The organism is Mumia zhuanghuii, from assembly GCF_042681565.1.
Lineage (GTDB): Bacteria > Actinomycetota > Actinomycetes > Propionibacteriales > Nocardioidaceae > Mumia.
This window is the reverse complement of sequence record NZ_JBHUFT010000001.1, coordinates 446,997-503,487: the sequence shown is the minus strand read 5'-3', so window position 1 is coordinate 503,487 and position 56,491 is coordinate 446,997. Positions and strand designations below refer to the sequence as shown.

51 protein-coding genes, 2 tRNA genes and 1 other RNA gene (2 of these 54 only partly in view) are annotated in these 56,491 nt (G+C 71.3%); 19 read left to right on the top strand and 35 right to left on the bottom strand.

Translation table 11 applies throughout. The features are described 5' to 3' along the window. The 10 genes from ACFSDF_RS02440 to ACFSDF_RS02395 all read right to left on the bottom strand — a co-directional run. Positions 1–634 carry the 5' portion of a response regulator gene (locus tag ACFSDF_RS02440; RefSeq protein WP_167001184.1) on the bottom strand. It extends 26 nt beyond the left edge of the window, so the window shows 634 of its 660 coding nt (coding positions 1–634); it begins with the start codon at positions 632–634; its stop codon lies beyond the left edge, outside the window. Next, positions 631–2,616 (bottom strand): sensor histidine kinase, encoded by a 1,986-nt coding sequence (locus ACFSDF_RS02435; RefSeq protein ID WP_377155989.1) that lies wholly within the window; start codon positions 2,614–2,616, stop codon positions 631–633. The genes ACFSDF_RS02440 and ACFSDF_RS02435 overlap by 4 nt, the downstream gene beginning before the upstream one ends. 83 nt (positions 2,617–2,699) lie before the next feature. Then, positions 2,700–3,419 (bottom strand): hypothetical protein, encoded by a 720-nt coding sequence (locus ACFSDF_RS02430; RefSeq protein WP_208322231.1) that lies wholly within the window; start codon positions 3,417–3,419, stop codon positions 2,700–2,702. 95 nt (positions 3,420–3,514) lie between these two features. Further along, positions 3,515–4,072 (bottom strand): DUF1707 SHOCT-like domain-containing protein, encoded by a 558-nt coding sequence (locus tag ACFSDF_RS02425; RefSeq protein ID WP_167001180.1) that lies wholly within the window; start codon positions 4,070–4,072, stop codon positions 3,515–3,517. A 24-nt stretch (positions 4,073–4,096) separates the two neighbouring features. After that, on the bottom strand, positions 4,097–5,500 hold the full coding sequence (locus tag ACFSDF_RS02420) for an FAD-binding oxidoreductase (RefSeq protein WP_167001178.1): 1,404 nt from the start codon (positions 5,498–5,500) through the stop codon (positions 4,097–4,099). Positions 5,501–5,549: 49 nt separating this feature from the next. Then, entirely contained in the window at positions 5,550–8,168 is a 2,619-nt protein-coding gene (locus ACFSDF_RS02415; RefSeq protein ID WP_377155986.1) for an ATP-binding protein, read from the bottom strand. Positions 8,169–8,201: 33 nt separating this feature from the next. After that, positions 8,202–8,714, bottom strand: coding sequence for a GNAT family N-acetyltransferase (locus tag ACFSDF_RS02410; RefSeq protein ID WP_377155984.1), 513 nt, complete (start codon positions 8,712–8,714; stop codon positions 8,202–8,204). Position 8,715: 1 nt separating this feature from the next. After that, complete coding sequence (locus ACFSDF_RS02405) at positions 8,716–9,753, bottom strand: aspartate-semialdehyde dehydrogenase (RefSeq protein WP_167001174.1); 1,038 nt, start codon at positions 9,751–9,753, stop codon at positions 8,716–8,718. Between the two features lie 24 nt (positions 9,754–9,777). Continuing rightward, complete coding sequence (locus ACFSDF_RS02400; protein WP_167001172.1) at positions 9,778–11,079, bottom strand: aspartate kinase; 1,302 nt, start codon at positions 11,077–11,079, stop codon at positions 9,778–9,780. Between the two features lie 221 nt (positions 11,080–11,300). Beyond that, positions 11,301–12,080: a TetR/AcrR family transcriptional regulator gene (locus ACFSDF_RS02395; protein ID WP_377155981.1), complete on the bottom strand. Its 780-nt coding sequence runs from the start codon at positions 12,078–12,080 to the stop codon at positions 11,301–11,303. Positions 12,081–12,163: 83 nt separating this feature from the next. Between ACFSDF_RS02395 and ACFSDF_RS02390 the strand changes: the two genes are divergently transcribed. Together ACFSDF_RS02390 and ACFSDF_RS02385 are read left to right on the top strand one after the other, a co-directional pair. Continuing rightward, a complete protein-coding gene (locus ACFSDF_RS02390; RefSeq protein WP_377155979.1) occupies positions 12,164–13,105 on the top strand; it encodes an ATP-binding cassette domain-containing protein in 942 nt (313 codons plus the stop codon). Further along, positions 13,102–13,890, top strand: coding sequence for an ABC transporter permease (locus tag ACFSDF_RS02385; protein ID WP_377155977.1), 789 nt, complete (start codon positions 13,102–13,104; stop codon positions 13,888–13,890). The genes ACFSDF_RS02390 and ACFSDF_RS02385 overlap by 4 nt, the downstream gene beginning before the upstream one ends. 110 nt (positions 13,891–14,000) lie before the next feature. Here ACFSDF_RS02385 and ACFSDF_RS02380 read toward each other — a convergent pair whose 3' ends face one another. The 10 genes from ACFSDF_RS02380 to ACFSDF_RS02335 form a co-directional block, all read right to left on the bottom strand. Next, positions 14,001–16,013, bottom strand: coding sequence for an MDR family MFS transporter (locus tag ACFSDF_RS02380; RefSeq protein ID WP_167001167.1), 2,013 nt, complete (start codon positions 16,011–16,013; stop codon positions 14,001–14,003). An 82-nt stretch (positions 16,014–16,095) separates the two neighbouring features. Continuing rightward, positions 16,096–16,344: a LapA family protein gene (locus ACFSDF_RS02375; RefSeq protein ID WP_208322229.1), complete on the bottom strand. Its 249-nt coding sequence runs from the start codon at positions 16,342–16,344 to the stop codon at positions 16,096–16,098. 54 nt (positions 16,345–16,398) lie between these two features. Further along, positions 16,399–18,471: a prolyl oligopeptidase family serine peptidase gene (locus ACFSDF_RS02370; protein ID WP_377155975.1), complete on the bottom strand. Its 2,073-nt coding sequence runs from the start codon at positions 18,469–18,471 to the stop codon at positions 16,399–16,401. 111 nt (positions 18,472–18,582) lie between these two features. Next, on the bottom strand, positions 18,583–19,152 hold the full coding sequence (locus ACFSDF_RS02365; protein WP_167249364.1) for a DUF5063 domain-containing protein: 570 nt from the start codon (positions 19,150–19,152) through the stop codon (positions 18,583–18,585). Between the two features lie 30 nt (positions 19,153–19,182). Next, positions 19,183–19,779 carry a recombination mediator RecR gene (gene recR / locus ACFSDF_RS02360; protein WP_167001161.1) on the bottom strand — a complete coding sequence of 199 codons (597 nt, stop codon included), beginning with the start codon at positions 19,777–19,779 and terminating at the stop codon, positions 19,183–19,185. A gap of 3 nt (positions 19,780–19,782) precedes the next feature. Next, positions 19,783–20,127 (bottom strand): YbaB/EbfC family nucleoid-associated protein, encoded by a 345-nt coding sequence (locus ACFSDF_RS02355; RefSeq protein WP_167002243.1) that lies wholly within the window; start codon positions 20,125–20,127, stop codon positions 19,783–19,785. Positions 20,128–20,231: 104 nt separating this feature from the next. Then, positions 20,232–20,678 carry a hypothetical protein gene (locus ACFSDF_RS02350; RefSeq protein WP_167001159.1) on the bottom strand — a complete coding sequence of 149 codons (447 nt, stop codon included), beginning with the start codon at positions 20,676–20,678 and terminating at the stop codon, positions 20,232–20,234. After that, a complete protein-coding gene (locus ACFSDF_RS02345) occupies positions 20,678–22,813 on the bottom strand; it encodes an MMPL family transporter (protein ID WP_377155971.1) in 2,136 nt (711 codons plus the stop codon). Before ACFSDF_RS02345 ends, ACFSDF_RS02350 begins: the two co-directional genes overlap by 1 nt. Positions 22,814–22,956: 143 nt before the next feature. Further along, positions 22,957–23,607: a response regulator gene (locus tag ACFSDF_RS02340; RefSeq protein WP_182397129.1), complete on the bottom strand. Its 651-nt coding sequence runs from the start codon at positions 23,605–23,607 to the stop codon at positions 22,957–22,959. Beyond that, on the bottom strand, positions 23,604–24,752 hold the full coding sequence (locus ACFSDF_RS02335) for a sensor histidine kinase (protein ID WP_377155969.1): 1,149 nt from the start codon (positions 24,750–24,752) through the stop codon (positions 23,604–23,606). The genes ACFSDF_RS02340 and ACFSDF_RS02335 overlap by 4 nt, the downstream gene beginning before the upstream one ends. A 146-nt stretch (positions 24,753–24,898) precedes the next feature. Here ACFSDF_RS02335 and ACFSDF_RS02330 point away from each other — a divergent pair, with 146 nt between their 5' ends. The 5 genes from ACFSDF_RS02330 to ACFSDF_RS02310 are packed head-to-tail and all read left to right on the top strand — an operon-like array spanning position 24,899 to position 29,280. Then, positions 24,899–26,749, top strand: a complete 1,851-nt coding sequence (locus tag ACFSDF_RS02330) for a hypothetical protein (protein WP_377155967.1) — start codon at positions 24,899–24,901, stop codon at positions 26,747–26,749. Position 26,750: 1 nt separating this feature from the next. Continuing rightward, positions 26,751–26,948 carry a hypothetical protein gene (locus tag ACFSDF_RS02325; RefSeq protein WP_167249374.1) on the top strand — a complete coding sequence of 66 codons (198 nt, stop codon included), beginning with the start codon at positions 26,751–26,753 and terminating at the stop codon, positions 26,946–26,948. Further along, positions 26,945–27,391, top strand: a complete 447-nt coding sequence (locus ACFSDF_RS02320; protein WP_167249376.1) for a hypothetical protein — start codon at positions 26,945–26,947, stop codon at positions 27,389–27,391. Before ACFSDF_RS02325 ends, ACFSDF_RS02320 begins: the two co-directional genes overlap by 4 nt. Next, positions 27,388–28,740 carry a hypothetical protein gene (locus tag ACFSDF_RS02315; protein WP_377155964.1) on the top strand — a complete coding sequence of 451 codons (1,353 nt, stop codon included), beginning with the start codon at positions 27,388–27,390 and terminating at the stop codon, positions 28,738–28,740. Before ACFSDF_RS02320 ends, ACFSDF_RS02315 begins: the two co-directional genes overlap by 4 nt. A 45-nt stretch (positions 28,741–28,785) precedes the next feature. Continuing rightward, entirely contained in the window at positions 28,786–29,280 is a 495-nt protein-coding gene (locus tag ACFSDF_RS02310; protein WP_208322228.1) for a DedA family protein, read from the top strand. Between the two features lie 3 nt (positions 29,281–29,283). Here the strand turns inward: ACFSDF_RS02310 and ACFSDF_RS02300 are convergent, their stop codons facing one another. The 6 genes from ACFSDF_RS02300 to ffs all read right to left on the bottom strand — a co-directional run bounded on the left by ACFSDF_RS02300 (position 29,284) and on the right by ffs (position 37,400). After that, positions 29,284–31,974 (bottom strand): aminodeoxychorismate synthase component I, encoded by a 2,691-nt coding sequence (locus ACFSDF_RS02300; RefSeq protein ID WP_465264187.1) that lies wholly within the window; start codon positions 31,972–31,974, stop codon positions 29,284–29,286. Then, positions 31,971–32,978, bottom strand: coding sequence for an alpha/beta hydrolase (locus ACFSDF_RS02295; RefSeq protein WP_377155962.1), 1,008 nt, complete (start codon positions 32,976–32,978; stop codon positions 31,971–31,973). Before ACFSDF_RS02295 ends, ACFSDF_RS02300 begins: the two co-directional genes overlap by 4 nt. Positions 32,979–33,065: 87 nt before the next feature. Then, complete coding sequence (locus ACFSDF_RS02290) at positions 33,066–34,280, bottom strand: hypothetical protein (RefSeq protein ID WP_377155960.1); 1,215 nt, start codon at positions 34,278–34,280, stop codon at positions 33,066–33,068. Positions 34,281–34,390: 110 nt separating this feature from the next. After that, positions 34,391–36,367, bottom strand: a complete 1,977-nt coding sequence (locus tag ACFSDF_RS02285) for a DNA polymerase III subunit gamma and tau (protein ID WP_377155958.1) — start codon at positions 36,365–36,367, stop codon at positions 34,391–34,393. Between the two features lie 300 nt (positions 36,368–36,667). Continuing rightward, entirely contained in the window at positions 36,668–37,258 is a 591-nt protein-coding gene (locus ACFSDF_RS02280; RefSeq protein WP_208322226.1) for a carboxymuconolactone decarboxylase family protein, read from the bottom strand. A gap of 45 nt (positions 37,259–37,303) precedes the next feature. After that, positions 37,304–37,400: signal recognition particle sRNA small type (gene ffs, locus ACFSDF_RS02275), an RNA gene on the bottom strand. A gap of 91 nt (positions 37,401–37,491) precedes the next feature. Between ffs and ACFSDF_RS02270 the strand changes: the two genes are divergently transcribed. The 3 genes from ACFSDF_RS02270 (at position 37,492) to ACFSDF_RS02260 (ending at position 38,672) form a co-directional block, all read left to right on the top strand. Continuing rightward, positions 37,492–37,579, top strand: a tRNA-Ser gene (locus tag ACFSDF_RS02270). Between the two features lie 263 nt (positions 37,580–37,842). Next, a complete protein-coding gene (locus ACFSDF_RS02265; RefSeq protein WP_167001140.1) occupies positions 37,843–38,139 on the top strand; it encodes a type II toxin-antitoxin system VapB family antitoxin in 297 nt (98 codons plus the stop codon). 2 nt (positions 38,140–38,141) lie between these two features. Continuing rightward, complete coding sequence (locus tag ACFSDF_RS02260; RefSeq protein ID WP_243842911.1) at positions 38,142–38,672, top strand: LytR C-terminal domain-containing protein; 531 nt, start codon at positions 38,142–38,144, stop codon at positions 38,670–38,672. Between the two features lie 51 nt (positions 38,673–38,723). On the opposite strand, the gene ACFSDF_RS02255 is transcribed toward ACFSDF_RS02260, so the two are convergent. Continuing rightward, positions 38,724–39,965, bottom strand: a complete 1,242-nt coding sequence (locus tag ACFSDF_RS02255) for a chymotrypsin family serine protease (RefSeq protein WP_377155955.1) — start codon at positions 39,963–39,965, stop codon at positions 38,724–38,726. A gap of 130 nt (positions 39,966–40,095) precedes the next feature. On the opposite strand from ACFSDF_RS02255, the gene ACFSDF_RS02250 reads away from it, so the two are divergent. Both ACFSDF_RS02250 and ACFSDF_RS02245 read left to right on the top strand, forming a co-directional pair. Then, positions 40,096–41,028: a siderophore-interacting protein gene (locus ACFSDF_RS02250; protein WP_377155953.1), complete on the top strand. Its 933-nt coding sequence runs from the start codon at positions 40,096–40,098 to the stop codon at positions 41,026–41,028. Positions 41,029–41,067: 39 nt separating this feature from the next. Further along, positions 41,068–41,721 (top strand): HAD family hydrolase, encoded by a 654-nt coding sequence (locus ACFSDF_RS02245; RefSeq protein ID WP_377155951.1) that lies wholly within the window; start codon positions 41,068–41,070, stop codon positions 41,719–41,721. Positions 41,722–41,773: 52 nt separating this feature from the next. On the opposite strand, the gene ACFSDF_RS02240 is transcribed toward ACFSDF_RS02245, so the two are convergent. From ACFSDF_RS02240 to ACFSDF_RS02230, 3 genes are all read right to left on the bottom strand, one after another. Then, positions 41,774–41,858, bottom strand: a tRNA-Ser gene (locus tag ACFSDF_RS02240). A gap of 51 nt (positions 41,859–41,909) precedes the next feature. After that, entirely contained in the window at positions 41,910–42,341 is a 432-nt protein-coding gene (gene tadA / locus ACFSDF_RS02235) for a tRNA adenosine(34) deaminase TadA (RefSeq protein WP_377155949.1), read from the bottom strand. Positions 42,342–42,375: 34 nt separating this feature from the next. Next, complete coding sequence (locus ACFSDF_RS02230; RefSeq protein WP_167002235.1) at positions 42,376–42,843, bottom strand: tRNA adenosine deaminase-associated protein; 468 nt, start codon at positions 42,841–42,843, stop codon at positions 42,376–42,378. A gap of 109 nt (positions 42,844–42,952) precedes the next feature. Here ACFSDF_RS02230 and upp point away from each other — a divergent pair, with 109 nt between their 5' ends. The 5 genes from upp to ACFSDF_RS02205 all read left to right on the top strand — a co-directional run bounded on the left by upp (position 42,953) and on the right by ACFSDF_RS02205 (position 48,902). After that, positions 42,953–43,591: a uracil phosphoribosyltransferase gene (gene upp, locus ACFSDF_RS02225; protein WP_167001128.1), complete on the top strand. Its 639-nt coding sequence runs from the start codon at positions 42,953–42,955 to the stop codon at positions 43,589–43,591. A 171-nt stretch (positions 43,592–43,762) separates the two neighbouring features. After that, positions 43,763–44,734 (top strand): type IV toxin-antitoxin system AbiEi family antitoxin domain-containing protein, encoded by a 972-nt coding sequence (locus tag ACFSDF_RS02220; RefSeq protein WP_167001126.1) that lies wholly within the window; start codon positions 43,763–43,765, stop codon positions 44,732–44,734. Positions 44,735–44,967: 233 nt separating this feature from the next. Continuing rightward, positions 44,968–46,515 carry a Re/Si-specific NAD(P)(+) transhydrogenase subunit alpha gene (locus ACFSDF_RS02215; RefSeq protein ID WP_167001124.1) on the top strand — a complete coding sequence of 516 codons (1,548 nt, stop codon included), beginning with the start codon at positions 44,968–44,970 and terminating at the stop codon, positions 46,513–46,515. Between the two features lie 7 nt (positions 46,516–46,522). Next, a complete protein-coding gene (gene pntB / locus ACFSDF_RS02210; protein WP_167001122.1) occupies positions 46,523–47,908 on the top strand; it encodes a Re/Si-specific NAD(P)(+) transhydrogenase subunit beta in 1,386 nt (461 codons plus the stop codon). Positions 47,909–48,023: 115 nt separating this feature from the next. Beyond that, positions 48,024–48,902, top strand: coding sequence for an SDR family oxidoreductase (locus tag ACFSDF_RS02205; protein ID WP_167249394.1), 879 nt, complete (start codon positions 48,024–48,026; stop codon positions 48,900–48,902). Between the two features lie 69 nt (positions 48,903–48,971). Here ACFSDF_RS02205 and ACFSDF_RS02200 read toward each other — a convergent pair whose 3' ends face one another. The 5 genes from ACFSDF_RS02200 to ACFSDF_RS02180 all read right to left on the bottom strand — a co-directional run bounded on the left by ACFSDF_RS02200 (position 48,972) and on the right by ACFSDF_RS02180 (position 54,050). After that, positions 48,972–49,610, bottom strand: a complete 639-nt coding sequence (locus ACFSDF_RS02200; protein ID WP_377155945.1) for an ACT domain-containing protein — start codon at positions 49,608–49,610, stop codon at positions 48,972–48,974. Between the two features lie 162 nt (positions 49,611–49,772). Then, on the bottom strand, positions 49,773–50,447 hold the full coding sequence (locus tag ACFSDF_RS02195; protein WP_167001116.1) for a GOLPH3/VPS74 family protein: 675 nt from the start codon (positions 50,445–50,447) through the stop codon (positions 49,773–49,775). Between the two features lie 50 nt (positions 50,448–50,497). Next, positions 50,498–51,790 carry an NAD(P)/FAD-dependent oxidoreductase gene (locus ACFSDF_RS02190; protein ID WP_377155943.1) on the bottom strand — a complete coding sequence of 431 codons (1,293 nt, stop codon included), beginning with the start codon at positions 51,788–51,790 and terminating at the stop codon, positions 50,498–50,500. A 92-nt stretch (positions 51,791–51,882) separates the two neighbouring features. Then, positions 51,883–53,061: a PucR family transcriptional regulator gene (locus ACFSDF_RS02185; RefSeq protein WP_167001112.1), complete on the bottom strand. Its 1,179-nt coding sequence runs from the start codon at positions 53,059–53,061 to the stop codon at positions 51,883–51,885. Positions 53,062–53,105: 44 nt separating this feature from the next. Continuing rightward, positions 53,106–54,050, bottom strand: coding sequence for an NAD-dependent epimerase/dehydratase family protein (locus ACFSDF_RS02180; protein ID WP_167001110.1), 945 nt, complete (start codon positions 54,048–54,050; stop codon positions 53,106–53,108). 90 nt (positions 54,051–54,140) lie between these two features. Here ACFSDF_RS02180 and ACFSDF_RS02175 point away from each other — a divergent pair, with 90 nt between their 5' ends. Further along, positions 54,141–55,055, top strand: a complete 915-nt coding sequence (locus ACFSDF_RS02175) for an RNA polymerase sigma-70 factor (protein ID WP_243842851.1) — start codon at positions 54,141–54,143, stop codon at positions 55,053–55,055. 48 nt (positions 55,056–55,103) lie between these two features. Further along, positions 55,104–56,491 carry the 5' portion of a heparinase II/III domain-containing protein gene (locus ACFSDF_RS02170; protein WP_167001108.1) on the top strand. It continues 787 nt past the right edge of the window, so only the first 1,388 of its 2,175 coding nucleotides appear in the window; its start codon is at positions 55,104–55,106; its stop codon lies beyond the right edge, outside the window.

Below are 56,491 nucleotides of genomic sequence, written 5' to 3'. Positions count from 1 at the left end.
CGCGTGCCGCCGCCACCGCACCGGCGCGATCGCGCACGCCGAGCTTCGTGAGCAGGTGGGAGACGTGGTTGCGCACCGTCTTCTCGCTGAGCGTCAGCGCCCGCGCGATCGCTGCGTTGCCCATGCCGCGCGCGACGAGGTCGAGCACCTCGAGCTCGCGGTCGGTCAGCTCGGGGAACGGCCTCGGACCACCTGAGGCCCCGCCCGGGGTGGACGCCACGTACGACAGGGCACGCTCGGCGACACCTTGGCCCATGATGAGGTCGCCGAGCGCCACCGAGCGTACGGCCCTCTCGAGCTGCTCGGGCGCCGCCGACTTCAGCAGATAGCCCCGCGCACCCGCACGCATCGCGGCCAGGACGGAGACGTCGTCCTCGTGCATGGTGACGACGAGGATCTTGAGGTCCGGGTACGTCGCGAGGAGCTCGCGGGTGAGCACGACGCCCGACTCCCCGGCGAGATCGAGGTCCATGAGGACGACATCGACTTCGGCGTCGATCACCTCGCGTGCCTGCGCCGGCCCGTCGGCCTGCCCGACGAGGTCGAGCCCGTCGAGCGAGCGGAGCAGCCCGGCCATCCCCATCCGGAACACCGGGTGGTCGTCGACGACCACGACGCGGATCGGTGTGCTCATGCGACACCTCCGGCCGTCACCCCGGCGGGCTCCAGCGGGATCAGCGCGCTCACCCGCGTGCCGCGCGTCCCATGGGTGCCGACGACGACCTCGCCGCCGAGCTCGCTGGCCCGCTCGGCCATCGCACGGAGGCCAACGCCTTCGCGTGCTCCGGGCGCGAGGCCGGCCCCGTCGTCGGTGCACTCGACGCGAAGCACCCCGTGGTGGTCGACCTCGACGGTGACCGCGCAGGTGTCCACCCCGCTGTGCTTGGTCGCGTTGGTCACCGACTCGCTCACGATCGCGTACGCGGCGGCGGCCACCGGGGCGGAGAGCGTGGGCAACGGCGCGCACCGTAGCCGTACGCGCATGCCCGTCTGCTCCCAGCGCGCCGCCAGCTCCTGCAGCGCCGCCGCGAGCCCGAGCTGCTCGATCGCCGGCGGGAGGAGGCTGTGGGAGAGCGTACGGACGTCGGCGATGCGCTGGTCGAGCTCGCCGCTGAGACTGTCGAGCAGCGACTCGGCGAGGTCTGGATCCGGGCGGACCGCGTTGCGGACACCCTGCATGCCGAGCCGCAGCCCCGCGAGCCACGGGCCGAGCCCGTCGTGGAGCTCGCGGCGGATGACCTTGCGCTCCTGCAGCCGCGCGTTGGTGAGCCGCTCACGCGCCGCATCGGCCTCGCGTAGCGCGAGGGTCAGCGCGAGGCCCGCGGCGAGGAGGTCGCTGAGGTCCTCGACGGCCTTGACCGTACGGGCTCCGAGCCACTCCCCAGGGGGAGCGGTCACAACCAGGACCCCGATCTCCTGACCGCGGTGGACCACCGGGAGCTCGAGCACGTTGGACGACGGGACCCCGTACGAGGCAACCGTCGCGCCACCGCTCGTCAGTGCCACCGACTGCAGCCGCATCGACGAGGCGAGCTGCGCGACGAGCACGTCGAGCAGTGCACGCTCGTCGTCGCTGGCGAAGCCCGCACCCATCGCGCTCACCGCGCGGTGCGGCTCCAGCGCCTCGCCGTAGACGAGCGAGCCGACCCGGCGGCCCGCCCACTGCCGCAGGAACGGCGCCGCCAGCACGACCACGACCGCGGCCGCGACCTGGCTGGTCTGGGTGTCACCGACCGCCTCCTGCACGCCGAGCACCGCGACGACGTACGCGCCGACGAGCAGCACGGCGAGGATGCCGGCGACCAGCGCGCGGCTCACCGCGAGGTCGATGCCCCACAGCTGCTGGCGCAGGACCACGACGAGGATCGCGCCCGAGAACAGCACCTGGCACACCAGGTGCAGGACGGCCATCGTCCACGGCGGGATCGCGTACCAGAGCAGCGGCACGAACGAGAGCGCCATCACCGCGACGCCGAGGGTGAGCCAGCCGAGCGCGACCCGGTCGCGGACGACGGGCTCATGCCGGGCCCGCCAGGCGACCGCTGAGGCGGTGATCAGTCCGAGGACGACCACCACGCCGAGCAGCACCCGCGGGTCGGACATCGGGAACACCATCCGCTCCACCGTCAGCGCCAGGGTGGTGACGACACCTAGCGCGAGGCCGACCCGCGACCACGGCCCGAGCGCGCGGTCGCGCATCAGCCACGGCACGACGATGAAGAGCGCGATCGTGCCCGGGACCCACGCCCAGCTGAACCACGACTCGACGGCACTGACCTGAGGCCACCCCCACACCGCCTCCGCGCCACGGTAGGCGCCACCGAAGGCCGCCATGCCGCCACCGATCGCGGCCACCGCCAAGAGCCAGGCGACCGGGTGCTGCCGCCGCGTCAGCAGCACCCCCGCGACCGCTCCGTACACGAGCGCGACGCTGGCGTCGACGAAGAGGAACAGCGAGTCGGCCCCGATCCTCGGGGTGGTGAGCGCATAGACGACGATCGCGCTGATGCCGAGCATCCACGCCGCGAGGACCACCACGCGGGCGGTCCGCGGGGCACCGTCTGCGGGTGTCGGAGCGGGGTCCGGCAGGGCGGCGGGCGCCACGAGATCGCTCATGATCTCCCGACGATAGGGGAACGAGCCCACCCCCGTTGCTGCTTTACGCGAGCTCGTTCCCCCGTGCTGCCCCGCCGTCCAGGTCATGCTGCGGCGTTCCGGTACGCCTTGTCGCCGACGGTGAACCCGATCGCGGTGACGAGCAGCCAGATCGGCCCGAGGAAGCCGGCCATGTACTGGAGCGGCGAGATGCCGAGCAGGAGCGTGAGCCCACCGAGGGTCAGGCCGACGATGCCGATCCAGCGCGGGGCGGCCTTGTGCTTGAGCGCGGCGATCGCGAGCACGACGCCCGTGAGTCCGGCGCCGACCCACAGCCACGGGATCGTCGCGATCCAGTGGTTGTAGAACGCGATGGTCTCCGGCACGTCCTTCTCGACGACGTCTGCGGCGAAGAGGAACTCGGTGTCCAGACCGGATCCGAGCAGGTTCGCGACGGCGGTCAGGCCGATGCCCGCGGCGGCGACGCCCCCGAGGAGGCTCCCGACCGGCAGCGTGGCGTTGAGCCGACGGGCCAGGCCGAGCGCGAAGACGACGAGCGCGATCATGCCGGTCACCATCGCGACGTGCATGACGATCAGCTGCGCCTGGGCCTCGCGGAGACGACCCGCGATCGCGGTGGGATCGGAGTAGTCGAGGTCCGGGTCCCACAGCCCGAGCGAAACCACGATCGTCACGAGGCCGAGGAGGGCCGCGATGATGCCAGTGACCGCCCAGCCCCGCGTACGGGCCGGCGCCGCGACGTGCTCGGCTCGTGCCGGCGGGTCGGCGAGGAAGACCTCGCCCATCGATGTCGGATCCTTCATGTCAGTGCCCTTCTGGTCGTTGATGACCAGAGCACTGTCGCCGTCCTGACGTCCCGGGCCCCAGAGGCCGGTGTCCCGACCTGTCGGGAGATCGGTCAGGACTCGGGCAGCTGCTTGCGCTGCTCCTTGCGGTCGCGCTTCTCGAGCTTCTCGCGCTCCTTGCCGAGGTACTTATCACGGCTGAACGTCTTGTCGATCGCGTCGGCGAACGTCACCGCGGCCACGATCAACGGCCACGGGAAGTGCGGGTTCCACCCGCCGGCCAGGCTGATCGCACCCCAGATGCCGACGCAGATCAGCGTGATCGTGACGGCCTCGACCCACGCGTCGCGGCGCTTGCGCTCGTACGCGGCGACGGCGCGCCGCTCGAGGTCGCCCGCGGGCGCACGGCGTACGGGAGGAGCGGCCGCACCGCTGGTCGGGACGAGATCCTGCAGCAGCGGCAGGAACTCGCCATACGTCCGGACCCGTACGGCGGCGTCGCTGCGCTCGTCGTACTCCAGACGATCGAGCCGCCCGTCCGAGAACGCCTCGCCCAGCACGTCCGCGAGCACGGCGCGGTCGGCGTCGCCGGCGCGCAGCGCTGTCGCGGACGGGTCACGAGGATCGCGGGTGAACCGGGTCCAGACCTGGGACGGATCGAGCGAACTCACCGTCCGATCGTTCCACACTCCCGGTCAGGCACTGCTCCCCGTGCTCGGTGGCACGTTCTTGTTGAGGCAGAACACGTTGCCCGGGTCGTACCGGTCCTTCACCGCGATGAGCCGGTCGAAGTTGTCGCGATAGCTCTCCCGCACCCGGTCGGGCCCCTCGTCGTCCTGCAGCATGTTGACGTACGCGCCGCCGGCGGAGTGCGGGTGGAGCGCGTCGTGGTAGCCGCGGGTCCACGTCCGAACCTCCTCGAACCCCTCCGGCGAGGGGTCGACGCCCACGATCACCTGGGCATACTTCGCCTGCCGGTGGCTGAAGGCGGTGTCGTGACGTCCGACCCTGCCGGCAGCGCCGTTGATCGGATACAGGTGCATCGACGACTTCGGCGTCGGGAGGGTGGGCCCGTGCGTGACGTGCACGTCGATCGCGTCGTCACCGAGGTCGTCGACGAAGTCAGCGCGCCAGTACCACTGGTCACCCGAGGGATAGAGCGCGTCGAACGCGCTCTGCAGCGCGGGGTACGGCATCGGGCCGACCCCGTCCATCACGGGCCCCATGGCCCGGAAGGGTGCGAGCGCCTTCTCGACGCGGTCGGCCGGTGCGTTGATGCACCACACCAGGGCCGCGACGACCTGCCCCTGGAGCGCAGCCGGGAACGGGTCGACGGCCGGTACGGTCACGAACCCGAACCAGCAGGTGACGTCGTCAGGTGCGTCCTCGAGGTAGTCGTCCCACGCCCGCATCACCTCGGCCACGCGGTCGAGCGAGAAGAACATCGGCCCGCCGACGATGTCGCCGACGGGGTGGGCACGGAACGTGAAGGAAGTGACCGCACCGAAGTTGCCGCCACCTCCGCGCAGCGCCCAGAACAGGTCGGGGTGCCGGTCGGCGTCGGCGGTTACGAAGGTTCCGTCGGCGAGGACGACGTCGGCGGACAGGAGGCTGTCGATCGTGAGTCCGAACTCACGGGCCAGGTAGCCGATCCCGCCGCCGAGCGTGAGTCCGCCGACGCCCGTGGTGGAGATGATCCCGCTGGGCACGGCGAGGCCGAAGGGGTGCGTCGCGTGATCGACGTCGCCCCAGGTGGCCCCGCCCTCGACGCGGACGACCCGTTCGGACGGATCCACGTGGACCGCGCGCATCCGCGACAGATCGACGACGAAGGCGTCGTCGCCTACGCCGAGCCCGCCGGCGTTGTGCCCGCCTCCCCGTACGGCGACGGGAAGGCCGAGCTCGCGTGCGGTCTGGACGGCGGCGATGACGTCGGCCACGTCCGTGGCGCGCGCGATCAGGCGCGGGTGGCGGTCGATGCTCCCGTTGTAGACGGCGCGGGCGTCGTCGTACGCGGCGTCCCCGGGCTCGATGAGCTCGCCCCGGAACCCGGGGACGTCGATCCGTTCGCTGTGCTGTGGTGCGGTGGTAGTGGTCATGGAGACGACGCTAGGAAGATCGGCGGGCGGCGGCGTCGGGGCGGACCACCTACGTTTGCCGCCCGGTCCCCCCACGTTCGTGGTCGGCGACGCCCAGGAGACGGCCCTGTTCGGCCGCCTCGCGCCGGCTCGCCACGCCGAGCTTGGCCAGGACGGCACTGACGTGGTGCTCCACCGTCTTGGGCGACACGACGAGTCTTTCGGCGATCACGGAGTTGGACGCCCCGGCGACGAGGAGCGACAGGACCTCGAGCTGGCGGTCGGTGAGCCCTGACGGGTTGCTCCGGGTGCTCGCCCGCCTGCCTCGCGGCGCCGAGGCGACCCCGAGGTCGCGCAGCCGGGTCCGAGCGACCCGCAGTCCGGTGACGGCACCGAGCCGGTCCAGCACGGACGCCGCATCGCGGACCGCGTCGACGTCGTCGGAGGCCAGGACCGCGAGCGCAGCCGAGTAGGGCTCTCCCAGCTCCTTCCACGCCCGCGCGGCTCCCCGCGGGTCGCCGTCGATCTCGAGCCGGAACGGCGTCGCGCACTCCTCAGGAGCGCGCTCGAGGAGGCCGGAGCGGAAGCGCCAGACGGCGAGCTCGCCCACGTCCCACGGCGTCCCGACCTCGAGGGCGAGCGGGTACGTCGTCGCGGTCGCCTCGTCGACCCGCTGGTGGTCTCCAGCCAGCCACGCCGCTTCCGCACGGGCGCACGCGATCGGCCGCAGCCGCTGGAGCTCCGCCGAGGTGGTCGCACGGGCCCAGGCGCGGTCCAGAAGCGCCTCCGCCTGCGGCTCGCCGCGCCGGATGGCGAGCAGCGCCTCCGCCTCGAGCGAGGGCACCAGTGCGGTCTCGACACGGGCGACGTCGGCGTCGGCGTCGCCCCACGCACCGGTGGCCAGATCGACCAGCGCGCGCATCGCGTACAGGTAGTCCGAGAAGTTGGAGAGCTCGTTCGTCCGGGCGACCACGAGGGCCTCGTCGATGATCGCGCTCGCCCGGGCGTACAGCCGCTCGTCCTTCAGGTTCCAGGCGACGTTCACCAGCGCCCGGCAGGTCTCCTCGTACATCCCGAGCTCGGCGGCGTCGCGGGCCGCCTGCCGGAGCATGTCGATCCCACCCTCGAGGTCGACGCGACCGAGCGTCGTGCCGATGTTGATCCGCGCGGTGGCCACGACCTCGCGGTCGTCGTGCGCGGACCCGATCGCGAGCGCGCGCTCGCCGTACGCGATGGCGTCCTCGTCCCGCTGGGCCAGCATCGCGAGCTGGGAGAGGTTGTTGAGGGCTTTGGTGTGCTCGCGGGAGTCGGGCAGGCCGTCGAGCACGTCCATCGCCTCGCGACCCGCCCGTTCGGCTCCCGGCCGGTCTCCGGCCCACCAACGGATCCGCGAGAGCCACCGCAGGGTGTCCGACGAGCGGAGCGGGTCACCGAGCTTCTCCCGTACGCGGGCGGCCTCCTCGCGCGCGCTGACCGCGTGCTCGGCCCGACCGGCAGTGTAGGCCTCGAACGAGAGCAGGTCGAGCGCGTCGGCGCGGGCCCGCGGAGGAAGGAGGTGTCCGTGCTCCAGGGCGCGGGCGAGCAGCTCCACGGACTCCCGGTGGGACCGGGCGCGCGCGGCTCGCTGGCCCGCCGCGAGCCCGTGACGCAGGACCGCGTCCGCGTCGCCTGCGATCCAGGCGTGGTGCGCGAGCCGGGCGTCGGAGGCGCCACGCGCGGCCAGCTCGTGCAGCACGAGGCGGTTGAGGTCACGGCGGCGCTGGCCGGCTAGCTCCGCCTCGACGGCCCACCGTGCGAGCTCGTGCTGGTAGCGCACGGAGGCGCCGTCGACGACCAGGAGACCGTGGCGCTCGCCGTCGGCGACGTCGGCGCGGTCCCCGAGGCAGGCCTCGACCAGCCACCCCTCCGTCCGACCTGGGACGACGCTGACCAGCTCAGCGGTAGCGCGGCCGGCCTCCGAGAGGCGGGCGAACCGGCCGAGGACGGCGTCGCGGACGCTGGCAGGGACGCGGCCCGTCCCGCCCGAGACCACCTCGGTGACGAAGAACGGATTCCCGCCGGTGAGGGCGTGCACCGCGCCGGCGTCGGACTGCGCTCCCGTCAGCTGACCGACGGCCTCCACCGTCAGCGGCGCGAGAACGACGCGGTGCGCGCGCGACGAAGGGATCGCCGCCAGGGATCGACGCAGCGGATGGTCCGCCGCGACCTCGTCGTCGCGGAACGTGAGCAGCAGAAGCAGTGGGAGCTCCTCGATCCGACGCGCGAGGACGGTGATGACGTCGAGCGTCGCCTCATCGGCCCAGTGCACGTCTTCGAGCACGCACACGGTCGGTTCCTCGCGCGCCGCCGCGAGGACGGCGGTGGGGGCATCGGCGCCGGCGGCCAGCGCGTCGGCGAGGTCGGGCTCCGCCTCGGCGAGCTCCAGGACCGCACCGAGCGGGCGGGGGACGACCAGGTCGTCGGACGAGCCGACGAGCAGGCGGACGTCACGCCGCGGCGTACGAGCGGGGGCCGTGCCGGATGCCTTACGCGCGGGGTCGACCGTCTCGGCGAGGAACCACCGCACCAGGCTGGTCTTGCCGATGCCGGCCTCGCCCTGGACGAGGACAACGCTCCCGTGCCCGTGCCGCAGATCCTCGTACGCCGTCTGCAGCTCGGCCAGGGCGCTGCCGCGCTCCAGCAGTCGCATCGACCCAGTCTCGCTCAGGCCGAGCGCCGCGCCCTAGAAGTTTGCGGCCCGCACCGGCAGGACGAACCGGTATGCCTCGTACGCCGGGCCGTCCGCGCCGAACCAGCGCACCTTGTACGACCCGAGCGGAGACCAGCCCCGGCGCTCGTACAGCCTGCGGGCCGCCTCGTTGTGGGCGACGACCTCGAGCGCGAGCCCGAGGCTGCGGCCCCCGGCGTACGTCTCGACAGTGTCGAGCAGTGCGGCGGCCGCGCCCGTCCCGCGCGACCGGGGCGCGACGAAGAACCGGGACAACGTGACGGCGTCGACGCCCGGCCCGCCCAGCGCCGTACGGGACACCGCATCGGCGCCGGTCGTCAGCGCCGCCTGGCCCACGACCTCGTCGTCGACCTCCGCGACCCACGCCGGGCCGTCCGGCTCGGTCAGCCAGCCGGGCTCGACGTGGGTGCCGACGATCGGATATCGGTCGTGCTCGTGGACCTCCGCGAGGACGGCGACCAGGGTCGGGACGTCCTCGGGACGCCGCTCGCGGACGAGGGGTGCCACGTCAGCGGGCAGCGATGAGCTCGGCGATCTGGATGGTGTTGAGCGCCGCGCCCTTGCGGAGGTTGTCGTTGCTCACGAAGAGCACGAGCCCGCGGTTGCCGTCGACGCTGGAGTCCTGGCGGATCCGGCCGACCAGGCTCGGGTCGGCACCGGCGGCCTGCAGCGGCGTCGGCACGTCGACCAGCTGCACCCCGGGAGCGGACGCGAGGATCTCGCGGGCGCGGTCGGGCGTGATCGCGTTTGCGAACTCGACGTTGAGCGAGAGCGAGTGGCCCGTGAACACCGGGACGCGCACGCAGGTGCCGGAGACGCGCAGCTCGGGGAGGCCGAGGATCTTGCGCGACTCGTTGCGGAGCTTTTGCTCCTCGTCGGTCTCGAACGAGCCGTCGTCGACGATCGAGCCCGCCATCGGGAGCACGTTGAAGGCGATCGGGGCGACGTACTTCTGGGGCTCAGGGAAGTCGACCGCGCCACCGTCGTGCGTGAGGGCGCGAGCGCCGGCGACGACCTTCTCGGCCTGGGTCGCGAGCTCCTCGACGCCGTCGAGGCCGGAGCCCGAGACCGCCTGGTAGGTGCTGGCGACGACACGGACGAGACCCGCCTCGTCGTGCAGCGGCTTGAGCACCGGCATCGCGGCCATCGTCGTGCAATTGGGGTTGGCGATGATGCCCTTGACGGCGTTCGCGATGTCACCCGGGTTGACCTCGGAGACGACCAGCGGGACCTCGGGGTCCTTGCGCCATGCGGACGAGTTGTCGATCACCGTGACGCCTGCCGCGGCGAAACGCGGCGCCTGGACGCGCGACATCGTGGCTCCGGCGGAGAACACCGCGACGTCCAGGCCCGTCGGGTCGGCGGTCGCCGCGTCCTCGACGACGACGTCACGCCCCGCGAAGCGCAGCGTCTTGCCGGCCGAGCGCGGGGAGGCGAAGAAGCGGATCTCGGCGATCGGGAAGGCACGCTCCTCCAGGAGCGTGCGCATGACGGCGCCGACCTGTCCGGTCGCGCCGACGACGCCGATCTTCAGCCCGTTGGCCATGGTGTCTCTCCTTGTTGCGTTCGGTCAGCGGCCGGTGCCGCCGTAGATGACGGCCTCGACCTCGTCGGAGTCCAGGTCGAACGCGTGGTGCGCAGCACTCACCGCATCATCGATCTGCTGCTCGTTGACGACAACCGAGATTCTGATCTCGGAGGTCGAGATCATCTCGATGTTGACGCCAGCGTCGGCGATCGCCTTGAAGAACTTCGCGGAGATGCCGGGGTTGGTGCGCATCCCGGCTCCGACGAGCGAGATCTTGCCGACGCCGTCGTCGTACTGCAGCTGGGCGTAGCCGACCTCGTCCTTGAGCCGCGCCAGCGCCGTCATCGCCGTCTGCCCGTCGGCACGCGGGAGCGTGAACGAGATGTCGGTCAGCCCGGTCGAGGCCGCGGAGACGTTCTGGACGATCATGTCCAGGTTGATCTGGGCGTCGGCGAGCGTCTCGAAGATGCGGGCGGCCTCGCCGACCTTGTCGGGGACCCCGACCACGGTGATCTTGGCCTCGCTGCGGTCGTGCGCAACGCCGGAGATGATTGCTTGCTCCATCACGGGGGCCTCCCCCTCACCTTCATTCAGCAGTTCGTTGATCCGCTCCGCGCTCAGCACCCAGGTGCCCTCCTTGGTGGAGAACGACGAGCGGACGTGGATCGGCATGTTGTTGCGCCGCGCGTACTCGACACAGCGCAGGTGAAGGACCTTAGCGCCGTTGGCCGCCATCTCCAGCGTCTCTTCGTACGAGATGACGGGGATGCGGCGTGCGGTCGGGACGATCCGAGGGTCGGCGGTGAAGATCCCGTCGACGTCGGTGTAGATCTCGCAGACCTCGGCCTCGAGGGCGGCCGCGAGCGCGACGGCGGTCGTGTCGGACCCGCCGCGGCCGAGCGTGGTGATGTCCTTGCTCTCGTGAGAGACACCCTGGAAGCCGGCGACGATCGCGACGGCGTCCTCCTCGATCGCCTTGCGGATGCGACCCGGTGTGACGTCGATGATCTTGGCCTTGCCGTGGCTCGAGTCGGTGATCACGCCGGCCTGTGAGCCCGTGAACGACTGTGCCTGCTGGCCGAGGTTGCCGATCGCCATCGCGAGGAGCGCCATGGCGATCCGCTCGCCGGAGGTCAGGAGCATGTCGAGCTCGCGGCCGTCCGGCAGCGGTGAGACCTCGTGGGCGAGGTCGAGGAGCTCGTCCGTCGTGTCACCCATGGCGGACACGACCACGACGACGTCGTGGCCGGCCTTCTTGGTGGCGACGATGCGCTGCGCGACGCGCTTGATGCTGGCGGCGTCGGACACCGACGAGCCGCCGTACTTCTGGACGACAATGCCCACGGAGGTTCCTCGTATGGCTCGGTTGCAGGTGGCAGGACGCCACGCTGCGCCCAGATCAGTCTAACGGCGCGCCCCACAGCACCCGGGCGCGTCTCGGGTTGCGGGCCGATCGCCGAGGAAGGCAACGATGCTCACCGGTACGGCTTACACCGCGATGGTCCCCGTCCGCGACGGGGCCCGACGGGCCGCGGCGCGACGATGGACGGCGGGCATCCACGCGTTCACGGCGTCGCCTCACCGCCCGCACGGGCGATCGCCGCGGCGATGCCGTCGAGGAGGAGCTCCAGGCCGAAGTCGTAGCTCGCCCCGACCATCTCCTCATAACCTGGCTCACCGGCCGCAGGCATCGTCGGCGTGATCGCGGCCAGGCGGGCGAGGTGGGGATAGACCGCAGGGTCGGCGAGGAGGCCGATCACGTTCTCGAAGGCGACGACCGGCTTGCCCTCTGCACGCCTCCGCGCGGCCGCCGTCGCCTCCTCGTACGCCATCCGCGCCTCGGCCAGCGTGTATGCGCTGATCGCGCCGATCGCCTGGAGCTTGTCCACGTCGCTGAGCGGGGTGTCGGTCAGTGCATCGAGCCCGCGCTCGATCCAGGTGAAGGCGCTCGGCCCCATAGGCGGGTTGCTGATCGGCATCTGCGCGAGCCACGGGTGGGCCGTGAGCATGTCGCGCTGAAGGCTCGCCCACGAGCGCATCCGCTCGCGCCAGGTGTCGCCGGTGATCTCGACCACCTGGGCGACCGAGGCACTCTCGTTCCACATCAAGGAGAGCAGCTCCTCCTTGTTGGCGACGTGCCTGTAGAGCGCCATCGTCGAGAAGCCGAGCTGCTTGGCGACGCGCGCCATCGACACGGCCTCGAGCCCGTCCGCGTCGGCGATCTCGACAGCGGCGGCAACGATGGCGCTCGCGTCGAGCTCCGGGCGAGGCCCGCGGCGGCCGCTGGATCGACGTCCCCACAGCAAGGCGAGCTCGTCGGGGAGCTGCACCTCGTCCTCGGCCATGCCACCTCCTCGTCCTGCCTGTTCTCGGTGCAGCCACGATAGAGCCTTGCGCGAATCTGCGTATGCCGTATACGGTTTAGCGTATGACATACACAGTCGAAGTCGCCGACCTCACGAAGAGCTACGGATCCACCGAGGTCCTGCGCGGCGTCGACCTCGCGATCGCCCCGGGCACCGTGCACGGGCTCCTCGGCGCGAACGGCGCTGGCAAGACGACGCTGGTGCGCATCCTGGCGACGTTGATCGGGTACGACGGCGGCACCGCACGCGTCGCCGGCCACGACGTCTCCCGCGAGCCCCACTCCGTACGGGGCGCGATCAGCCTCACCGGTCAGTACGCCGCCGTCGACGAGCGGCTCACCGCCCGCGAGAACCTCACGATGGTGGCCCGACTGCGGCGCCTGTCCCGCATCGAGAGCGCCGCCCGCACCGACGAACTCCTCGCCCGCTTCGACCTGGGCACGATCGCCGACCGCCGGGCCACGACATTCTCCGGCGGCCAACGGCGCCGCCTCGACCTCGCGATGAGCATGGTCGTCCCCCCGACGCTGCTGTTCCTCGACGAGCCCACGACCGGGCTCGACCCACGCAGCCGCGACCAAGTCTGGGCGACCGTACGCGAGCTCGCCGACACCGGTGTCACGGTGCTCCTCACCACGCAGTACCTGGAGGAGGCCGACCAGCTCGCGGACCGCATCTCCGTCCTCGACGGCGGGCAGATCGTCGCGGCAGGCACGCCCGAGGAGCTCAAGACGCAGGTCGCCGGCGAGGTCGTCCGCCTGTCCTACGGCGACGGGGCCCGGTACGAGGCCGCGCGCGCCGCACTCCGTACGACCGAGGTCACCGCCGATCCCGTGCTCCTCACCCTCGACGTCCCCAGCAACGGCACCCCCGACTCCCTGCGAGTGCTGCTCGACACGCTCGCAGCCGCGGACGCGTTGCCCCATCGGGTCGGCATGCACGCACCGAGCCTCGACGACGTCTTCCTCACCCTCACCGCACCGACCCTGGAGGCCCACCGATGAGCACCACCACGACCGCCACGAGGGCCCGGGTCACCGACACCGTCCTCGACTCGCGCGTGATGATCCGGCGCGGGCTGACCCGCTCGATGCGTGACCCCGAGGCGTTCTTCACCGCGCTCACGCTGCCGGTGGCGCTGATGCTGCTGTTCGTCTACGTGTTCGGGGGTGCGATGTCGACCGGCGGCTCGTACGTGGACTACGTGGTGCCGGGGATCATCCTGCTGTGCGCCGGCTTCGGGGCCGGGACGACAGCGGTGGCGGTCGCGGACGACATGACGAACGGCATCGTCGACCGGTTCCGCTCGATGCCGATCGCCGCGGGGTCCGTGGTCGTCGGCCACGTGGTGGCCAGCGTCGCCCGCAACGCGATCGCGACCACGCTCGTCATCGCCGTCGCGCTGCTGATCGGCTGGCGACCGAGCGCGGGCCCTCTCGAGTGGTTCGCCGCGATCGGCATCCTGGCCGCCTTCGTTCTCGCGATCTCGTGGCTCGCGGCGACGGTCGGTCTGCTCGCGCGCAGCAAGGATGCCGCCAACGCCTTCACGATGGTGCTCGCGTTCCTCCCCTACGTCAGCACCGCGTTCGTCCCGGCCGACACGCTGCCGGCGGCGCTGCGCGGGTTTGCTGAGCACCAGCCGATGACCCCGATCATCGAGACGCTGCGCGGACTGTGGATGGGCACCGAGATCGGCGACCAGGCGTGGTGGGCGCTCGGCTGGTGCACGCTGATCCTCGTGGCGTCGGCGGTGGCATCAGCGCGCCTCTTCCGCCGCCGCACCTCCTAACCGGGTCGGTTTCCGCGGCCCCCGGGTCGGTTTCCGCGGCCCCCGGGTCGGTTTCCGCGGCCCCCGGGTCGGTTTCGGCGGCCCCCGGGTCGGTTTCCACGGCCCCCGGGTCACCTTCCGCGGCCCGCCGTGGACCGATCGTCGGCGAGGAGCTGCTCGGTCAGCTCCTCGACCAGCTCCTCGACCTCGGGCTCGGGCCCCCACTCGTCGATGTAGTGCTGCAGACGCGCCCGCTCGTGCGCACGGATCCGCTCGGCCGCGGCGTGGCCGTCCGGTGTCGCCGTGACCGTGTCGCCGACGACGCTGACCAGACCGTGCGAGGCCAGCGACTCCGCGACGCGGCGTACGGTCTCGGGCGGGGCGTCGGCCCGCTGCGCCATGGTCGCGATCGACCGCGGCCCCTTGAGCGACGCGCGTGTGACCATCCAGCACTCCTCCGGCTCCAGCGCGAGATCGAGGTCGCGCACGAGGATCTCGTACGCCCGCAACGGGTCCTGCCGCCCGACCCGGCGCCACAGGATGAGGCGCAGCTCCTCTAGCGACGTCCGCCCCGAGGGCAGCGCGAACGACTCGCCCGTGGCCTCACCGGCGCCCGTACGTCCAGTGGACCGCCGCAGCCGGACCTCCGGGATGAACCACGTCAGGGCGAACGCGATCAGCGCGATCGGGACCGCTGCGAGGAACACGACGTGGATGGCGTTCGCGTACCCGTCGAGGAACCACGACTGCACCTCCGGCGGGCACCGCCTGATCGCGAGCGCGGACTCCTTCAGCGCATCACCGCTGCAGGCGCCGGTCGCCGTGGACGGGGTGTCCCGCGCGAGTGCGTTGCCCAGCGAGCTGGTGAGGACGGCGCCGAACGCGGCGACTCCGACCGAGCTGCCGATCGTACGGAAGAACGTCGCACCGGACGTGGCGGTGCCGAGGTCCCGGTATTCCACGGCGTTCTGGACGGCGAGCACGAGGACCTGCATCACCATGCCGAGACCCAGGCCGAGCACGAACATGCTCGCCGAGGACTGCAGCGTCGAGGTCTCGCGATCCATGAGCGAGAGGAGGTAGAGGCCGACGGCGGTGACCGCCGTCCCGACGATCGGGAAGACCTTGTAGCGACCCGTGTGCGAGATCAGCTGCCCGCTGCCGATCGAGGTCAGGAGCAGACCCAGCATCATCGGCAGCATCTCCAGCCCCGACTCGGTCGGGGTCGAGCCCTTGATCTGCTGGAGGTAGAGCGGCAGGTAGGTGATCGCGCCGAACATCGCGAAGCCGATGACGAACCCGACGCCAGAGGTCGTGGTGAAGACCCGGTTAGCGAAGAGCCGCAGCGGCAGCACCGGCTCCGGCGCGCGCTGCTCGACGAAGACGAACGCGACGAGGGCGACCACCGCGAGCACCACGCAGCCCCACACCTCCGGCGAGTTCCATCCCCACGTCGATCCGCCGAGGCTGGTGACCAGGACGATGGCGGTCGCGACCGTCCCGATCAGGACGATGCCGGCGTAGTCGATGTGCGCGTCGCGGTCCGGGCGGATGCGCGGCAGGACAGCGGTCACGACCACCAGGGCGACCGCGCCGAGCGGGAGGTTGATGTAGAAGACCCACTCCCACGACAGGTTGTCGACGAAGAATCCACCGAGCAGCGGCCCCGCCACGCTGGCTACCCCGAACACCGCCCCGAAGGCGCCTTGGTAGCGGCCACGCTCCCGTGGCGAGACGACGTCGCCGATGATCGCCTGCGACAGGACCATCAGCCCGCCGCCGCCGACACCCTGCAAGGCGCGCCACGCGACGAGCTGGCCCATCGTCTGCGACGTCCCGGCGAGCGCCGAGCCCGCCAGGAAGATCAGGATGCAGATGATGAACAGGCTCTTGCGTCCGTACAGGTCGCCGAGCTTGCCCCACAGCATCGTGGTGACGGTGGAGGCGAGCATGTACGCGGTGACGACCCACGAAAGGTGCTCGCCACCACCGAGGTCCTGCACGATCGTCGGCAACGCCGTCGACACGATGGTCTGGTCCAGCGCGGCGAGGAGCATCGCGAGCATCAGCCCGCCGAAGATCGTCCAGACCCGCGCCGACGGAAGGCTGTCGACATCCGCCGTCTCCGCCTCACGCTCCGCCATCGCACCCCCCGGTCCGCTCTACGGGCGATTGTCGGTCAGGGTGGGACAGGGCGCGCGTCGGAGCGTCGCGCGGTCGTACGGCTTAAGGCTTGCCGCGGCGGCCGCGCAGCGCCCAGCCGATCGCGATCCCGACGACGAGCACGAGTGCCAGCGTGAACCACAGCGGCGAGGTCCACTCGAGGAACAGGAAGCTGATCGTGGTGTCGTCGCGGTTCTGGAACACGAACACGATCGCCACCACCAGCAGCACGAGCGGGAGCCAGCGCTGCTTGAGGAACGTGAGCGCCTTCGCGCCGATTCCGTCGCGGGCCGGAGGCGGGGTCGTGGTCATGCTCGGCAGCGTACCGGCGTGACTTGCGACTGCGCGCGCAGTGACGCGCGGGCGTCAGGTGAGGCGGGACCAGAGGAACCGGTACGCCAGCGCCGACATGTGCGCCGCCTGCGCGTTGTTGGCTGCGCCGCCGTGACCGCCCTCGATGTTCTCGTAGTAGGTCACGTCCTTGCCCGCCTCGAGCATCTTCGCCGCCATCTTGCGCGCGTGCCCCGGGTGCACCCGGTCGTCGCGGGTCGAGGTCGTGAAGAGCACCGGCGGGTACGGCCGATCGGCGTCGAACAGGTGGTACGGCGAGAACGTCGCGAGGAACTCCCAGTCGCCCGAGTCGGGGTCGCCGTACTCCGCGATCCACGACGCGCCCGCGAGCAGCAGGTGGTAGCGCTGCATGTCGAGCAGCGGGACCTGGATGACGACGGCGCCGAACAGCTCGGGGTACTGCGTGAGCATGTTGCCGGTGAGCAGCCCGCCGTTCGAGCCGCCCATCGCTCCGAGGTGCTCCGGCGAGGTGATCTTGCGCTCGACGAGGTCGCGCGCCACCGCCGCGAAGTCCTCGTACGCGCGGTGCCGTTGGTCGCGCAGCGCCGCCTGGTGCCAGGTCGGACCGTACTCACCGCCGCCGCGGATGTTCGCCACGACGTACACGCCTCCGTCGGACAGCCAGGCGCGCCCGAGCCCGCCGGAGTACGCAGGCGTCAGCGAGATCTCGAACCCGCCGTAGCCGTAGAGCAGCGTCGGCGCCGTGCCGTCGTACGCGAGGTCGTCGGGGCGGACCACGAAGTACGGAACGCGCGTCCCGTCGGCTGAGGCCGCGAAGTGCTGCTCGACGACGAGGCCGTCGGCGTCGAAGTACGACGGCATCGACTTCAGCGGGACCGGCTTCGCGTTGACGCCGCGCGGCCCGAGATCGAGCAGGCTGAGCGTGGTCGGCGTCAGGTAGTCGGTCGTGTAGAGCCACACCGCGTCGTCGGCGTCGGCGTCGACCGGCCCGACCTGCAGCGTCCCGAGCTCGGGCACGTGACGCGCGTCGACGCGGTCCCACTCGCCGCCGGGCGCGGCCGGAGGCGTCAGGATCTCGAGTCGGCTGCGGACGTCGGTCATCACCTCGAGCACGAGGCGGTTCGCCGTGAACGCGTAGCCCGCCAGCGCGCTCGTCGGTGTCGGTTCGTACAGCACGGTGAAGTCGCGGGCGCCGTCAAGGAACGCCGCGAAGCTGATCGCGAGCAGCGACCCCGCCTCGTACGACCGCCCACCGACCTCCCAGTCGTCGCGCAGCTCGACGAGCATCTGGTCACGCTTCACGCTGGTCTCGGACGAGTCGGGGACGTCGAGCTTGGTGAGGGTCGAGCCTGTCCCTCCGCCGGTCGAGCCTGTCGAGACCAGGTATCGCTCCGACGTGTAGAACGACGTCGCGCGGACCACCCAGTCGCGCTCGAACCCCGGAGTCCGGTCGCGGAACGCACCGATCGACAGGTCCTCGTGAGCGCCCTCGAAGACGATCTCCGACTCCGTGAGCGGCTCGCCGCGTCGCCACCGGCGGGCGATGCGCGGGTAGCCGGACTCCGTCATCGAGCCCGGACCCGTGTCGGTCTCGACGAAGACCGTGTCTTCGTCGATCCAGCTGACGTCACCCTTAGCCTCGGGCCGTACGAAGCCGTCGGCGACCCACTCGCGCGTGTCCAGGTCGTACTCGCGCGTGACGTCGGCGTCGGACCCGCCGCGCGACAGTGAGATCAGCGCGCGGGTGAACGCGAGCGGCCCCGTACGAAGGACCGTCGCGCCGTGCCAGACCCAGTTCTCGTCCTCGGCGCCGGCGAGCGCGTCGAGGTCGAGCAGGACGTCCCACTCCGGGTCGTCGGTGCGGTACGACGCCAAGGTCGTACGCCGCCAGACGCCTCGTACGTGCTGCGCGTCGCGCCAGAAGTTGTAGTACCAGTCCCCGGCCTTGGCGATCGGCGGGATCTTGGCGTCCGAGTCCAGCACCTCGCGGATCTGCGCCTCGGTCGCACGGAACTCCTCGCTCGACTCCAGCGCGGTCGCCGTCTCGGCGTTGCGGGCGCGAACCCAGTCGAGCGCCTGGTCGCCGTCAACATCCTCGAGCCACAGGTACGGGTCGGTCTGCGTCATGCGTCGAGCCTAGGCGCACGCCGCTTGGGGTACCCCAGCAGAGCCGCACCGACCCGACTGTGCACAGTGGGGTCGGTGCACGTTCGCTCGGGTACCCGAGCGAACGGCCGGTCAGAGCGCGTCGGGCGGGGGTTCCTCGGGCGACATCGCAGGCGTCGCGCCGACGATGCGGTCGCGGGAGATGACCGACTGGAGCGCGCGCAGCGCCGACGTCGTCTCGCCGCCCCACGACGACAGGAACGAGAACTGCCACCACCACAGCGCCTCGATCGGACGACCGGCGCGCGCGTGCTGCATGCCGTGGGCGAGCGCGGCGGCAAGGGAGATGACGTCATCGGAGATCCGGTACGCCGCCGGCGCGGCCGGGTCGTCGTACGGGTCGAAGACCTCGACGTACGTGTCGAACCCGTCGAGCACCGAGGCCAGACGGACGCGGACGTCGTCGAGATCGATGTCGGGACCGATGTCCGGCTCGTAGCGGTCGGGTGGGACCAGGCGCGGCATCGCCGCCATCCGCGCCCCGATGGTGAGCGCGCGGCTCACCTCGACGAGAAGGCCCGCGACGACCTCCTCGGGATCGGTCATCCCGTCGAGCGAGCGCAGCCCCTCGAGCACGGCCTCGACGTCCTCGGCGAACGCGTTGCCCACCGCCGCCAGCTCGTCGTCCGTCGTCTCGCTCACCCGTGCCTCCGTCCGTCAGTCCGCCCAGCGTCAGTCGACCGTACGGCGTCCCTCGAAGGCACGCCCGAGGGTGACCTCGTCGGCGTACTCGAGGTCACCGCCTACGGGTAGTCCACTGGCCAGACGCGTCACGCGCAACCCCAGCGGCTTGAGCATGCGGGTGAGATAGGTCGCCGTCGCCTCGCCCTCGAGGTTGGGGTCGGTGGCGAGGATGACCTCGGTGATCGCATCATCGGAAAGGCGCTGCATGAGCTCCCTGATGCGCAGGTCGTCGGGTCCGCGGCCATCGATGGGGGAGATCGCCCCGCCGAGGACGTGGTAGCGCCCGCGGAACTCACGCGTGCGCTCGATCGCGACGACGTCCTTGGACTCCTCGACGACGCACAGCACCGACGGGTCACGCCGTGGGTCGGCGCAGATGCGGCACGTCTCGGACTCGGCGACGTTGCCGCAGATCGCGCAGAACCGCACCTTCTCCTTGACCTCGGTGAGGACCTCGGCGAAGCGGCGTACGTCGACCGGGTCGGCGTCGAGGAGATAGAAGGCGATGCGCTGCGCGCTCTTCGGGCCGATGCCCGGGAGCCGGCCGAGCTCGTCGATCAGGTCTTGGACGACCCCTTCATACATGCGTCAGAACCCGAGCGCGCCCGCAGCGCCGCCGCCACCGAGGGCGTCGCCACCGCCGAAGCCACCCGCGAAGGGGCCCAGCTTGTCGGCCGCGAGCTGCTCGGCCTGGTCGTTGGCGTCACGGACCGCGGCCACGACCATGTCGCCGAGGAGCTCGGCGTCGTCCGGGTCGACGGCCTCAGGCTTGATCTCGACCGAGATCAGCTCGCCGGTGCCGGTGACGGTGGCCTTGACCAGCCCGCTGGCGGCCTCACCCGTGACCCTGGCCCGGCTCAGCTCCTCTTTGGCGGCGAGCAGCTGCTCCTGCATCTTCTGGGCCTGCTCGAGCAGCGCAGACATGTCGGGCATGCCGCCACCTGGCTGGCCGAGCCCGCCGAAATCATCACCGAACACCGGGACGTCCTCACGTGTCGTACGACCGACGGCACCGCCGCCGGATGTGCGACTCCAGCCTACCGGCGGGCACCGTCAGACCGGCCGACGCGGCGCATGCCGCTCGCGACCAGCCCGGCGACGAGCCCGACCACGGCGCCCGTGAAGAGGCTGCTCCCGAACGTCGCCGTGCGCAGCAGCGTCTCCTCCGCCCCCGCCGGGAGGTCGCCCTCCAGCGCCCCGCCGAGTGCCGGATCGTCCTCGAACGCCGAGTCCCACATCAGGTTGTGGCCGACGCCGAGCCCGATGCCGTACAGGAGTCCGACGACCACGAGCGTCGTGACGGGTGACGGGACGCGCGCTCGAAGGGCGACGAGGACCCAGACCGCAGGCGGCCCGAGCGCGAGCACGGCCATGGCGAGCGCGCCGACGTCGACCCCGAGGTCGTGCACCACGACGCGAGGCAGCGCAAGGGCGGCCAGCAGGAGGATCGCCCACACGGGGAGGCCGAGCCGAGGGCGGCCCATCACCGCTCACCCCGAGGACCGCGCGACGCCTCGATGGTCAGGCGGGGCAGGGCACGGTCCAACCAGCGGGGGATCCACCAGTTGCGGTCACCGAGCAGCTCCATGACCGCCGGTACGAGCACGAGCCGCACCAGCGTCGCGTCGATGAAGACCGCGAACGCGAGCCCGAACCCGAACAGCTGCAGCTCACGGCTGGACCCCAGCACGAAGCTGCCGAAGACGCACACCATGATCGCCGCGGCCGCCGAGATGACCCGCGCCGTACGCGCGAGCCCCTCGGCCACGGCGGCCGCGTTGTCGCCCGTACGGTCGTACTCCTCGCGGATGCGGGACAAGAGGAAGACCTCGTAGTCCATCGACAGTCCGAAGACGATCGCGATCAGCATCATCGGCACCCACGCTTCGATGGGCGCGCTGGCGCCGAGATCGAGCAGCTCGACACCCCACCCCCACTGGAACACCGCCACCACCGCCCCGAACGCGGCACCGAGTGAGAGCAGGTTGACGAGCACCGCCTTGATCGCGACCGCGAGCCCGCGGAACACGGCGACAAGCAGCACGAGCGCCGCGCCGAGCACGACCGCAAGGAAGAGCGGAAGGCGCTCCGCGGTGTAGTCGGCGAAGTCGACCGCCGCCGCCGTCGCCCCACCGAGCGCGACCTCGAGCCCGTCGCTCGCGGGCACGACGTCGTCGCGGATGCGGTGCACGAGGTCGGTCGTCGCCTCGTCCTGCGGGCCTGTCGTCGGGATCACCTGGAGGAACGCAACGTCGCCCGCAGCAGAGAACACCGGTGGAGTCGTCGCGGCGACACCTGGCGTTGCTGCCAGCGTGTCGGCCAGGGTCTCCACCTCGTCAGGACCCGCACCCTCCTCCAGCGCGGCCGCGACGACCAGCGGGCCGTTGGCGCCTGGGCCGAAGCCCTGCGCCACGAGGTCGTACGCCCGCCGGCTGGTGTCGCTGGTCGGGCGCGTGCCGGCGTCGGAGAACCCGAGCCGCAGGTCGAGGACCGGAAGCGTGAGCAGGACGAGCACCGCGGTCGCCGCAAGGGCGGCCGGCCACGGCCTGCGCTGCACCACACGGCTCCACCGGCGGGCGAGACGTCCGCCGTCGGAGGTCGTACGACGCCGGTGCACCGAGAGCCGGTCGATCCGCCGGCCGGTGATCGCCAGCATCGCGGGCAGCAGCGTGACGGCCGCCAGCATGGTGACGAGCACCGAGCCCGCGATACCCATGGCGACCCCGGTGATGACCTTGAGGTCCATCAGCACCAGGCCGAGCGAGGCGATGACTACTGTCACACCGGCGAACAGGACCGACCGGCCGGCGGTGCTCTGCGCGAGGACGACCGCGCGAGCCGGGTGCGCGCCAGCCGCGAGAACCTCCCGATAACGCGTGACGACGAGCAGCGCGTAGTCGATGCCGACACCGATCGCGATCATCGCCGCGACCGGGGCGGCAAAGCTGGGCATGTCGACGGCCCGCGCTCCGAGTCCCACCAGGGCGACGCCACTCGCCGCTCCGACGACACCGACCAGGATCGGCAGCACCATCGCGAACACGGACCCGAAGGCGAAGAGCAGGATCACGATGGCTGCGAGGACGCCGATCATCTCGCTCGGCGGGCCGCTCTCGCTCTCCTGCTCCGCACCGAGGCCGCCGACCTCCACGGTCAGCCCGTCGGAGGCGAAGGTCTCGCGCAGGTCGGCCAGGTCGTCCCGAAGCTCCGCGGTCGCCTCCGCGTCCTGGGTGGGCAGCCCGACCGTGACGTAGCCGGTCGTACGGTCAGGCGAGAGCTGGTGGGCACCCTCGGGGGCGAACGGACCGACGACGCTCGCGTCCGGGACGCGGTCCGCGACCTCGTCGACCATCGACGCCACCTGCTCACGCACCGGCGCCTGGTCCAGCCCGTCCTCGCGGTGCAGCACGAGCTGTGCCTGCGTCCCGGCGCCGGACGAGAACCCGCCGGCCTCCAAGATCTGCACGGCGCGGTCGCTCGGCGACCCGGGCAGCTCGTAGTCGTCGCTGGTCTCACCTCCGAACGTGCCGGACAGCGCCGACAACGCCACCACGACGAGGATCCACCCCACCACCACGAACCATCGCGCGCTCTGGCAGGCGCGAGCGAGTCTCTCCATGACGTCCACTTCCCTCTCCGGCGTTCGACACGTCGCCGATCAACCACGCGTCGATCGACCACGCTAGGAGCGCGGGAAGGCCGGATCAGTCCCTCAGGAGCGACAGTCCGATCGCCTCTGGACGTACGCGGCTCAGGGTCGCGTCAGTCGACGAGTCCGGCCCGGTGTGCCAGCACGACCAGCTGGGCTCGGTCACGGGCGTCGAGCTTGGTGAGCAGACGGCTGACGTACGTGCGCGCCGTCTCGCGGGAGAGGAAAAGGGCCTTGCCGATCTCCTCGTTCGTCAGCCCGAGGCCCACCTGGGTGAGCACCTCGACCTCACGCTCGGTGAGCCCGGCGAGCTTCTCCTCTCGGGTCTTGCGGGTCGGGAGCCGAGCGACGCGGTCCATCAGCTGGCGCAGCACCCCCGGCGCGATCTGGGCGCGCCCGTCCGCGGCGTTACGGACCGCTCGCCGCAGCTCGTCGGCGTCGATGTCCTTGAGCAGGTAGCCGTTGGCCCCCGCGGCGATCGCCTCCACCACGTCGTCTCCGTCATCGAAGGTCGTCAGGACGAGCACCGGTGTCTGCGCGAGCAGCGGCTCGGCCCGCATCGCCCGGATCGCCTCCGCCCCGGACATCACCGGCATCTGGAGGTCCATGAGGACGACGTCCGGCCGAAGCTCCCGCGCCACCCGCAGCGCCTCGCGGCCGTCGCTCGCCTCGCCGGCGACCGTGATGTCGTCGGTGTTCTGCATGATCGCGCGCAGCCCGTGCCGCAGGAGGACCTGGTCGTCGACGAGCATCAGCCGGATCACGGGGCGCCCCCGGCCGTCACCGGCATCGTCGGGATCGAGGCCTCCACGACCCACCCGCTCGCGCCGGCGTCGACCTCGAGCGTGCCGCCGAGGTCCGTAACCCTCTCCCGCATGCCGCTCAGGCCGTGCCCAGGCCGGATCTGCGGGGGTACGGCGGCCGTACCGTCGTCGACGACGCGGACGCCGAGCAGCCCCGGCTCCCGCAGGCGCACCCGCACGCTGATGCTCCGCCCGTTCGAGTGACGCAGGGTGTTCGTGATCGCCTCCTGGACGAGGCGGAACGCGGCGGCTCCGACCTCGGGCGCCACGTCGACCGGATCCACCTGCACGTCGACGGCGTACCCGGCGGCGGTGGGCGCGGCCCCGAGGCGGCCCACCTGGTCGAGTCCCGCGTCGGGCTCGAACCGCCCGCTGCCCCGCAGCACGGCGACCGTGCGCCGCAGGTGGGACGACGCGTCGGTGATCGACGACCGTACGAGCTCGTGGGCGTCGTCGCGCTCTTTGGCGTCGCCGACCTCACGGGCGACGACGGAGTAGAGCGAGGCGACCGACAGCGAGTGCCCGATCGAGTCGTGCAGCTCACGCGCGAGCCGCATCCGTTCCTCCCGCCCCTCCACGACCTGGTCCAGCTCGCCCTGGCGGGTGAGCAGGCGCGAGACCTGCTCGGTCCGCCGCCGCAGGTGCCGCCCGACGCGGACGCTGTGCCCGAGCGCGATCGCAGCGGCGATGAGGGCCGCGTGCGTGATGAACTCGTACCCGACGACCAGAGACACGTTCTGGCCGGTCGCGACCCGGTATGCCGTTGACAGGCCGAGCGTGAGGGTCCCAGTGACGATGGCCGCGCGCAGATGGCCCATCTCCGCGGCCGAGTAGAGCGCGGCCGCGATCGGCACCGCGACGCCGATCGCGGGGAGGCCGGCCGCGTAATAGCTGAAGAAGCCGAGCGTCGTGAGCACGAGCACCAGCACCGGGTGGCTTCGCCGGATGAGCATGAGGAGACCGAGCCCGGCGGCCCACAGGTACGCCAGCGGGTTCACGTCGCCCGCGCGCCCCTCGTGGGAGCTGGCGACGACGGCCAGCACGACCGCGACGCTGACGCACAGCAGCACGTCCGTCCTGCGTGGGGTCATGATCGCCGTTCTCACACGATGATGCTAGGGCGGCGGGGGCGACGGCGCGGTCGTCGACGAGCGACGGTCGGGTCTCCTGCGAGTGACTCATCCCGTGGATGAGCGAGCCACGCGATACATGACCGTTGACATGTGCCATCGCCAATGTCACACTCCCTCGCATGGCCGACACCGCCCTGTACGACGCCCTGCTCGCCGCCGAGCAGCGCCCCGCCGGCGGAGCCGCACTCGACCAGGTGATCGGCATGTCCGTCGCCTCTGCGGTGATCTTCGCGGGCCTCCTCTGGATCGCCTGGGCGCACCGGACGCGTCGCATCACCTGGCTCCAGCGCCTCGGCGATCACGCCGAGCAGCGCCTCGGCCGTCCGGGCTGGGTCGCGGTCCCCGGCGGCCTCCTCGCGCTCGCCCTCGTCACCGCGTTCCTCGGCTTCATCTGGGACGTGAGCCTGCACGCCGGCGTCGGCCGCGACGAGGGCCCGTTGGCCAACCCGGCGCACTACCTGATCCTCGTCGGCCTCTTCCTCACCTTCATCGCCGGCGCGACCGCGATGGTCCTTCCCCTCGACGAGGTGCCCGGGCCCGCGGCGGTCAAGATCACCCGCGCCTGGCGCGTCCCGGTCGGCGGTCTCCTCGTCGCAGGGTCTGGCCTGTACGCCCTGATCGGCTTCCCGCTCGACGACGTCTGGCACCGCATCTTCGGTCAGGACGTCACGCTGTGGGGGCCGACCCACCTCATGCTCATCGGTGGGGCCGGGCTGTCGCTCGTCGGCATCCTCACCCTGCTGCGGGAGGGCGACCTCGCCCAGGGCAAGACCGTCCAGTCGCTGCGCGAGCTGCGCGTACGCATCGCGTACACCGCCGCGTTCGGCGGACTCCTGATCGGCCTGTCGGTGTTTCAGGTCGAGTACGACTTCGGCATCCAGCAGTTCCGTCAGCCGCTTCACCCGATGATGATCGCGGCGGCCGCCAGCCTGGCTCTCGTCGCGGCCAGGCGCGTGCTCGGCGCATGGGGCGCGATCCTCGCCGTGCTGTTCTACCTCGCGGTGCGGGTCGGCACCGCCGTCATCGTCGGCCCCGTCCTCGGCGAGGCGTACAACGTCTTCCCCCTCTATCTCGGCACCGCCGTCGTCATCGAGCTGCTGGCTCTGATCGCCCCGCTCTCTCGCCACCGGCTGCTCTTCGGCGCGGTCGCGGGCCTCGGCCTCTCGACCGTCGGGCTCGCCCTCGAGGGCCTGTGGGTCCAGGCGGCGTTCGTCCTTCCCTGGACCAGCGGCATGTGGCTCGAGGGCCTGCTGATGTCGGTTCCGGTGGGGGTGCTCGCCGGCATGGCGGGAGCCCTGCTCGGGACGGCGCTCACGACCGGCGACATCCCCGGCAAGGCGGTGTGCCGGACGATCATCGTGGCCGGCGTCGTCGCGGTGTCCGTCTCGCTCGGCAACGGGCTCTGGGCCACCGTCCCCGACGCGAGCGCGACCGTCCAGCTCACCGACGTCGACGCCGACCCTGCGACTCGTACGGTCGAGGCCCGCGTGACGTTCGACCGGGTCGACCTGCCCAGCGACAACCCGACGTGGGTGCAGATCACGGCGTGGCAGGGCGGCGGCGAGGGCGTCGTCGTGGACCGGCTCCGCGAGACCGCGCCCGGCGTGTGGGAGACGACTCGGCCGGTGCCCGTCCACGGCACGTGGAAGACCCTGGTCCGCGTGTCCGACGACCGCATCCTCGCCGCGGTCCCGATCTGGATGCCCGCCGACGAGGCGATCGGCGCCAAGGAGCTCGCAGCACCGGCGACGTTCACCCGCGCCTTCGTCCCGGAGACCTCGATCCTCCAGCGCGAGAAGAACGCCGATCATCCGGCGTGGCTCTGGAACGCCGCCTGCACCGTCGTCGCGATCTGCTCGCTGCTGCTGATCTGGGCCCTGTCGTGGGGGGTGGCCCGGGTCGCCCGTTCGACGCCCCGCAGCACGCCCGCCGAGCGCCGCGCGGACGACCGACCACCCGCGCTCGTCTGACATGCCTCCCGATGCGATCCTTCTCGCGCACCACCCCCTGCTCCTCGCGGTCCCGGCGTTCGTCCCGGCGATCGCGATCACGCTGGTCGTGCTCGTGATCGCCAAGCGCGACCGCATCGCCGAGGCCCGCGAGCTCGCCGCGCAGGAGGCCGACACCCACGACCACATCGCCCCGCCCGTCCAGGAGGACGACCGATGACCCCGCCCCGTACGCTCACCGTTCTCGCGCTCGGCCTCGCAGGCATGCTCACGCTCACGGGCTGCGGCAGCCAGAGCGCCGGCTCCGCGAGCGCGGTCGAGACGGAGCCCCCTGCATCCGTCTCGTCGGCGACCGCGGCCACGCCGTCGGGATCTGCGACGCCGACGCTCGACGCGGAAGGTCTCGTCATCGTGGTGAGCATCGCCGGCGGCAAGATCCGCCCGCTGGGCAAGGCGTACGACGCCGAGGTCGGCGAGACGATCACCCTCGACGTCACCTCCGACACCGATGACGAGCTCCACCTCCACGCCGAGCCCGAGCAGACCTTCGCCGTCACCAAGGGCACGCGGTCGTTCACCTTCGAGGTGGACGTCCCCGGCAGCGTCTCTCTGGAGTCCCACCACCTCGGAGGGACGATCGCCACGATCGACGTCCGGCCTTGACGCTCATCGACGGCACAGTCTTCGCCCACGGGGTCGGTGGGTCCACCGACCTCCCCCTCCCGTTGGCGTACGCGATGGTCGGCGCCGCCTGGGCGCTGGCCCTCTCCTTCGCCGTCCTCGCACTCGCGTGGCGGCGTCCCCGTCTCGACCCGAGCACGCCCGGGATCGCGCTGCCGCTGTGGATCACCCGCACGGTCGACAGCGGCCCCTCCCACGCCGTCCTGGGCGTGCTCGGCGTCGGGTTCACCGCCTGGGTCGCGCTCGCGGCGTTCGGCGGTGAGCCCGGTCCCACCAACGGAGCGCCGGGCGCGTTCTACGTGCTGCTCTGGGTGGGCATCGTCCCGCTGTCCCTGCTGTGCGGGCACGTCTGGGCCTACGTCTCGCCCGTACGAGCACTCCACCGCGCCGCCTGCTGGGCGTTGCGGCGCGACCCGGCGACGGGTGTGTGGGCCTATCCCGCGCGGCTCGGCTACTGGCCCGCCGCCTCGGGCCTGCTCGCGTTCGTGTGGACCGAGCTCGCGTCGCCGGACCCCGGCGCGCTGGAGACCGTACGGGTCTGGCTCGTGGCGTACGTCGTCGTCGGGGTGCTCGGCGGGCTCGCCTTCGGCCGGCGGTGGTTCGAGCGAGCGGACCCGTTCGACCTGTACGCGGCGTTCGTCGCCGCGCTGTCGCCGTTCGGACGACGCTCACCGGATGACCGCCGGATCGTTGCCCGCAACCCGCTGTCGAACCTCGCCGGCCTCCCGGTCGACCGCGGCATCGTCGCCGTCGTCGCGGTGCTGCTCGGATCGACCGCGTTCGACTCCGCGCTCGGCACGTCGTGGTGGATGACGGAGGTGCAGTCCTGGTACGCCGGGTCGCCGGCGCTCGCCGTCTCGTACAAGTCCCTCGGGCTGGTCGCGATGATCACGCTCGTCGGTGGCATCTTCGTCCTGGCCGCACGCGCGACCGGCGGGCTCGCCGGGGTCCAGCGGCGCGCGATGCCGGGCGAGCTGGCGCACTCGCTGGTGCCGATCGTGGTCGGGTACGTCGGCGCGCACTATCTGTCGTACCTCGTCGAAAAGGGTCAGCGCACCGTCATCGCCCTCGCCGACCCGCTCGACCGCGGCTGGGACCTGCTCGGCCTCGGCGGTCTCGAGGTCTCGTACTGGTTGTCCGAGCACCCCCACCTGCTCGCCGTCCTCAAGGTCGGGCTCGTCCTCACCGGCCACGTCCTCGGGGTCATCGCCGCGCATGACCGCTTCATCCGCCTGCTGCCTCGTGCGCACCACCTCACCGGCCAGCTCGCGCTGATGCTGGTGATGGTCGGCTACACGTTCCTCGGGCTGTTCCTCCTGTTCGCGGGGTGAGGGCGGCTGTCCGGCGTGTGGGCCGGGGTTCCTAGGCTGGTGCCTGTGGATCGCCCCGAAGGACCCGCCGTCACGGTGTGGCTGTTCTTCTTCGTCGTCGTCTTCCTGAGGGCGCAGGCGACGTACTGGATCGCGCGGGTCGCCGCCGTCCAGGTGCTCACCCGCCCCCATCCGACCGGCGGTTTGCGAGCCCGCACCCACGACTGGCTCGAGGGCGACTCGGCCCAGCGCGGCGCCGATGTCGTACGACGGTGGGGCGCGCTCGCGGTGCCCGTCTCGTTCCTGACCGTCGGTGCGCAGACCGTGATCAACGCGGGCGCGGGCGTCGTCCAGATGCCGTTCATGCGCTATCTGCTCGCGATGATCCCCGGCTGCATGGCGTGGGCGCTGGTGTGGACGACGATCGGGATGTCGGCGTTCTACGCGGCGGTCGGTGCCGGTCTGACGACGGGGTGGGGCATCGCGCTCGCGGCGCTCACCGTCGTCGGCGTGGTCGCCGCCGTGGTCGTGTTCCGCCGCCGCTCACGGGCTCGGGCGTAGGGGTCACGCTCGAACGTCTGGGGACAGGAAGTTCGCGAGGAGATCGTGCCCACGCGGGGTCAGGATCGACTCCGGATGCACCTGCACGCCCTCGACCGGGTGCTCGCGGTGACGCACGCCCATGAGCACGCCCTCGGCGTTCCAGGCGGTCGGGACCAGCGCATCGGGGAGGCCCTCCACGATGAGTGAGTGGTAGCGCGCCGCGACCAACGGCCCGTCCATCCCTGCATACACGCCGAGCCCGTCGTGGTGGATCAGCGACGGCACGCCGTGCACCGGACGCGGCGCCCGCACGACCCGCGCCCCGTACGCCTCGCCAATCGCCTGGTGCCCGAGGCAGACGCCCAGGATCGGCGTGGACGAGCCGAACGCACGGACGGCGTCGACGCTGACACCGGCTCCGGAGGGCGCGCCCGGTCCGGGCGAGAGGACGAGGTGCGTGAACGCTCCGGCACGGCGCATCCGCTCCAGCGCGTCGACGTCGACCGCGTCGTTGCGCACCACGGTGGCCTGGGCACCGAGCTCCCGCACGTACTGCGCGAGGTTGTGCACGAACGAGTCGTAGTTGTCGATGAGCAGCACCCGCGCACCCGCCCGCGACGAATCTTGAGGAGTTGCGCCCACGAGCGGGGCCGAATCCCTCAAGTTCGGTGGGGCCGAGGTATCGAGGCTTCGCAACCAAGCGGTCGTACGGCCGGGAGCGCGCTGCACCACGCCCTCGACCTCCGTCACGGCACGGACCCGGCCGATCGCGTTGGTGACGAACAGCTCCGTCGCGCCGGCGAGCTCGGCGAGCGCGATCCGGCGCTCGTGGACCGGCACCGCCCGCGCGCGCAGCAGCCCGAGGACCACCTCCCGCGTCACGCCGGGCAGGATCCGCCCGTCGAGCGCCGGGGTGTGGACGCCGTCGTCGAACACTGCGAACACGTTGCCCCGTCCGGTCTCCAGGACGCTGTCGTCCGTGTCGACGAGCAGCGGGTCGCGCGTCGGCGTCCACGGCGCGCCCGGAAGCGTGTCCAGCAGCGCGCGGTCGCGCCACTTCGCGTCGCCGAGGCCGCCAGGGACGACGACGGGCCGCAGGGTCCACGGGTCCGACGGCACGACTCCGGCCGGTGTCGTACGGACGTCGACGGCGCCCGTACGGGGATCGAGCGCCAGCCGCAGGCGGTGCGAACCGGCGAGGTCGGTCGCGGCATCACCCGCACGTAGGGCGAGGTCGTCGGCGTCGAGCGCGATGCCGTACACCGCCCGCGCGGCATCCGCGAGGCGCGTGACGTGTCCGTCGAGGTCGACGGGGACGCCGTCGCGGACGAGGAGCGTGTCGAAGATGCCGGAGGCGGGGTCGGGGGGACGGTCTCGATACACGGCTCGCCCTGGGGGGCTCGCCGCTCCTCGACCCACGGGACCCGAGCTCGCCGCTCCACCGGCGAACGTCCCGCCCACGGCACGCAGGAGCGGGGTCGCCTTCGTGAAGCACTCGCGCAGCTCGTCGTCGGGGTCGGAGTCCGCGACCACACCACCGCCGACACCGAGCCATACGTGCTCGCCGCGCACCTCGAACGTCCGGATCGCCACGTTTGCCTCGAGGCCGCGCGGCCCCGCGTAGCCGACCGCGCCGGTATAGACCTCCCGCCCCGTCGCCTCCAGCTCGCCAATCACCTGCATCGCGCGGACCTTCGGCGCGCCCGTGACCGAGCCGGGCGGGAACGACGCCCGCAGCACGTCGGCGTCACTCGTCCCCGGGAGCAGCACCGCCTCCACGTCCGACACGAGGTGCCACACCCCGGCGTGCGGGCGCGGCGCCGCGGTCGCCGTGACCTCCACGGTGCCGGTCCGGGCCACGCGGCCGAGGTCGTTGCGGACCAGGTCGACGATCATCACGTTCTCGGCGCGGTTCTTCACCGAGGCCGCGAGCTCCGCCGGGTCAGAGTCCGCCGGCGCCGTCCCCTTGATCGGCGACGACACCACGCGGTCACCGGTCCGGCGCACGTACAGCTCGGGTGACAGGCTCACCACCGTGCCCGTACGACCCGCGACGAACGCCGCGTACGCGGGGCGCAGCTCCTCGACGCCCGCGAGGAACATCTCGAGCGGGTCGCCGCTCAGCCGAGACTCGAGGCGCAGGCAGATGTTCGCCTGGAAGATGTCGCCCGCGTGGATGTGCGCGATCGCCCGCCGCACGGCCTCACGGTGCGCGTCGAGCCCGGGCACGGCGACGAACGGCTCGAGTGCGTACGGCGCCGCAGCCGGCTCGGGGCCCGCCAGCAGCGCCGCCAGCGCGTCCCACCGTCGCTCGGCCGCCTCGGGCGCGGCCACCGACTCGAACCACCACACCCCGTCCGGCTCGCGCCGCAGCACGGTGTCGTAGCGCGCGAGGTCGGCGTCGGGCAGCGGGTACGGCCGCGGGGGCGCCTCGCCGATGTCCTCGAGCCGGGCGCCGAGCGGGTATCCCCACCAGCCGATCCACGTGCCCGCCGCCGTCGCCGACGCGGCGGCGCCGTCCGCCGGCCCCGTCCCGAGATCGAACGGATCCTCGTCGGCGCCGAGCAGCCGGTCGGGCTCGTACGCGACGAGATTGTGCCCGTCGTCCCACGCCCCGACCAGGGCCACGAGCCGGTCGCGGTCGCGGAGCCGGCGCAGCAGCGCACCGGTCGCGACCGGCCCGACCCGCCGGCGCACGGCGGGACCGGTCATCCGGCCGGGAGCTCCTGGGGCCCCACGACAAGCCGCGCCTCCTGACGCAGCCACGTGTCGACGACCTCGTACGCGCGCTTGCGCGGGCCCTCGGTCGACAGGAAGACGTCGTGACGCGCTCCCTCGATCGGCACCACGTGAGTGTCGCCGCCCAGGCAGCCCGACCAGCGCGCGATCTGGCGCACGTCGAGCACGGCGTCAGCGGAGTCGACGGCGTCGGAGTAGTCGCTCGCGACGTGGCTGCGGGTCGAGCGCAGGACGAGCGCGGGCACCCCGATGTCGAGGCCGCGGTGGAACCGGGCGTGGGCGAGCCGGATCGCACGCAGCCACCCGAACGTCACGGGGAAGCCCGAGATCGGCTTCCAGGCGGTGTTGAACTCCCACTCACCGAAGTGCGACGAGGCCAGGCTCGCCCCGTACGCGTCGCCGGGCGGCAGCTTGATGACGGTCGTCGGCTTCACGCGGCCGACGAGCTTGACGACCTCGGTGCCGACCGAGCGCAGGTAGGGCGCGCCCTGCAGGTCGAACCACGGGCTGTTGAGGATCAGCCCGGCGACCCCGTCACCGCGCTCCCCGGGCGTACGGCGGCGGTCGAGCCACAGCGGCAGGATCAGCCCGCCGGTCGAGTGCGCCGCGAGAACCACGTCGCCAGCCTGCTCGGCACGCACGATCGCCAGCGCCCGCTCGAGCTCGGCGTCGTACAGCGCGAGGTCGGAGACGAAGTGTGCGGTGTGCCCCGGCTGCAGCGAGCGACCGCACTTGCGGAGGTCGAGCGCGTAGAACGCAAACCCGCGCGCCGCGAAGAAGTCGGCGAGCTCGGTCTGGAAGAAGTAGTCACTGAACCCGTGGACATAGAGAACCGACCCGGTCGGCGTCTCGTCGGCGTGCGGCACGCGGCGTACGAGGGTGGCGTCGATGCGGCCCTCGCCGTCGGGGTCCTCGCCCAGGTCGATGCGGTGCTGCTCGTACCCGGGGCCCAGCACGTCCGGCTGCCAGCTGGTCATTGGCGCTCCTCTCGCGGCCGCTCGCCCGCGACCTCCACGTCGAAGCGTACGGGGAGGCGCGGACGAGCGGCCACGGTCTGCCGTGAGTCAGCCGACCTTCTCGAACGGGGTCGGCGTCGCCCCCGTCCAGCGGTAGAGGTCGAGCGCACCGGTCTGCTTCTTGACGCCGTCCTCGACGACGGGACCGCCGGAGGCCCCGTAGAAGTAGCCTCCTCCGACCGACACGAGCCCGTACGACGCGTCGAACGTCCAACCGAAGGTCGACGACGCCGGGTCGTACTGCCCGGCAGGCAGCAGCGACAGGTGGTCTCCGAGCTCCGGCTCGGCCTGCCCGCGCACGACCGCCTGGTACGGGGGACGGTCGCCATCGACGACGAACAGCGAGTAGTTCGGGTAGCCCGGCTTGGTGCCCTTGTAGACCGCGAGGAACCAGTGCCCGGACGCTTCGTCGTACTCGAGGTTCTGGACCCCGTACGTGGTGTTGCCGGTGAACACGAAGTACTTGTTGCGGACCTCGCGCGGCCCGCTGCGGTGCGGCGCGTCCTGGACGAGCGGCTTCTCGTAGCGGCGCCAGCTCGCGACGTCGTACTCGAGCAGCACCTGGTTGTCGTTGTCGATGCGGTCCTTGTGGGCATACACCCCGTATGCGACGCGCAGCACCTGCTTGCCCTTCGCCCTGCCCCTGTCCTTGCCGGCGGCGGGGCCGAACGCGACACCGTCGATGCCGCTGCTGCCGTAGCGGTGATCCGCCGTGTTGCCGGTGTCGCCGTCGAACACGCCGTCACGGTCCATGTCGGCGGTGAAGTCCTCGACGACCTCCGGGAGATAGACGGTCGTCATGATGCCGTCGGTCTCGGCGTCCATGCCGATGCGGTCGATCTTGGCGCCGTCGAAGATCGCGATGTAGAAGGCTTCCTCGGCCTTGTACTCCAGCGACCCGTAGACACGGCCGTCGTGCGTGTTGAGGTCGAGGTCTCCGAGGTGGCCCGTGAGACCGGTGACTGTCCCGAGGACGTTGCCTTCGAGGTCGGTCTTGACGAGCACCTGGGTGAACGACCAGTAGACGACGCCCTCATGCTCGTCGATCGCGGCGCCCTGGACGTGGCTCGTCGGCCAGGCACCGCCGTCGATGTGGCGTGGGAGTACGGGTGGTTTGACCGGTGCGCCCGCGCGGGCGTCTGTGGAGGCGGCGGGGCCGGTCGTACGGTCGGCCGCGGGTTCGGCGACGGCGGATGCGGCGGGTAGGACAAGCGCTGCGGCTGCCAGGAGGGCGGCCCCGGATCGTGCGATCGAGTGGCGCATGGATTCCTCTCGTCGGTGTGCTTGTGCACATCGAACCTAGAGGAGTTGGCGACAATCCGACATCGAGGCGACGAGACGACAAACCTCCGACGACGCCCGCGTCGCCGACCTCAGTCGTGCGGGATCTCGCTGATGACCTGCGCGCCGAGCGTGCGGCTGAGGAGCTCCTCGTGGCTCAGGCCGTCGTTGTCCATCGCGGGATCGTCGGCACGCGCGTGATGGTCGGGGTCGTACGCCTCCGGGCGACCGGAGTCCTCGCGCAGAGTCGCGCGGGCGGCGGCGATCGCGTCGGCGCTCGCGCGCTCCGGTCGCGTCGGGGCAGGAGGCACCACGGAAGCGGTGGGCGCCTCGGGCGCAGCCCCTTGCGACGACTCGGGCGGAGCCGCAGCCGCCGGCGCCGGGGACTCCGGCGGACGCTGGTGCGGCGCAGGTGTCGGAGGCAGAGCGCCCCCTGCGGCGGACGGGTCGACGACCGCCTCGACACGCCACGTCCCGCCGAGGACCTCGGAGAGTGCGGTGCCGAGGATGCCGTCCGAGCCGCTGCGGGCGAACGAGTCGCGCGCACCGGCGTTGACGAGACCGACGGTGACGGTGTTGCCCTCGAGCGAGTGCACCTGGGCGTTCTGGCTGAGCATGACCCAGGTGAACCGCCGCAGCGCGCGCACCTTGTCGAGGATGTCGGGCCACAGTCGGCGAACGTCGGCGACTCCGACCGTGCCCGGCGTCGCGGGCGGCTGCTCGGCCCGTGCCACGACGGGAGCCGCTGCAGGTGCCGCTGCGGGTGTGGGCGTCGGCGCCGTCGCCGTCGACGCAGGGGCCGCCACAGGCGCGGGGGCCGGCGCCGGCGTGGGGGCCGGCGCCGGCGTGGGAGCAGTAGCGGGAGCCGGAGCTGGCGCAGCAGCCTGCGGGGCGTCGCCCACCATCGCCAGTCGTCGCTCGATCCTGTCGAGCCGCGCCTGGATGCCGTCGGGCGTGGCGTCAGCACCGGGCAGGAGGATGCGCGCACAGACGAGCTCGAGCAGCAGCCGCGGCGCCGTGGCCCCGCGCAGCTCGGTCAGCCCCGCACTGACGACGTCGGCAGCACGGGTCAGGTCGGCACGGCCGAACCGCGCGGCCTGGTTCTCGATGCGCTCTGCACGGTCGCCGGGGATGTCGATGAGGCCGATCGAGATCGCGTCGGGCACGTTCGCGACGATCACGAGGTCGCGCAGGCGCTGGAGGAGGTCCTCGGCGAAGCGGCGCGGGTCCTGCCCCGTCTCGACGACCTTGTCGACTGCGGCGAAGACCGCTCCACCGTCTCCCGCGGCAAAGGCGTCGACGACCTCGTCGAGCAGCGAGTCAGGCGTGTAGCCGAGCAGCGCCGCGGCGAGGTCGTACGTGACCCCCAAGTCGTCGGCACCGCTGATCAGCTGGTCGAGCACGCTCAGCGTGTCGCGAACCGAGCCGCCGCCGGCACGGACGACGAGCGGGAGCGCGGTCGGCTCCAACGGCACCCCCTCCGTACGGCCGAGCTCCTCGAGGTACGAGGTGAGGACCTTCGGCGGGACGAGCCGGAACGGGTAGTGGTGGGTCCGCGAGCGGATCGTGCCGATGACCTTCTCGGGCTCGGTCGTCGCGAAGATGAACTTGAGGTGCGGGGGTGGCTCCTCGACGAGCTTGAGCAACGCGTTGAAGCCCTGGCTCGAGACCATGTGGGCCTCGTCGATGATGTAGACCTTGTAGCGGCTGTTGACCGGGGCGAAGAATGCCCGCTCGCGCAGGTCACGCGCGTCGTCGACACCACCGTGGCTCGCGGCGTCGATCTCGATGACATCGATGCTGCCGGGGCCACCGCGCGCGAGGTCGCGGCAACTCTGGCACTCACCGCACGGGTCGGCGACAGGAGCACGCTCGCAGTTGAGGGCGCGCGCGAGGATGCGGGCGCTCGTCGTCTTGCCGCAGCCGCGCGGACCTGAGAACAGGTAGGCGTGGTTGACGCGGTTGTTGGCCAACGCGTGCCGCAGCGGCTCGGTCACATGCGTCTGGCCGATCACCTCGGCAAAGGTCTCCGGGCGATACCGCCTGTACAACGCCATGGGTTCGTCCACGCCTCAACCCTAACGATCGCTCCTGACGGTCGACGGGGACCGCTGGCTATACGCAAGGCCCCACGACACGTCGGCGTCGCGGGGCCTTCCGGGGGTTTGCTTCCTCGCACGGCGCCCGAGGCGCACTTGCACTGTCCTACCGTGCAGTTCGCGCACCGTGCAAGGGTCAACGGCGACTTTTTTCACTATTCAGAGGGTCATGCACAGGCACTGCGTGACCATCCACAGACAAGTGCTGTTCATCCACATTTTTCCCACAGGCTGCCCACACGGCCTTGACACCCCCAGCCCGTATCGCGCTCACGTCGAGTGCTCGCGCGCGGGAGCCCGCCCGTACGTGACCGCCTCGACGACCTCCTGCGGCGCCCTCTCCACCAGCTGCCGGTCGGGTTGTGCGCCCAACGCGTCGTTCACCGTCGCGTAGGCGAGCCGGAACGCGACGAACACCGTGGCCTCGAGGACCGCGCGGTCGTCCAGGCCGACGGCGCGCAGCCGCGCGACGTCGTCGGGCGTGGTCGCGTTGGGGTCGCGGACGACGCCAGCGGCCCATGCGGCGAGCGCCGCAGTGCGCGGGTCGAGGGCGTCCAGCCGCGCCTCGATCACCGCGGCCGCGGTCGCCGGGTCGGTGAGCCCGGCGAGCCGACGACCCCACGCGAACGAGCAGTACGAGTCGCCGCGGGCCGAGGCCGCTGCCACCACGAGGACGGCCCGGTCCTCGTCGGTGAGCGTGCTGTCCGTGGCGACCGCGGCACGTGCGGCGGCGAACGCGTCGTTGACGTCGGGCCGCCAGGCCCACAGCCGCGTGAGGTTGTCTACGTAGCCGCCGTCGTCGCGGTCCGCGGCATACATCGCGGTGACGGCATCGGCGTGGGGAGGTTCGTCGAGGAACATCCGACCAGCATGGTCCCGGCACGGGTCTCGCAGGTGGTCAGGACATGAAAAGGTCCCTCGCGCACCCGATAGAGCTCACTTACCCTTGCTGCCTTCCGGCCCTGGGGGAGTTGGGCGAGATATCGCCGCGCGAGGGACTTCCGTCATCCTACCGACACCGACCAACGGCGTCGTCGTCGGGCTACACCGGGCCCGATTCACGGCCGCGTCGCGCGAACAGGTAACCTGCTCGCGGAGGATTCGCATAGTGGCCTAGTGCGCACGCTTGGAAAGCGTGTTGGGTTAACGCCCTCAGGGGTTCGAATCCCCTATCCTCCGCCAGGTGATCTCACGAGATCGACAAGAGGCCGGGCTCCAGACGGGGCCCGGCCTGTTGTCTCTCCGGATCTGGCCTTCTGGCGCCCTCACTGCTCGTGCCCAGCAAGACACCGCTGATCGGCAGCGCCCGGTCACCATGTGTGCGGGTGTGGCGATGGCCAGCGGCACCATCCTCGAGCGCACGTGACGAGCGACCGCCCTCCACACCGCGCCACGCGCGCCCGCGCACGCGAAGGCGCCGAGGCCCGCCTGACTACACTGCAGTGGTGATCTTCCGAGGAGTGGGCGAGGGCAAGCCGTACCCAGAGCACGGCCTGACCCAGAGCCAGTGGGCGAAGCTGCCTCCGCAGCAGGTCCGACTGGACACGCTCATCACGATCAAGCGACAGCTCGATCTGGCCAGCCTCCTCGACGAGGACTCGACGTTCTTCGGCGACCTGTTTCCGCACGTCGTCGGTTGGCAGGGCGGGCTCTACCTCGAGGACGGTCTGCACCGCGCACTGCGTGCAGCCCTCCAGCAGCGCCAGGTGATGCACGCTCGCATCTACACGATGGACAGGTGACCATGAGCCGGGGGTTGCGCACGTTCCTGACGATGTCGGTGCTCACCGCCGTCCTCGTCGGCGGCACCTACATGGGTGTCCGCCTGCTGTTCGCCAAGCCACCGAGCCTGCCCGAGGTCGCGGCCAACACCTGCCGCAACCGCACGCTCGAGCCCGGCGAGCAGCTCTCCACCAACCAGGTGCGGGTCAACGTCCTCAACGCCGGCGGCCGCTCCGGCATGGCCAACCGCACGATGATCAACCTGCAGACCGCAGGCTTCCTCCCGGGAACGATCAGCAACGCGCCGGAAGACGCCCGCATCGCCAACGTCCGTGTGGTGGCCCGCGAGCCCAACCGCGTCGACGCCCGCCTGGTCGGCGCGCAGTTCAAGGGCAAGGTTCAGTACACGAAGGGCGCACCCGGCGACGACGCGAGCGTCGAGGTCCTCATCGGCAAGAAGTTCGCCGGCATGAAGAAGAAGCAGATCGAGTCGATCAAGGCCAAGAACCGCGTGACGATTTGCGTCCCGGACCTGACCGAGCCGGTGTCCTGACGCACGTCCGTGTCCTGACGGCCGAGGTGGCCGCCAGGACACGGAGCGGGCTCAGCTCGTGATCGCCACGACACCTAGGTGGTTGGAGATCGAGGCGTAGCGCTCGGCGTACAACCGCACGCCGCTCATGTCGTACGCGATGACCATGCCCCGGATCGAGGCCCGCGCGAGCGAGGTGTTGCGCTGGTAGACAGGGCCGCCGCTGTCGCCCTTGCGGACGATCACCCGGTCGTCGTCGCGCCGCCCCCGCATGAGGTACGTGGTGCAGGTCGACGACACGTCCGGATCGTCGCAGTACGTCGCGGAGAGGCTCTTGATCTCGATCCCGCAGACCGACTTCGTCACCACGCCGGAGACGCACACCGAGTCGCCGACGTCACCGTCGTTCGCACCGGTGACCGTACGGACGTTGAAGTTGTCCAGGCCGTCGGTGTAGATCGAGTTGGTGTAGGAGGACCCGGCCAGTCGGGCCTGGTCGTAGTTGGGGTAGCCGGAGCGCCCGGCGGTCTGCCCGAAGTAGTACGCCCCCGAGTACCACGAGGTGCCGTTCGGGCCGCAGTGCCCGGCGGTCACCGAGTAGCGCGTGCTCGAGGTCTTGCTCTTGACCGTGAAGCCGGACGTGCAGCTGGTGCTCCCGGCCGTGATCTTCGCGCCACCCCAGTGCGGTGACGTGTCGGCCGTACGCGACGCCAGCGCGCTCTCCCCCGTGTAGCGGACGACGACCGCGCCCGGCTCCACCCCTTCGACCGGAGCGCGCTGGACGTCGAGACGTCCCGCTGCGGGGGCCGTACCCTCCACATCGACGACCACGGCACCGAGCTCGGGGTCGAGATCCATGCTGTAGCTGCTGCGCTGGGACGCGTCGCCTGCCCACGCCTGCGCGCTGACCTGGCGCCAGGCGGTCCGCAGCTCGTCCGCGCTCCGCTCGGAGGTGGTGATCCTGAGGCTGTTGCGAGCCCCTGCGGGAAGACCGGCCGTGAGCCGCGCGACCAGCGCCGCCGGGTCGGTCTCGCGGGTGACGACGACGTCGTAGCCGTCGGCGGCGCTCCCGAGGACTCCGATGATCCCCACGTCGAGGCCGACGGGCACACCGTCGGCGGGCTTCTCGCCCTGAGGGGTGAGAACGGCGGTCAGCCGTTGGGCCACCGCGCGCTGGACGGAGGTCACGGCCGCCGTCTCACTCGAGGTGGTTGCTTCGTCACCGGAGGCGGGACCGCCGGCTGAGGCGAGGAGGCCCGCGCTCAGGACGATCGCGAGGGCGGGGACGGTGATGAGCAGGCGTGGAGTCGGCATTGGGTGGCTCCTTCGTCGCAGGTTCCGTGCCCGAACGCTAGTGGCAGATCGGGAGGTCCGCTCGTCGAGCCTGGACCGGGAGCATTTCTTTGGTTAGCCTTACCTCTGGACCTGTTGCCGAGGAGGCTCCTTGACCACCACCACCGAGACCGCCGTTGCTGCATGGCGGTTCTTCGACGTCGAGGTCGCGCGCACGGTCACGCTCTCGCGCTCGTTCGTCCGCGTCACCTTCCGCGGCGACGACCTCGACCAGATGGCCGACAACGGGTTCGATCAGCGCATCAAGCTCATGCTCCCTGACGAGACCGGCAGCTACGCCTACGTGCCGTACGGCTCGGACTGGTATGACATCTGGCGCCGCCTGCCTGACGAGCACCGCAACCCGCTGCGCACGTACACGATCCGCTATGTCCGCCCGGCGCAGCGCGAGATCGATGTCGACATCGTTCTTCACGGCACCACCGGCCCAGCAGGGCGCTTCGCCGCGACCTGCCGACCTGGCACTCCCGCTGTGCTCATGGGCCCCAACGCGCTCCACCCGGGTCCCCACGGCGCGATCGAGTTCGCCGTGCCCGGCAGCGGCCGACCTCTGCTTCTCGTCGGCGACGAGACCGCGCTCCCCGCGATCGGCCGCATCCTGGAGGACCTCCCCGAGACCACGGTCGGTCATGTCCTCGTCGAGGTGCCGCACGCAGAGGACTTCACCGACCTCTCACGGCCCGCAGGAATGTCGCTGACGTGGATCGCCCGCGAGGGCGCACCACACGGCGAGAGCCTCGTCCCCGCCGTCCGTACGGTCGCCGACCAGCTCCTCGGCGGCGCACGAACCGCGGACGGCGCCACGGCCCTCGAGGACGTCGACATCGACGAGGGCTTGCTGTGGGAGGTCCCGCTCGACGACGCGGGCGTGCCGCTCCCGCCGACCGGAGACCTCTACGCCTGGCTCGCGGGCGAGGCGTCGGTCATCAAGACGCTGAGGCGCTTCCTCGTGTCCGAGCGCGGCGTGGACCGTCGCTCGGTGGCGTTCATGGGCTACTGGCGCGAGGGGCGCGCGGAGGGGTGACACGGGCTCACCAGCCTGTACGCCCGTAGTCTCCGGAGCATGATCGAGGCCGTGGTGTTCGACATGGACGGAGTGCTCGTCGACTCCGAGGAGCGCTGGGACGCCGCGCGCCGCGACGTGGTCGCCGCCGCGGGACGGCCGTTCCCGGACCACGCCACCCGCGCGATGCAAGGCATGAGCGCGCCAGAGTGGGAGCGCTACCTCCACGACGAGCTCGGCGTTCCCGACCCGCCGGACACGATCGGCCGAGCCGTCGTCGACGTGATGGCCGCCGGCTATCGCGACGCGCTGCCGCTCCTGCCGGGCGCCGTCGACGCGGTGACAGCGCTCGCCGCCTCGTACCGGCTCGCGGTCGCCTCGTCCGCCAACCGCGAGCTGATCGTGATTGTGCTAGAGCTCGCCGAGATCGCGACGCGCTTCGACGCCGTGGTCTCCAGCGAGGAGGTGCCGCGCGGCAAGCCGGCACCGGACGTCTATCTCGAGGCCGCGCGGCGGCTGGGCGTCGCGCCCGCCGCGTGCGTCGCCGTCGAGGACTCCTCCAGCGGGCTGCGCTCCGCGTACGCCGCAGGGATGGCGGTCGTGGCCGTGCCGAACCGTGCGTACCCGCCGGACACCGACGCACTCGCGCTCGCCGTGACTGTCGTGGACGACGCCGGCGCCGTCACGCCGGAGCTCGTCGCCGCACTGGGCTGAAGGGCGAGAAAGCAGCGAACCCCGCCCGGCTTCCCGGGCGGGGCTCGTACGGCGGTGGCGGTGGGATTTGAACCCACGGTAGGTTTCCCTACACAACATTTCGAGTGTTGCACCTTCGGCCGCTCGGACACGCCACCGCAGAAGAGATTACCGGACCTGCTCGGCGCCCTCCCAAGAGGGTCCGCGCTTCAGCGGTGCTCAGCGAAGAACGCCAGCAGTTGGGCCGACGCCTCCTCGGCACGCACCCCTCCGCGCACCTCCGGGCGGTGATTCAGCCGCCGGTCCCGTACGACGTCCCAGAGCGACCCGACCGCGCCCGCCTTCTCGTCGTACGCCCCGAAGACGAGACGCGAGACCCGCGCGAGGACGAGCGCGCCGGCGCACATCGTGCACGGCTCCAGCGTCACCACGAGGGTGCAGCCGTCGAGCCGCCACTCCCCGCGCGTGGCTGCCGCAGCGCGCAGCGCGACGACCTCCGCGTGGGCGGTGGGGTCGCCGTCGCGCTCGCGGGCGTTCCAGCCCTCGCCGAGGACGGCGCCCTCGGCGTCGACGACGAGCGCGCCGATGGGGACGTCGCCGGTCTGCGTCGCCCGGGAGGCGAGCGCGAGGGCGCGCGCCATGAGCGCATCGTCGTACGCGAGCGGGGACTGCACGTCAGTCGACGAGCGCTTCGTAAACGTCGCCGAACCCCAGCCGCTCGGCGATGTCGCCCAGCACCTCGTCGGGGTAGGCGTCAGGGTCGTCGAGCATGACCGCGAGGTCGATCGCCGTGACCCCCAGGTCGCTCAGGATCTCCATGTCGCCGGCCGGCTGTGGCTCATCGTCGTCGTCCGGGTCGGGCAGGTCGAGGGCATCGGCGACGGAGCTGGCCAGCGGCCACTCGTCGACCGCCGTGACGTCGGACAGCATGAGCTGGGTGCGCGGGCCGGTCACCCGCGCGAGCACGAAGAAGTCCTCGTCGACGGCGACCATGCCGATCACCCCGCACTCCGACGGGAACGGCCGCAGCGCGCGTACGAGGTCGTCGACCTCCTCCGACGCCTCGGCGGTCAGCCGCGTCGCCTGCCACACGCCCTCCTCGCGATAGGCGACCACCGCGACGTCCACCTGGTCCTCCGCCACGACCTCACCTCCGACGACCTGCACAGACACGTACTCCCGAGGATGGCAGAGGAACCTGCTCCGGTGTTGGGGAGTCACCGGCAGTTCGACGGTCGGTAGGGTTTCGGTCATGGACATCCACGTCGTCGACCACCCGCTGGTCGCGCACAAGCTCACGACCCTGCGGGACGCCGAGACCGACTCCCCGACCTTTCGGCGGCTCACCGACGAGCTCGTGACGCTGCTGACGTACGAGGCGACGCGCGACGTGCGCGTGGAGGACGTCACGGTCCAGACCCCGGTCGCGCCGGCCAAGGGCGTGCGGCTCGCGCCGCCGAAGCCGCTGATCGTCCCGATCCTGCGGGCCGGCCTCGGCATGCTCGAGGGCATGCAGCACCTCCTGCCGACAGCGGAGGTCGGCTTCCTCGGCATGATCCGCAACGAGGAGACGCTCGAGCCCGCGACGTACGCCGAGCGCCTCCCGGACGATCTGACCGGCCGTCAGGCGTACGTGCTCGACCCGATGCTGGCGACCGGCGGGACGCTGGCGGCGGCGATCAAGTTCCTCGTACGGCGTGGCTGCTCGGCCATCACGGCGGTCTGCCTCCTCGCGGCCCCCGAGGGCATCGCGCGCATCGAGGCCGACCTCGCCGACATCGAGGTGCCGGTCTCGCTGGTGGTCGCAGCGGTCGACGAGCGCCTCAACGAGCTCGGCTACATCGTGCCGGGCCTCGGTGACGCCGGCGACCGCCTGTACGGCGTCGTCTGACGCCTCCGCCGCTCGCATTTTCCGTTGGGGCCAACGGAAAGTGTGTGGCCCACCTGAATGTTCCGGTGGGGCGCGCATTCTGCGGTGGGGCCATGGGGGAATGGGCGCGTTGTCCACAGGCAGAGCGCGATGCGGATGCGGGCCGGGCGCCGTCCCCGCCACCCTGGCGCGATGGAGATCGAGCACGATCCGGTGATCGCGGCCATCGCCGGACGCCGCGGCGGCTACTTCACGACCGCTGACGCGCGTGACAACGGGTACGGCCCGGGCGCGCTCGCGTCGGCACGCGGGCGCAGGGCGATCGCGAAGGTCCGGTACGGCGCCTGGGCGCTGCCCGCGACGTACGGCGAGCTTCACGCGACGGAGCAGTACGCGGTCCGCTGCCAGGCGGTCGCGGACAAGCTCGGTCCCGGTGCCGTGCTGAGCCACCACTCGGCGCTCGCCGTACGACGCATGCCGCTGGTCGCCGTCGACCTGTCGCTCGTGCACGTGACGCGGCTCGACCAGCGCAACGGACGTACGGTCGCCGGTGTCCGATTCCACGCGGGGTCCTTGACCGACAGCGAGATCGACGAGGTCGACGGGCGTCAGGTCACCACTCTCCCGCGCGCGCTGTGGGAGTCGGCCTCGCTCGCGCAGGTCCGTAGCGGCGTCGTGGCAATGGACGCCGCCCTGCACCACGGCCTCGTCGATCGCGATCAGCTCGAGCGTGCCGAAGAACGTCACCGCGGCTGGCAGGGGAGCCCCCGCGCGTCGGCCGCGCTCGCGTTCGCCGACGGCAAGGCAGAGTCGGCCGGCGAGTCGCTCGGTCGGTGGATGTTCCACGTGTTCGACCTGCCGAAGCCCGTGCTGCAGTACGACGTGTACGACGAGAACGGCAACTTCCTCGGCCGGTCGGACTATGCGTGGCCCGAGTGGCGCCACCTCGGCGAGTTCGACGGCCTCCGCAAGTACTACCGGCCGTACAAGGAAGGAGACGACGCGTCCGAGGTCGTCGTCTCCGAGAAGCGCCGCGAAGAGCGGATGTGCGGACAGCGGTACGGCATGTCGCGCCTGATCTGGGGCGACGTCTACACGCTCGACCGGGGGGTCGCCGCACGAGTGCTCGCCCAGCTGACGCAGTCGCGCCGCCTCTTCGGGTGAACGCCCCGCCCCCTCACTTCCGCGATGGCATTCTGCGTTGGCCCCCACGAAGATCCCTGGCCCCACCGAAGCATTCAGGTGGGGAACGGACGCTGCGTTGGCCCCCACGCAAAGTGAACCGGTGCGGCGTCTGCGCAGGTCACATACCTCGTCACGGTCGACACGCTCCACCATGTGAGACTCAAATCTCACCCACTGGTCGGCCGACAGTCCCTGAGGCTAACGTCTGCCGAATGAAGATCGGCGTGGTCAAGGAGACCTCGCCGGGTGAGACACGCGTCGCCGGCACCCCGGCGACCGTCATCCAGCTGATCAAGCTGGGGTACGACGTCGTGGTCGAGTCCGGTGCAGGCATAGCGTCCAGCTTTTCCGACGAGGCGTACGGCAAGGCCGGTGCCTCGATCGTGCCGCGCGACGAGGCCTGGGAGGCCAACCTCGTGCTCAAGATCAACGCGCCGTCGTCGGACGAGATCGGCCTCCTCTCCGACGACGCCACGCTCATCAGCCTGATCTCACCGGCGCTGAACGAGACGCTCGTCGAAGAGCTGACCCAGCGCAGCCTCACGGTGCTCGCGATGGATGCGGTGCCGCGCATCTCCCGTGCGCAGTCGATGGACGTCCTGTCATCGATGGCCAACATCGCGGGCTACCGCGCCGTGGTCGAGGCAGCGCACGAGTTCGGCCGGTTCTTCACAGGACAGGTCACCGCTGCGGGCAAGGTGCCTCCGGCCAAGGTGCTCGTCGCGGGCGCCGGGGTCGCCGGGCTGGCGGCGATCGGCGCCGCGAGCAGCCTCGGCGCGATCGTCCGGGCCACCGATCCGCGCCCCGAGGTCGCCGACCAGGTCAGGTCGATCGGCGGCGAATACCTCGAGGTCGACGCGGAGCAGGAGGTCTCGACCGACGGCTATGCCAAGGCCACCAGCGAGGCGTACGACCGGCGCGCCGCGGAGATCTACTCCGAGCAGGCCGCCGACGTCGACATCGTCATCACGACGGCGCTGATCCCGGGGCGGTCCGCCCCGCGCCTGATCACCGAGGACGACGTGGCGAGCATGAAGCCCGGCAGCGTCATCGTCGACATGGCCGCTGCCCAGGGCGGCAACGTCGCAGGGTCGGTCGCGGGCCAGAAGGTCGTGACCGACAACGGCGTGACGATCCTCGGCTACACCGACCTTGCCGGCCGCCTTCCCACCCAGGCGTCGCAGCTGTACGGCACGAACCTGGTCAACCTGCTCAAGCTGCTCACGCCAGGCAAGGACGGACAGCTCGTCCTCGACTTCGAGGACGTCGTCCAGCGCAACGTCACGGTCGTCCGCGACGGCAAGAAGACCTGGCCGCCACCGCCGGTCGCCGTCTCGGCGACACCCGTAGCGGCAGCCCCGTCGGCCACGCCTGCCGCACCTACGGAGAAGCGACCACCGAACCCCGCCGTGAAGTGGGGGCTGATCGGCACCGGCATCCTGGCACTGTTCCTGGTGAACGCCTTCGCGCCGGCGCCGCTCCCCGAGCACTTCACCGTGCTCACGCTCGCGGTCGTCATCGGCTACTACGTCATCGGCAAGGTGCACCACGCGCTGCACACCCCGCTGATGTCCGTGACCAACGCGATCAGCGGCATCATCGTGGTCGGCGCGATGCTGCAGATCTCGGTCAGCGACGGGACCGACAACGCCGGGCTGATCCGCGTGCTGTCGTTCGTCGCGATCCTGCTGGCCTCCATCAACGTCTTCGGCGGCTTCGCCGTGACCCGTCGCATGCTCAGCATGTTCTCGAAGGACTGACGCCGCCATGACTGCACAGAGTGCTGCCACCGCGGCGTACATCGTCGCGTCGCTGCTGTTCATCCTGTCCCTCGCCGGCCTGTCCAAGCACGAGACCTCGCGCAACGGCGTCTGGTACGGCATCACCGGCATGGCGATCGCGCTGCTCGCGACGTTCGTGCTGGTCGCTGACGTCGCCGACGGTCTCGCGATCGCGCTGCTGCTGGTCGCCGTCGTCATCGGTGCCGCCATCGGCCTGTGGTGCGCGCGCATTGTCGCCATGACCCAGATGCCCGAGCTGATCGCCCTGCTGCACTCCTTCGTGGGCCTGGCCGCGGTGCTGGTCGGCTGGAACGGCTACCTTGCCCCCAACCACCTATCCGGCTCGCTGGCCGACATCCATCACGCCGAGATCTTCATCGGCATCTTCATCGGCGCCGTGACGTTCACGGGCTCGATCGTCGCCAACCTCAAGCTGTCGGCCAGGATGCGCTCGGCCCCGCTGATGCTGCCGGGCAAGAACGCGATCAATATCGGCGCGCTGGTGCTGTTCGTGATCCTGACGGCCTGGTTCGTCGCCTCACCGCACCTCGTCCTCTTGATCCTCGTCACGATCGTGGCGCTCGCGCTCGGCTGGCACCTGGTCGCCTCGATCGGCGGTGGCGACATGCCCGTGGTCGTGTCGATGCTCAACAGCTACTCCGGCTGGGCTGCTGCCGCGTCGGGCTTCCTGCTCAGCAACGACCTGCTGATCGTCACCGGAGCGCTCGTCGGCTCCTCCGGTGCCTACCTCTCGTACATCATGTGCCAGGCGATGAACCGCTCGTTCCTCTCCGTCATCGCAGGCGGCTTCGGCATCGAGGCCTCCACGAACGATGCGACCGACTACGGCGAGCACCGCGAGACCAACGCCGCCGACGCCGCCGATCTGCTGACCAACGCACGGTCGGTCGTCATCACGCCCGGGTACGGCATGGCCGTCGCGCAAGCCCAGTACCCGGTGGCCGACCTCGTCCGCAAGCTGCGCGACCGTGGCATCGAGGTCCGCTTCGGCGTCCACCCCGTCGCGGGCCGTCTGCCCGGGCACATGAACGTGCTCCTGGCCGAGGCCAAGGTCCCGTACGACATCGTGCTGGAGATGGACGAGATCAACGACGACCTCGCCCACACGTCGGTCGTCCTGGTCATCGGCGCCAACGACACCGTCAACCCGGCCGCGGCGGAGGATCCGACCAGCCCGCTCGCCGGCATGCCGGTGCTACGCGTCTGGGAGGCCGAGAACGTCATCGTGTTCAAGCGGTCGATGGCCGCCGGCTACGCCGGGGTCCAGAATCCGCTGTTCTTCCGGGAGAACACCCAGATGCTCTTCGGTGACGCCAAGGAGCGGGTCGAGGACATCCTCAAGGCGCTGTAGCGAGTAGCTCACGTCGACCGGCCGGGATCCGTACGCACGGGACCCGGCCGTTCGGTGCATCCAGGATGCGACATCGAGGGTGGCGCATCTCGGATACCGTCGGTATCTTGCTCCCATGACCTCCACGTTCACCGGCAGGGTTGCTGTCGTCACCGGTGCCGCGCGCGGCATCGGCGCAGGTGTCGCCCGCGAGTACGTCCGTCGCGGGGGCCGTGTCGCGCTGATCGGGCTCGAGCCCGACGAGCTCAAGTCGCTCGCCGCCGAGCTCGGCGACGCGGCGGCCTGGTGGGAGGCTGACGTCCGCGACACCAATGCCGTCACGACCGCCGTCAACGCCGCCGCCACTCACTTCGGCCGTATCGACGACGTCCTCGCCAACGCCGGCATCGCCTCGTACGGCACGGTCCGCCAGATCGACCCCGAGGCATTCGAGCGGGTTGTCGACGTGAACCTCAACGGGGTCTTCCGCACACTTCGCGCGACGATCCCGCACGTCATCGACACCAAGGGCTACCTCCTCGTCGTCTCGTCGCTCGCCGCGTTCACCCCGCTCGCCGGCCTCGCCCCGTACAACGCCAGCAAGGCCGGGGTCGAGGCGCTCGCGCTCGCGACGCGACAGGAGATGTGGGTCCACGGCGTGAAGGTCGGGGTCTGTCACCCGTCGTGGATCGACACCGACATCGTGCGGGGTGCCGAGGCCGATCTGCCGAGCTTCAAGGCGATCCGCAGCAAGCTGCCGTGGCCCGCCAACGGCACGACGACGCTCGAGGACTGCGTCACCGCGATCTGCCACGGCATCGCCAAGAAGAAGCGTCGCGTGTACGTCCCGCGCGGCGTCGTCGTCGCCAACCTCACCAAGCCGCTCGTGTCGTCCGCCCTCGCCGAGCCGATCGCCAGGCGGATGGTCAAGAAGACGGTCCCCGCGATGGAGGCGGAGGTGGCCGCACTGGGCCGCAACCACTCCGGCCACGTGCCGGTCACCGACAAGGCATAGGACGGCACCCGGGCCCGGTGTCCGGCCCCGCATCCGGGGGCCGGACACCGGGCTCTGGTGCGTACGAGGTCAGGTGGTGGTGCCGACCGACGCCGCCAGCGCGACGATGTGGCCCAGACGGGCGAGCTCGGAATCGAGCACGGGCGGTCCGCCGTGCCGCCCGAAGACGACCACCGCGTCGCGCTTGGGCACAGGTGCGCCGGCGAGCACCATCGAGCCCCACTCGGCGACTGGGCTGAGACGCTGCGCGTGGTCGAGCGCGAACCACTTGTCGACCTCGGGCACGGTCTCGGGCGCCGTCGACGTGGCGTGGAGCAGCCCGCTGCCACTGCCGCCGCGCGCGACGAGCATCGCCCAGTCGGCCCGGAACGTCTCCGGGATGCGATCGACGAGGCTCTCCACGGCGCGTGCGGGCTCGGCGGTGAACGCCTCGACGGCCTCGAGGTCCATCGAGAGGTTGGCACCCGCGTTGTAGCGCGAGATCCACTGCACCCGGACGCTGTCGAGCCGGTGGCAGGCGGTGATGAGCTGGTCCGGCATGGTCGTCACGGGGAGCTCGAGCAGCACATCGTCGACGGCCTTGCCGTCATTGCGGTGCTCGACGATCTCGATCGCGTGGATGTCCGCGCCGGCTTCACCGAGGGCCGTCGCGACAGCGCCGAGCGACCCCGGAACGTCGGGAAGCTCGATGCGCAGCAGAAACGCCATGGGTCGAATCCTCCGTTCAGCCGACCACGCCCGAGCGAGGGCGCGTACGCGGTCGACGGTGACCACGACCAGATGCTCCGCGCCGAGCATACCGACTCGGATCAGACGCCGGAGCCCTCACGGCGAATCGACCGAATTGTCAACGGCGGGTCCTGACGTGCCTCAACCGCTGCCCGAGCTCGCTGCGGTCGCGGTCGTCGCCGCCATGACGGCCACGAGCACGGCGGCGTTGGCCGCCTCCACGACCTGGCGCACGCCGGCGCTGGCCCAGGCGACCGACTCGATCTCCTTCGCGCGCTGCTTGGCGACCTTGCGATCCGCCCTGTCGACGACGGTGCCGAGAAGGTCCGCGGCGTGGAGGAGCGAGATCGTCGCGGCGACCTCGGGAGTCGGGTCGACTCCGACGACGAGCACGTCGTGCAGCTGCGTACGCAGCGCGGACTCATGAGCCGAGTCCGCCGCCGGCCACCGCGTCACCGGGAAGATCCCGAGGACCCGCCCCTCCTCGCGACGGAGGATGCCACGCCCGACCAGGCTGTCGTGAAGGCGTTCCTGGGCCTTCTTGCCCAGCAGTGCCACCGCACTTCTGGGGGCGAGCGGCTCGCCCGAAGACAGCCGCGCGACCGCGTCATCGAGGAGCGGCTCACCGGTCGGCCCGCCGTCACGGACGACGACCTTCGCCTTGCGCCCCTCGCCCTCGACCTCGACGCGTCCCCGCAGCGCGAGCTCCATGAGGATCGCGCCACCGAGCGCGGCGTCCAGCCCCGTACCGGTCGACGCCTTCTTGCCGGTCTCGTCGTCGGTGACCAGCAGGACGAGGTCTTCGGCGATCAGCATGGTCGCGATGCTAGCCCGCCACTGGTCGGTACGGGGGAGGATGCCGGCCTTCAGCGCAGCGGGTCGAGACGGCGTGCGTACGACGGAACGGTGTGGCCGGTGAGGCCGTCGGCGACCATCCGGCCGGTCAGCGGCCCGAGGGCGATGCCCCACATTCCGTGCCCGCCCGCGACGTGCACCCGCGGTGACCGCGTGGCCCCGACGAGCGGCAGCCCGTCGGCGGTGCAGGGGCGGGAGCCGACCCACTCCTCGCGACGTGCGGTCCAGTCGACCCCGGTGAACATCGGCCGGGCAGCCTCGACGATCGCGTTGATCCGGCGCGGGTCGAGAGGCGCGTCCGGGCGGCGGAACTCCATCATCCCGGCGACGCGCAGCCGATCGCCGAGCGGCGTGCAGGCCACGCGCTGGACCGGGAAGTAAATCGGGTTCTTGGGCATCTCGTCAGGGACCACGGTGAAGCTGTAGCCACGGCCCGCCTGCACGACGCGCTTGACGCCGTACGCGCGGGCGAGGTCGCCGAGCCAGGTCCCGGTGGCCAGGACGACCGCGTCCGCACGCACCCTCTCCCCGGTCCTCGCCACGACGTCGACGCCCTGCGTCCCGAGGTCGACCACGTCGGCGACGTCGAAGCCCACGACCAGGTCGGCCCCGCGCTGCACCACCGAGTCCGCGAGCGACGCCACGTACGCCGGCGGGTTGACGAAACGCTGGCCCAGCATCCGTACGCCGGCCTGGACCCCGTTGCCGAGAGTCGGCTCCAAGGACCGGATCTCCTCGCCGCTGAGGAGCTCGTAGTCGACCGAGCCGCCCGAGGCCACGACGTGCGCGAGCTCATCGACCAAGATCTTGCGGTCGTCGACCGAGGCGAAGCCCGCGAGGAACGGGTCGGCGTCGCGGATCGGCTCGCGGACCTCGTGGCCGGCTGTGCCGCCCTCGCTGAGGACGTCGTACGCCCCGAGCGCGTCGCGGTTCAGCTCGGCGAAGACCGCCATCGCCGAGCGCCATCGGGCCGGGGTGCAGTGCCGGGCGAAGCCGACGAGGAACTGCAGCATCCGCCGGTCGGTGCTCAGCGGCACGTACACCGGCGATGACGGGCTGAGCATCGCCCGGACCCCGTACGACAGCACGGCGGGCTCGGGCAGCGGCAGAGTGAGCGCGGGGGAGATCCATCCGGCATTGCCCCACGACGCCCCGGCCGCGACGCCCGTACGATCGACGATCGTCACGCGGACCCCGCGCTCCTGCAGGAACCAGGCCGTCGCGAGTCCGACCATCCCGGCACCCGCGACGACGACGTGCTCAGGGCTCTTCGAGGCGCGGAGCGCGCCGGCATTCGTGCTCATGGCGAACATGCTCGGACGTGGGGCGGCGGCGCGGACTGTGGGTTCGGCCACGATCTCGGGCGGCCCGCTGTGCGATCGCACAGCGGGTGCGGTCAGTCGGCGTCCGCGACGTCCGTGACCTTGAGGTGCAGCGCGAGCAGCAGGCGCGTGTCGGGGTCGTCGAGGTCGACGCCGACGGCCTGCGAGGCACGTCGCAGCCGGTTGCGCAACGTGTTGGGGTGGACGTGCAGCGAGGCGGCTGCGGCAGCGACGTCGCCGCCGTGCGCCAGGTAGGCCCGCGCCGTCGACAGCAGCTCGGCGTGGTGCTCGTCGTCGAACCGCACCAGCGCGGTCAGCGGGCTGAACTCCTCGTACCCCGCCCACGCATCCGCGCTGCGCAGCGCGACCACGTCGGCGAGCGCACCCCGTACGGTCTCCACCACGCCCGAACGGCCTCGCCGGCGCAGCACCCGGACCACCGCGTCGGCGTCGCGCGCCGAGAGGTCGATCGCCGCCGCGGAGTCGACGGTGCGGCCGACCCCGGCGACGAGCGGACCGCGCGACCGGGCGAGGAAGTCACGCGCGACCCGGGCCGCAGTCGCCTCCGGCCCCGCGACGACGGCGTACACGACGTCGTCGACCTGCGCGGCGGCTGCGCTGGGCGCCACCGCCGCGAGGTGCAGCACGAAGGCGCTGGCACGGGCGGCGGGCACGGCCAGGCGCGCGCGGTCCGCCGCGAGGACAAGGACCGTGCACGGCGTACGCAAGCCCTGCGTCTGGGCCGCACGGACGGCGTCGTCGCCCCCGCTCAGCAGCGTCTCGACGACCTCGACGGTCCGTTGGCGCGTCGAGTCGGCCCGCTCGCGCAGCCGGACGAGACGGCCGGCCACGACAGGGGCGAGGTCGAGCATCGCCTGCCGCTGCTCCGACGTGATGCCGTCGGGCACAGCGGCCCACACCGACCCCAGCAGCGTGCCGGAGTCGTCCCGTACCGCCACGATCGCGCGCCGCGTCATCCCCGATCCCGAGAGGTCGACCGTCACGACCTCCCGGCTGCGCGCGATCTCCGTGAACACGCCCGCGTCGTCGAGCAGGGCGCGGTAGTGCGGCGGGACCTGCCGACCGAGGATCGTCGTGATCCGCGCATCGTCGACCGCCTGCGAGCGCTCGGCGTCGGCGCTCTGCGAGTACGCGAGCACGCTCGAGTCGGGATCCTCGATGGTGATCGGGGCACCGACGAGCTCCGCGAGCGAGTTCGCGAGCGACGTGAGGTCGTCGTCACGGGGGTCCATGCGGGCAATGTACGGGGTCCCGACCGACGCGACACGCCCCCGACTCACCCGAGCCCGGTACGGAAACCTTCCCGCCAGCTCGCGTACCGGGGCTTCCAGCCCAGCTCGCGCTCGGCCTTCGCGTTCGACGACCCGCGGATCGTGGTCATCATCGCGATGCCGAGCTCGCCGATCAGTGGACGTCCCAGCCATGCGGGGAGCCGCATCGGCTTGCGCCCGCCGAGCTGCTCGGCCAGGTACGGCAGCCACTGCGCGATCGGCGCGGGATCGTCGTCGACGACGTTGTAGACACCAGGCGCACCCCCGTCGACTGCCGCCGCCGTCGCCGATGCCGCATCGTCGATGTGAAGGAACGACCACACCCCGGCACCACCACCGACGACCGGCATCCGCCCGCGCCGAATCATCTCGGCCATCATGCCGCCGCGCGAGAGGGCGTTGCCGGGTCCGTAGAAGTTGCCGTACCGCAGGACGAGACCGTCGATGCCCGGCGTCGTGGTCACGGCGTGCTCGAGGTGACGGATCGCCGCCAACGACTCGCGCGCCTCCTTGCCCGGGTCGGCGGCGAGCGGATCCTCCTCTGACTTGACCCACGACCCGCGACGCTCATTCGGCCAGCCGGTGTAGCTCTGGGCGACGAACCGCCGGGCACCGCACTGCTGAGCCGCCGCCAGGAGGTGATCGGTCGCCTCCGTCCGCAGCCGGTTGGTGACGGCGAAGTCCCGGTCGAAGTGCTTCGGGTTGCCGCTCATGGCCCCGAGCGCGGTGAGCTCGTGCACCACGACGTCGGGACGGGCGCCGACCACGGCGGACCGCACGCTGTCGGCATCGAGCGGGTCCATGACGGCACCGACGGCACCGACCTCCTGGACCCTCGCGAGGCCCTCCTGATTCCTGGTCGTTCCGGTCACCTCGTGGCCGTCCTGCACCAGCAGCGGGATCAGCCGATTGCCGAGCGCTCCGCTGGCTCCTGCGATGAAGACACGCATGTCCTTCTCCTCTCGTCACCCCGTCCGACGAGACAGCCGCCGTCCGTGTGACAGTCCCGCCTGACCCTCTTCATCTGGTTGGATCGGGCCGTGGCGAGTCTGGCGGACGTGCACGACGATCTCCGCCCCCTCATGTTCTCGATCGCCTACCGGATGCTCGGCAGCGTGGCCGAGGCCGAGGATGTCGTGCAGGAGGCGTTCCTTCGGATGCACCGCGCCGGCCCCGAGGGGCTGTCGGTCGACAACCCCGAGGCCTACGCGACCACGGTCACCACGCGGCTCGCGATCGACACGCTGCGCTCTGCCCGCGTCCGACGCGAGCAGTACGTCGGTCCGTGGCTGCCCGAGCCGCTCGTCGCCTCCTCCGACGCCGATCCCGCGCATCAGGTCGAGCTCGACGCGACCGTCTCCACCGCGTTCCTCATGCTGCTCGAGTCCTTGACGCCGGTGGAGCGTGCGGTCTTCGTCCTGCGCGAGGCCCTCGCCTACGACTACGCCGACATCGCGGTGGTGGTCGATAAGTCGGAGGCGAATTGCCGGCAGATCCTCGCCCGGGCAAGGAAGCGGATCGACGACGGCCGACCGCGGTTCGACGCGTCGCCGGAGCAACGCGACCGTCTGGCGGCCCAGTTCGTCGCGGCCGTCTCCAGGGGTGACGTCGCCGGCCTGGAGCGACTGCTCGCCGAGGACGTGATGTTCGTCGGCGACGGCGGCGGACGCGCTCCGGCGATCCAGCGGCCGATGGTGGGCACGGTCCAGGTCGCGCGGTTCCTCGCCGGTCTGGTGCGCCAGGGCGCACGATTCGGCGTGCTGATCGACCAGGTCGTCGCGAACGGCGAGCCGGCCCTGCGGGCGCGTGCTGCCGACGGCGCACTGCTCTCCCTCATGACCATCGACGTCGTCGACGGCCAGATCGCACGGCTGCACAATGTGCTCAACCCGGAGAAGCTGCGCCATCTCGGCCCGGTCGGCGACCTCTACGGTCTGATGGGGGGCGGGACCTGACGCTGAGGGTTTCGCCCTGACCTGGGCACATGCGAGCATAGGTGGCCTATGCCTTCCCCCAGACGTCTCCTCCGAACCCGTCGTGTGCCGGCGCTCCGCCGCGGCGTCGGGGCTGCCGTCGCCGCCGCACTCAGCCTCTCCGGCATCGTCGCCGTGCAGACGGCCGTCGCCCCGGCACCCGCGTCCGCCGCGGCGGGGTACGACGCGATCTGCGAGAACATGCACACCCTCGGGTCGCTGACCCGCGCGGACGTCGGCCGCGCACGGGCGATCATGAACGGCACGGTCGACATGGGCCAGTACGGCACCATGGCGCTGGCCGCCAACCCGTCCTGGAAGCCGCAGTCCGGCCTCGACACCGCAGGCGACCGCTACATCCACTCGCTCCACTGGGCGCTGCCGCTGCTCAAGACCGGCCTCGCGCTCGCCGACGCCGAGGGACAGGCGATGCAGCGCCGCTTCGTCGACCTCATGGTCGACTGGGTCCGCGACAACCCGGTCAAGAAGCGCACCTACTGGCAGAACCACCCCCAATACCTCGGCTTCCGCATCGGCACGTTCGTCTGCATGAACCGCCTCGCCTCGTCGCCGACCCACCGCTCGTGGGCGGCAGGCCAGCTGCGGGTCGAGCTCAAGAAGGCGCTCTCCTACGGCACCTCGGGCAACAACACGACGATGAACCTCAAGCTCACCGCGTTCGCGGGGGCACGCCAGGCCGGCACCGAGGCGCAGCGCACGACCCTCCGCAACCAGACGGTCCTCGTCGCACGCCGACTCGCCCACGACGACGGGTCCGATCTCGAGGGCGCGCCAGGATACGGTCTCTATCTCGGCACGATCATGCACCGCGCCTACAACGTTCTCTCGCGCTACGGAGCGACGTCGTCGGCGGCCAAGATCGCGTCGATGCTCAACGCGCGCGGCTCGTTCTATGCCCACGCGAGCCGGCCGGACCGCTATCTCGAGACCATCGGCGACACCCACCTCCAGCGCATCCCGTCGGGTGTCTTCGCCGACACGTCAGAGGCGGAGTGGGTCCGTACGTCCGGCTCGTCCGGTCGCAAGCCGGCCGCCGTCTACAAGCGGTACGCCGGCGGCTACGCGTTCGGCCGCTCGGGCTGGGTCGCAGGCACCGACACGACCTCGACGTTCTACTCCGTACGGACCGCTGACCGGTACGCCCTCCCCTCGCACCGCCACGCCGACACGACGGCGATGACGTGGTACGCCGACGGTGTCGACTGGGTCGCCGACCCGGGCCCGTACGCCTACAACGGGTCGAGCCTGCGGGCCGCGGTCATGCGTCGCAACGCCCACAGCGCGCTCGTCGCGCCGGGCACGCCCAACCGCGCGGTGTACGGCAGCGTCAAGGCAGCATCGTCCGCCGGCGGTGTCGACCGTACGTGCGTGTACGACCCGGGCTACCTCGCCTCGAG

What these genes read in the sequence shown, in the direction of transcription:
- ACFSDF_RS02195 (WP_167001116.1), bottom strand. Translation starts at nt 50,447, where the DNA reads ATGCTGATCGCCGAAGACCTCGTCCTGCTGGTCACCGACGACGAGACC.
- tadA (WP_377155949.1), bottom strand. Translation starts at nt 42,341, where the DNA reads ATGGCGCGCGCCCTCGCGCTCGCCTCCCGGGCGACGCAGACCGGCGAC.
- ACFSDF_RS02220 (WP_167001126.1), top strand. Translation starts at nt 43,763, where the DNA reads ATGGAGATCGAGCACGATCCGGTGATCGCGGCCATCGCCGGACGCCGC.
- ACFSDF_RS02295 (WP_377155962.1), bottom strand. Translation starts at nt 32,978, where the DNA reads ATGACCAGCTGGCAGCCGGACGTGCTGGGCCCCGGGTACGAGCAGCAC.
- ACFSDF_RS02435 (WP_377155989.1), bottom strand. Translation starts at nt 2,616, where the DNA reads ATGAGCGATCTCGTGGCGCCCGCCGCCCTGCCGGACCCCGCTCCGACA.
- ACFSDF_RS02370 (WP_377155975.1), bottom strand. Translation starts at nt 18,471, where the DNA reads ATGACGCAGACCGACCCGTACCTGTGGCTCGAGGATGTTGACGGCGAC.
- ACFSDF_RS02200 (WP_377155945.1), bottom strand. Translation starts at nt 49,610, where the DNA reads ATGGCGTTTCTGCTGCGCATCGAGCTTCCCGACGTTCCGGGGTCGCTC.
- ACFSDF_RS02185 (WP_167001112.1), bottom strand. Translation starts at nt 53,061, where the DNA reads ATGGACCCCCGTGACGACGACCTCACGTCGCTCGCGAACTCGCTCGCG.
- ACFSDF_RS02300 (WP_465264187.1), bottom strand. Translation starts at nt 31,974, where the DNA reads ATGACCGGTCCCGCCGTGCGCCGGCGGGTCGGGCCGGTCGCGACCGGT.
- ACFSDF_RS02280 (WP_208322226.1), bottom strand. Translation starts at nt 37,258, where the DNA reads ATGTTCCTCGACGAACCTCCCCACGCCGATGCCGTCACCGCGATGTAT.
- ACFSDF_RS02290 (WP_377155960.1), bottom strand. Translation starts at nt 34,280, where the DNA reads ATGCGCCACTCGATCGCACGATCCGGGGCCGCCCTCCTGGCAGCCGCA.
- ACFSDF_RS02205 (WP_167249394.1), top strand. Translation starts at nt 48,024, where the DNA reads ATGACCTCCACGTTCACCGGCAGGGTTGCTGTCGTCACCGGTGCCGCG.
- ACFSDF_RS02415 (WP_377155986.1), bottom strand. Translation starts at nt 8,168, where the DNA reads ATGCGACTGCTGGAGCGCGGCAGCGCCCTGGCCGAGCTGCAGACGGCG.
- ACFSDF_RS02245 (WP_377155951.1), top strand. Translation starts at nt 41,068, where the DNA reads ATGATCGAGGCCGTGGTGTTCGACATGGACGGAGTGCTCGTCGACTCC.
- ACFSDF_RS02260 (WP_243842911.1), top strand. Translation starts at nt 38,142, where the DNA reads ATGAGCCGGGGGTTGCGCACGTTCCTGACGATGTCGGTGCTCACCGCC.
- ACFSDF_RS02405 (WP_167001174.1), bottom strand. Translation starts at nt 9,753, where the DNA reads ATGGCCAACGGGCTGAAGATCGGCGTCGTCGGCGCGACCGGACAGGTC.
- upp (WP_167001128.1), top strand. Translation starts at nt 42,953, where the DNA reads ATGGACATCCACGTCGTCGACCACCCGCTGGTCGCGCACAAGCTCACG.
- ACFSDF_RS02355 (WP_167002243.1), bottom strand. Translation starts at nt 20,127, where the DNA reads ATGCCCGACATGTCTGCGCTGCTCGAGCAGGCCCAGAAGATGCAGGAG.
- ACFSDF_RS02325 (WP_167249374.1), top strand. Translation starts at nt 26,751, where the DNA reads ATGCCTCCCGATGCGATCCTTCTCGCGCACCACCCCCTGCTCCTCGCG.
- ACFSDF_RS02390 (WP_377155979.1), top strand. Translation starts at nt 12,164, where the DNA reads ATGACATACACAGTCGAAGTCGCCGACCTCACGAAGAGCTACGGATCC.
- ACFSDF_RS02385 (WP_377155977.1), top strand. Translation starts at nt 13,102, where the DNA reads ATGAGCACCACCACGACCGCCACGAGGGCCCGGGTCACCGACACCGTC.
- ACFSDF_RS02330 (WP_377155967.1), top strand. Translation starts at nt 24,899, where the DNA reads ATGGCCGACACCGCCCTGTACGACGCCCTGCTCGCCGCCGAGCAGCGC.
- ACFSDF_RS02395 (WP_377155981.1), bottom strand. Translation starts at nt 12,080, where the DNA reads ATGGCCGAGGACGAGGTGCAGCTCCCCGACGAGCTCGCCTTGCTGTGG.
- ACFSDF_RS02215 (WP_167001124.1), top strand. Translation starts at nt 44,968, where the DNA reads ATGAAGATCGGCGTGGTCAAGGAGACCTCGCCGGGTGAGACACGCGTC.
- ACFSDF_RS02345 (WP_377155971.1), bottom strand. Translation starts at nt 22,813, where the DNA reads ATGGAGAGACTCGCTCGCGCCTGCCAGAGCGCGCGATGGTTCGTGGTG.
- ACFSDF_RS02255 (WP_377155955.1), bottom strand. Translation starts at nt 39,965, where the DNA reads ATGCCGACTCCACGCCTGCTCATCACCGTCCCCGCCCTCGCGATCGTC.
- ACFSDF_RS02420 (WP_167001178.1), bottom strand. Translation starts at nt 5,500, where the DNA reads ATGACCACTACCACCGCACCACAGCACAGCGAACGGATCGACGTCCCC.
- ACFSDF_RS02180 (WP_167001110.1), bottom strand. Translation starts at nt 54,050, where the DNA reads ATGCGTGTCTTCATCGCAGGAGCCAGCGGAGCGCTCGGCAATCGGCTG.
- ACFSDF_RS02380 (WP_167001167.1), bottom strand. Translation starts at nt 16,013, where the DNA reads ATGGCGGAGCGTGAGGCGGAGACGGCGGATGTCGACAGCCTTCCGTCG.
- pntB (WP_167001122.1), top strand. Translation starts at nt 46,523, where the DNA reads ATGACTGCACAGAGTGCTGCCACCGCGGCGTACATCGTCGCGTCGCTG.
- ACFSDF_RS02190 (WP_377155943.1), bottom strand. Translation starts at nt 51,790, where the DNA reads ATGAGCACGAATGCCGGCGCGCTCCGCGCCTCGAAGAGCCCTGAGCAC.
- ACFSDF_RS02350 (WP_167001159.1), bottom strand. Translation starts at nt 20,678, where the DNA reads ATGGGCCGCCCTCGGCTCGGCCTCCCCGTGTGGGCGATCCTCCTGCTG.
- ACFSDF_RS02430 (WP_208322231.1), bottom strand. Translation starts at nt 3,419, where the DNA reads ATGAAGGATCCGACATCGATGGGCGAGGTCTTCCTCGCCGACCCGCCG.
- ACFSDF_RS02320 (WP_167249376.1), top strand. Translation starts at nt 26,945, where the DNA reads ATGACCCCGCCCCGTACGCTCACCGTTCTCGCGCTCGGCCTCGCAGGC.
- recR (WP_167001161.1), bottom strand. Translation starts at nt 19,779, where the DNA reads ATGTATGAAGGGGTCGTCCAAGACCTGATCGACGAGCTCGGCCGGCTC.
- ACFSDF_RS02375 (WP_208322229.1), bottom strand. Translation starts at nt 16,344, where the DNA reads ATGACCACGACCCCGCCTCCGGCCCGCGACGGAATCGGCGCGAAGGCG.